Here is a 48,566-nt window from a genome sequence, read left to right as displayed (position 1 = left end):
ACAGCTCCATCAACTGCACCCGGAAGGCGCCGCCGCCGTCGCGGGTGACGAAGGCCAGCCAGCGGCCGTCGGGGCTGACCGCGGGGCTGACGTTGTAGCTGCCGTTGAAGGTGACGCGCTGGGCCGAGCCGCCGCCGGCGGGCATGCGGTAGATCTGCGGCGAGCCGCCGCGGTCACTGACGAAATAGACCTGCTTGCCGTCGGCGCTGAACACCGGCTCGGTGTCGATGCCGGTGCTGCTCGTCAAGCGGCGCAGGCCGTCGCCGCTGCGGCTCATGCCGTAGAGCTGGGACAAGCCGTCGCGGGTCAGCACCACCACCATCTGGCTGCCGTCCGGCGACCAGGCCGGCGCGCTGTTGGAGCCCTTGAAGGCCGCGATGGGCCGGCGCTTGCCGGAAGCGATCTCCTGCGAGTAGACGACCGGCTTTTTGGTCTCGAAGGAGACGTACGCCAGCTCGCTGCCGTTGGGCGACCAGGCCGGCGAGATGATGGGCTCGGCGCTGGCCAGCGCCACCTGGGCGCCTTCGCCGTCGGAGTCGGCGACCCACAGCGTGTGACGCTGCGCGGCCTTGGTCACGTAGGCGATGCGGGTCGCGAACACGCCCTTCTCGCCGGTGATCTTCTCGTAGATGTAGTCGGCGATGCGGTGCGCCACCAGCCGCAGGTCGGCCTCGACGACGGCATAGGCCTGGCCGCCCAGATCCTGGCCCCGGACCGTGTCCCAGAGCTTGAAGCGCACGTCCACCCGGCCGTCGGCCAGCCGCGAGACGCTGCCGGCAGCCAAGGCGTCGGCCCCGCGGCCGCGCCATTCGGTGGCCGTGGGGCGAGAGGTTTCGTCGAGGGCCGCGGCGCCGGCGTCGACGCCGCGGAACTGGCCGCTGCGCTCCAGGTCGGCGCGCACGATGGCCGAGATCTTCTGGGTCCAGCCGGCCTCGCCGCGGAAGGGCGCGATCGCGATCGGGAACTGGGTCGCGCCGACGCCAGAGATGTCGACGCGGAACTGGGCCAGGGCCGGGGCGGCGGCCAGCGCCGCTGGCACGGAAAGAAAGCTACGTCGGGAGAACATGCTCATGGCGGTCTTTCTTGCATCCTTTCTGAGTGTCTTTCGGAGGTCGGGCTGCCGCAGCCCCTCGGGGGCGACACGGCTTGCCGGCGATCATCCCGCCTGGCGCCGCCGCTTGCGGCCCGGTCCGGGTAACAATGGTAGTAACAAGCGTCCGGGCCGCTCCCGCCTCAGCTGTAGTGCTGCCGGCAGGCCCGCAAGTTCCGCAGTGCCTCACAACAGCACGATGTCGTATTGCTCGGGTGATACCGTCGCCTCGGTCTGCAGCGAGATCGGCTTGCCGATGAAATCGGACAGCGCGGCGAGGTGAGCGCTTTCTTCGTCCAGCAACATTTCCACGACCGCCGCCGAGGCCACCACCCGGAATTCCTTGGGGTTGAACTGGCGCGCCTCGCGCAGGATCTCGCGCAGGATCTCGTAGCAAACGCTGCGCGCGGTCTTGACCGAGCCCTTGCCGCCGCAGGTGGGGCAAGGCTCGCACAGCATGTGGGCGAGCGATTCGCGGGTGCGTTTGCGCGTCATCTCGACCAGCCCCAGCTGCGTGAAGCCGCTGACCGTCATCTTGACCCGGTCGCGCTGCAGCTGCTTGCGCAGCTCGGCCAGCACCGCGTCCTTGTGCTCCTCGCGCATCATGTCGATGAAGTCGAGGATGATGATGCCGCCGAGGTTGCGCAGGCGCAGCTGGCGGGCAATGGCCTGGGCCGCCTCCAGGTTGGTCTTGAAGATGGTGTCGTCAAAATTGCGCGCACCGACATAACCCCCGGTGTTGACGTCTATGGTCGTCAGCGCCTCGGTCTGGTCGATGATCAGGTAGCCGCCCGACTTCAGGTCGACCCGCCGCGCCAAGGCCTTCTCGACCTCCTGGTCGATGTTGAAGAGGTCGAAGATCGGCCGCTCGCCGCGGTAGTGGGCCAGCTTGCCCACCGAGCCGGGTGCGTATTCGAGCCCGAACTCCGTCAGCGCGTCGAACTGCGCCCTGGAATCGATGCGGATGGACGCGGTCTCGTCGCTGGCGAGGTCGCGCAGCACGCGTTGAGCCAGATTCAGGTCCTGGTGCAGCAGCGAGCCGGGTGGCGTCTTGAAGCTGGCCTGCCGGATGCTCGCCCACATCTTGCGCAGGTAGGCGATGTCGGCACCGAGCTCCTCGTCGCTCGCATCCTCGGCGTTGGTGCGCAGGATAAACCCGCCCCCGCCATCACCCGCCAGGCGGCCCATGCGGCTGCGCAGCTGTTCACGCAGCTCGGCCGAGCCGATCTTCTGCGAGATGCCGATGTGGTCGTCCTGGGGCAGGAAAACCAGCAGCCGGCCGGCGATGCTGATCTGGGTGGACAGGCGGGCGCCCTTGGTGCCGATCGGGTCCTTGATGACCTGCACGGTCAGGCTCTGGCCTTCGAACACCAACTTCTCGATGGGCGTCGGCGGCGTGCCGCCGTGATTGCCGTCGGCGAAGGCGCCGCGCTGCCAGACATCGGCGACGTGCAGGAAGGCCGCGCGCTCCAGCCCGATGTCGATGAAGGCGGACTGCATGCCGGGCAGCACCCGCGCGACCTTGCCGGCGTAGATGTTGCCGACCAGGCCCCGCTCCAGCGTGCGCTCGACGTGCAGTTCCTGCACGGCGCCGCTTTCGACGATGGCCACCCGCGTCTCCTGAGGCGACCAGTTGATGAGGATGTCTTGCATGGCCTGGGTGAGGAATCAGTACCGGACCCCGAAGCGTTGCAGAAGCTGGGCCGTCTCGTACAAGGGCAAACCCATGATACCGGAGTAACTCCCGGTGATGCGGTCTATCCAGGCGGCCGCCTGGCTCTGGATCGCATAGGCGCCGGCCTTGCCCATCGGCTCGCCGCTCGCGACGTAGCGCGCGATCGCGTCGGAAGCCACCGCCGCGAAGCGCACGCGCGAGAGATTCACCACGCACTCGGTGCGCCGGGCGCCGCCGAGCGCGACGGCGGTGAGCACCCGGTGCTCGCGCCCGGCCAGCCTCGTCAGCATCTCGGCTGCCTCGGCGGCGTCCGCCGGCTTGCCGAAGATGCGCCCGCCGAGCGCCACCGTGGTATCGGAGCAGAGGATGGGGGCAAGCGGCAGGCCGCGGCGGCGCAGCCGGCGGCGCGCCGCGTCCAGCTTGGCCCGGGTGACGCGCTCGACGTAGGCGGCCGGCGCCTCGCGCGGCAGCACCGCCTCGAGCGCCTCGGCGTCCTCGTCCTCGCCGGGCAGCAGCAGCTCGTAGCGCACCCCCAGCTGCTCCAGCAACTGGCGGCGACGCGGACTCTGCGAGGCAAGGTAGATGAAATCGTGCAGGGCTTGTTGGGGCATCGGCCGCTTTTGGCTCATTCGCGGTGGTAGGGGTGGCCGACCATCACGGACCAGGCCCGGTAGAGCTGCTCGGCCAGCATGACGCGCACGAAGGCGTGCGGCAGGGTCAGGTCGGACAGGCGCAGGCGCTCGTCGGCCGCCTCCCGCAAGGCGGGATCCAGCCCGTCAGGGCCGCCGATCAGCAAGGTCACGTCGCGCCCGTCGTGCATCCAGACCTTGAGCCGTGCCGACAGCTGGAGGGTCGTCACCCGGTCGCCGCGTTCGTCGAGCACGACCATCCGCGCGCCTTTGGGGCACGCCGCCTCGATGCGGCCGCGCTCGGCCGCCATCAGCGAGTCGGCCGACTTGTTGTTGCCGCGCGGCTCGGTCTTGACGGCCTTGAGTTCGAGCTTCAGCTCGGGCGGGAAACGCTTGGCGTAGTCCTCGTAGGCCGTCTCGGCCCAGGCCGGCAAACGCTGTCCGACCGCGACGACCAGCAGCTTCATGCCTTGCGCGATGCGGCCTTCTTCGCAGCTGCCTGCTTGGCCGCGACCTTCTTGGCCGGCGCCGTTTTCGCCGCGACCTTCTTGGCCGCCGTCTTCTTCGCAGCGGGCCGCACCGACCCGGTCGTGACGGTGACCGTGCGGGTCGGGGCCTTTTTCGCTGCGACCTTCTTGGCTGCGACCTTCTTGGCGGCCGTCTTCTTCGCCGGGGCCTTCTTGGCAGCGGCCTTCTTCGCAGGTGTGGTGAGCGCCGCCTTGCGGGCCGCGGTCTGCGGGCCCGACGCCGGCTTGGGCTCGGCAGCGCCGGCACCCGCCTTGTTCGCCGAGGCCTTTTTCGCGGCGGCCTTTCTGGCCGGCGCGCCGGCCTCGGCCTCGTCGGCCTCGGCAGCGCCTTCCGCCTTGACGAGGCCGCGCTGGCCGTCGCCGGCCGACTTCAGCTTGACCGGCTTGTCGCCCCAGATCTCTTCCAGGTGGTAGTACTGGCGGATCGAGGGCTGCATGATGTGGGCCACGGCCGCGCCGCAGTCGACGATGATCCACTCGCCGTTGGCCTCACCCTCGGTACGCATGACCTGGAAACCCTGCTCCCGCACGCTGTCGCGCACGCTTGCGGCCAGCGCCTTGGTCTGTCGATTCGAGGTGCCCGAAGCGATGATGACCCGCTCGAACAAGGGCGACAGGTGCTCCGTGTTGAACACCGAGATGTCCTGGGCCTTGACGTCTTCCAGGCCATCGACGATGGCGCGCTGCAGTTTGCGGATGTCCATTGAGTCGGGCGTCTCCGTGGTAGAAAAGATCAGTTGTTGGAATAAAGGCGATGCTGCGCAATATAGCGCGCCACCGCGGCAGGAACCAGCGCGTCCAGCGGCTCGCCGGCCGCGGCACGCGCGCGGACCTCGGTCGACGATACCGTCATGGCCGGCAGCGGCAGCGACTCGATGCGGTGAGGATGACGCGCGAGCACCGGCCCGGGCGCCGGCAGCTCTCCGGCACGACCGGCCACGGCGAGGGTGACGCGCTGCAGCAATTCCTCCCAGCCGTGCCAGGTGTCGAAGCGCGCGTACTGGTCCTGCCCGATCACGAGCAGCCACTGTGCCGGCGTCTCGGCGGCCTGCAGTTCACGCACGGTCTCCACCGTGTAGCTCGGCCCGCCGCGTTCGAGCTCGCAGCGCGAGACCTCGAAACGCGACTCGCCGGCGATCGCCAGCTCGAGCATCGCGACGCGGTGCTCGGCGTCCGTCAGCCGGCGTGCCTTCTGCCAGGCCATGCCCACCGGCACCCACAGCAGGCGGTCCAGGCCGAGGTGATCGCGCGCGACGCGGGCCAGCGCCAGGTGGGCGTGGTGGACCGGATCGAAGCTGCCACCGAAAAGACCGATGCGGGGGCCGGGCGTCAGACCCATTCCCGCGGCACCAGGAAGTCGGTGTAGAGCCGGGCCTCGGGGCTGCCGGGCTCGGGATGCCAGTCATAGCGCCAGCGAACCACCGGCGGCATGGACATCAGGATGGACTCGGTGCGACCCCCCGACTGCAGGCCGAACAGGGTGCCGCGGTCCCAGACCAGGTTGAACTCGACATAACGCCCGCGCCGGTAGGCCTGGAAGTCACGCTCGCGCTCGCCATAGGCCAGCCCCTTGCGCCGCTGCAGGATGGGCAGCCAAGCATGCAGGAAGGCGTCGCCGACCGAGCGCATCATCGCGAAGCCGCCCTCGTAGCCACCCTCGGACTGGTCGTCGTAGAAGATGCCGCCGACACCGCGCGGCTCCTGGCGGTGCTTCAGGTAGAAGTACTCATCGCACCACCGCTTGAAGCGCGGGTACTTGTCGTCGCCGAAGGGCGCCAGGGCGTCCTTGCAGGTCTGGTGGAAGTGCCGGGCATCTTCCTCGAAGCCGTAGTAAGGCGTCAGGTCCATGCCGCCGCCGAACCAGCTGACGCTTTCGCGCCCCGCCGGGTGGGCGGCGAGCATCCGCACATTCATGTGCACGGTCGGCACATAGGGGTTTTTCGGATGCAGCACCAGCGAAACGCCGAGCGCTTCAAAGGGCGCGCCGGCCAGCTCGGGCCGGTGCTGGGTCGCCGAGGGCGGCAGCTGGCTGCCCTTCACGTGCGAGAAGTTGCAGCCGCCGCGCTCCAGGACCTGGCCGTCCTCGATCAGCCGCGAGACCCCGTCGCCTTCGAGGCGGCCGCCGCTCGGGCGGGTCCAGGCGTCGCGCAGAAAGGCCTTGCCGTCCTCCGCTTCCAAGGTGGTGATGATGCGGTCCTGCAGGTTCAGCAGGTAGGCGCGCACCGCCTCGCTGTCCGTGCCGGGGGTGGTCGAGACCATGCTCACCGCTTCAGCGCGCGAAAGCCGATGTCACCGCGGAACTGCATGCCGTCGAAGTGGATGCCCTGCAGCACCTGGTAAGCGCGCTGCTGCGCGGTACGCACCGAGTCACCCAGCGCCGTGACGCAGAGCACGCGGCCGCCGGAGCTGCGGGTCTGGCCGCCCTCGGAGGCGGTCCCGGCGTGGAACACCACGGCGTCGGGCTGCTCGGCCGGCAACCCCGTGATCACGTCGCCCTTGCGGGGATCCAGCGGGTAGCCGTGGGCGGCCATCACGACGCCCAGCGCGACCCGGCGGTCCCATTGCAGTTCGACCTTGTCCAGCGTGCCGTCGGTGGCCGCCAGCATCACGTCGAGCAGGTCGCTCTTGAGCCGCATCATGATGGGCTGGGTCTCGGGGTCGCCCATGCGGCAGTTGAACTCCAGCGTCTTGGGCTGCCCCGAGGCGTCGATCATCAGCCCGGCATAGAGAAAACCGGTGTAGGGAATGCCGTCGCGCGCCATGCCGGCGATGGTGGGCAGGATGATTTCCTGCATCGCCCGGCCGTGCACATTGGGCGTGACCACCGGCGCGGGCGAATAGGCGCCCATGCCGCCGGTGTTGGGGCCCTGGTCGGCGTCCAGCAGGCGCTTGTGGTCCTGGCTGGTCGCGAGCGCCAGCACGTTCTTGCCGTCGCAGAGCACGATGAAGCTGGCTTCCTCGCCCTGCAGGAACTCCTCGATCACGACGCGCGCGCCGCCGTCGTTGTGCTGCACGCCCAGCTTGTTGTCCAGCAGCATCCAGTCGACCGCCTCGTGGGCCTCGGCCAGCGTCATCGCGACGACCACCCCCTTGCCGGCCGCCAGGCCGTCGGCCTTGACCACGATGGGCGCGCCGATGCGGTCCACGTAGGCGTGCGCGGCCTGCGCGTCGGTGAAGGTTTCATAGGCCGCGGTCGGGATCTTGTGGCGCCGCATGAAGTCCTTGGCGAAGGCCTTGGAGCTTTCCAGCTGGGCGGCCGCCCGGGTCGGGCCGAAGATGCGCAGCCCGCGGTTGCGGAACAGGTCGACGACGCCCGCTGCCAGCGGGGCCTCGGGGCCCACCACGGTGACGCCGATCTTCTCGGCCTCGGCGAAGTCCGCCAAGGCCTGGGGATCGGTGATCGCGACGTTGTGCAGGCGCTGGTCCAGGGCGGTGCCGCCGTTGCCCGGCGCCACATACACCTTCTGGACCTTGGGCGACTGCGCCAGTTTCCATGCCAGGGCGTGTTCGCGGCCGCCCGAGCCGATGACGAGAACTTTCATACCTGATCTTTCACCCGGCTCCGCGACCCGCGCGTACTGCCATCGGCCTCATTCGTTGATGTTCGCGTTGTGGTAGACCTCTTGCGCATCGTCGAGGTCTTCAAGCACGTCCAAGAGCTTCTGCATCCTCTGCGCGTCCTCGCCGGACAGCTCGACGGTGTTCTCGGCGCGCATGGTCACCTCGGCGACCTCGGCCTGGAGGCCGGCCACCTCCAGCGCATTCTTGACCGCCTCGAAGTCGCCCGGCGCGCACAGCACCTCGATGGCGCCGTCGTCGTCGGTGACGACGTCCTCGGCACCAGCCTCGAGCGCCACTTCCATGATCTTGTCCTCGGCGCTGCCGGGCGCGAACACGAACTGCCCGCAGTGCTTGAACTGGAAGGCCACCGAGCCTTCGGTCCCCAGGTTGCCGCCGTACTTGCTGAAGGCGTGGCGCACCTCGGCGACCGTACGCACCCGGTTGTCGGTCATGCAGTCGACGATGACGGCCGCCCCGCCGATGCCGTAGCCTTCATAGCGGATCTCCTCATAGCTCACGCCTTCCAGGTTGCCGGTGGCCTTGTCGACATTGCGCTTGATGGTGTCGGCCGGCATGTTGGCCGCCTTGGCCTTGTCGATCGCCAGACGCAGCCGCGGGTTGGTCGCGACGTCACCGCCGCCCTGGCGCGCCGCCACCATGATCTCGCGGATGACACGCGTCCAGACCTTGCCGCGCTTCTCGTCCTGGCGGCCTTTGCGATGTTGGATGTTGGCCCATTTGGAATGACCGGCCATAGCGGAGCTCCTGAATCCTGAGGTGGCCCGGCTTGCTGCCTGCAGGCGCGCCGGGTTGGTGGGTACTACGGATCTGTTCGATAGACTGCGATTTTATCCGGGCCCCTGCCCCTCCCCTTTGACGGAACCGCCATGGCCGACCCCATCCTGCTTGCCAAGCACCACGAGACCGAAACCTTCCTGCTTCCGGGCCTCGCCAACCGGCACGGCCTGATCACCGGCGCGACCGGCACCGGAAAAACCATCACCCTGCAGACCCTGGCCGAGAACTTCTCGCGCATCGGCGTGCCGGTCTTCCTCGCCGACGTCAAGGGCGACCTGACCGGCATCTCCCAGGCCGGCAGCCTGCCCCCCAAGGTCGTGACGCTGCTGCAGGAGCGCGGACTGCCGATGCCGGCGTCGCAGGCCTGTCCCACCACACTGTGGGACGTCTTCGGCGAGCAAGGCCACCCGGTGCGCGCCACCGTCTCGGACATGGGGCCGCTGCTGCTGGGCCGCATGCTGGACCTGAACGACACCCAGCAGGGCGTGCTCTCGCTGGTGTTCAAGATCGCCGACGACCAGGGCCTGCTGCTGCTCGACCTCAAGGACCTGCGCGCGATGCTGCAGCATGTCGGCGACAACGCGAGCAGTTTCACAACCGAGTACGGCAACATCAGCGCGGCCAGCGTCGGCGCGATCCAGCGGGGTCTGCTGGCGATCGGCGAACAGGGCGGCGAGCGCTTTTTCGGCGAGCCCATGCTCAACATCGGCGACTTCATGCAGACCGAGCGCGGCCAGGGTGTCGTCAACGTGCTGGCGGCCGACCAGCTGCTGGCCTCGCCGCGGCTGTATGCGACCTTCCTGCTGTGGATGCTGTCGGAGGTGTTCGAGTCGCTGCCCGAGGTGGGCGACCTCGACAAGCCCAAGCTGGTGTTTTTCTTCGACGAGGCGCACCTGCTGTTCAAGGATGCGCCCAAGGCCCTGGTCGAGCGCATCGAGCTGGTGGTGCGGCTGGTGCGCTCCAAGGGGGTGGGCGTCTACTTCGTCACCCAGAACCCGCTGGACGTGCCCGACTCGGTGCTGGGCCAGCTCGGCAACCGGGTGCAGCACGCGCTGCGCGCCTTCACGCCACGCGACCAGAAGGCCGTCAAGGCCGCTGCCGAAACGATGCGCGAGAACCCGAAGCTGGACACCGCCACGGCCATCACCGAGCTGGCAGTCGGCGAGGCGCTGGTCAGCCTGCTCGACGACAAGGGCCGTCCCAGCATCACCGAGCGCGTGTTCGTGCTGCCTCCGGGCAGCCAGATCGGCCCGATCACGGCCGCACAGCGCCAGGCGCTGCTGCAGGGCTCGCTGGTGGCCGGGGTCTACGAGAAGGCGGTCGACCGCGAGTCGGCTTATGAAAGGCTCAAGGGCCGGGCCGAGGGGGCCGGGGTTCCGCCGGCCGGCAGCTCCCGGGCCCCGACCGAACGGCAAGGCGACACGCCCGAGGAAGCCGGCGGCGGCCTGCTGGGCGGCCTGGGCGACGTGCTGTTCGGTTCGACCGGCCCGCGCGGCGGGCGCCGCGAGGGGGTGGTGGACGCGCTCGCCAAGTCGGCGGCGCGCAGCATCGGCAGCAGCGTCGGCCGCGAGCTGATCCGCGGCGTGCTGGGCAGCCTGCTGGGCGGCTCGCGCTCGCGGCGACGCTGACGCGGGTGCCGTTCGCGCTGCCGACACGCATCCTGCGCCCGGCCCGGCGCGTTGTGTCGCAAGGCGGTGGCTGCAGCTCCGGCCCAGGGCGACAGTGGCGGCATCCTTCAAGGAGCCGCCATGTCACTGCCCTCGCCCATCGTCCTCGTCCATCTCTGTTTCGCCCTCGGCGCGCTGCTGCTCGGCCCGTTCGCACTCGCGGCCCGCAAGGGCAGCCGCTGGCACCGCGCCGGCGGTTATGCCTGGGTCACCTTGATGCTGGGCGCGGCCCTGTCCAGCCTGTTCATCCACAACTATGTCCGGCCCAACTGGGGCGGCTACACCCCGATACACCTGCTGGTGCCGGCCATCTTGCTGTTCCTCGGCTTCGCCGTGCGTGCCGTTGTGCAGGGCCAGGTGCTGCGGCACCGGCGCCTGATGCTGGGCACCTACATCTCCGGCTGCCTGGTGGCCGGGGGCTTCACGCTGCTGCCGAACCGCTACCTCGGGCAGCTGGTGTGGCACCACTGGCTGGGCCTGGCTTGAGCGGCCCCGTCTCGGTCCCTTGGCTCTGCCCGAGAATGCGCGCATGAACCGCCCCACCGCCGCGCCCCCGCCCGTGGCCTCGACCTCGGCCCACGACCTGCTGACGTCGATGCTCAAGCGGAGTGTCGGCGTCGTCGGGCTGTGCCTGATGGTCGCCGCGATCATCTACGCCATCGAGCGGCAGCACCTGGGCGTCAGCGTCGTCTATTCGCTCTGCGTGGGCCTGCCCTGCTGGCTCATCATCGATCTCGGGCGGGTGTGGCTGGCGAGGCGCCTGCAGCGCGTCGCTCCCGGCCGCCTGCGCCACCCCGAGTGGCCGGGATGGGGTCCGATGAGTGTCTGCATCACCCTCGGCGTGGCGATCGCCTTCCCGCTGGGGCACCACCTCGGCGACTGGCTCACGGGGCACCGGCTGGGCGACTGGCTCACCAGGCACGGCGCCCTGCATGCGGAGCGTGGCAACTTGCCCGGCGTCGCGGCGGCGCTGCTGCTCTCGCTGGCCGCCGCGCTGGTCGCGACCTGGTTTTTCTATTCGCGCGGCCGCCTGGCCAGCGCCGAGGCCGAGGCCCAGGCGGCCCTGCGCCTGGCGACCGAGCATCAGTTGCGCCTGCTGCAGTCGCAGCTGGAGCCGCACATGCTGTTCAATACGCTGGCCAACTTGCGCGCGCTGATCGACCTCGATGCTGCCGCCGCCCAGCAGATGCTGGACCGGCTGATCGCTTTCCTGAGGGCGACCTTGTCGGCGTCCCGGGTCGAGCTGCACCCGCTCACCGCCGAGTTCGCGCGGCTGGCCGACTATGTCGAACTGATGCGGATCCGCATGGGGCCCCGGCTGACGCCGGCCTTCGACCTGCCGGCCGACCTGGGCCGCGTGGTGGTGCCGCCGCTGCTGCTGCAGCCCCTGGTCGAGAACGCCATCCTGCACGGGCTGGAACCCTCCGTCGACGGCGGCCGGCTGGACGTGTCGGCGCGCGAAGACGGCACGCGGCTGCGGCTGTGCGTGCGCGACACGGGCGTCGGACTGGCGGCGGCACGGACTGGCGGCACCGGCTTCGGACTCGAGCAGGTCCGCCGGCGCCTGCAGGCTCTGTACGGACCGGCCGCCGAACTCACGCTCCAGGCCGCGCCCGACGCCGCCGGCGGCACCCTCGCCTGCATCACCCTGCCCCTGCAAGCCCACCTCGACCGACCGCAAACCGGACCGGGAGCCCCCCTTGAAGCCGACCGCCCTCATCGCTGAAGACGAACCCCTGCTGGCGCGCGCGCTGCAAGCCGAACTGGCCCGACAGTGGCCGGAGCTGGAGGTGGTCGCGACCGTCGGTCACGGTGCGGCGGCAGTGGACGCTGCGCTGGCACTGCGCCCGCAGGTCTGTTTCCTCGACATCCGCATGCCGGGCCTAAGCGGGCTGGAAGCCGCCCAGGCCCTGGCCGAGGACTGGCACGAGGACGGCTCGCCGCTGCCGCTGCTGGTGTTCGTGACGGCCTATGACCAGTACGCGCTGCAGGCCTTCGACGCCGCCGCGGTCGACTACCTGCTCAAGCCGGTCGAGCCGGAACGGCTGGCACGCTGCTGCGAGCGCTTGCGGGCAGCGTTGCAGGGTCGTGAGGCCTCGTCCGCCGGTCCGGACGGCGAACAGGCGCTGGCGCAGTTGCGGTCCCTGCTGGCCCAGAGCACGGGGGGTCGCCGTCCCGTCCCGGCGCTGCAGTTCATCCAGGCTGGCGTGGGCGACAGCCTGCACATGGTCCCGATCGACGACGTCCTGTATTTCGAAGCCGCCGACAAGTACGTGCGTGTGGTCACGGCCGGGCGCGACTACCTGATACGCACCTCGCTGCGCGAGCTGCTGCCCCAACTCGATGCACAGAAGTTCTGGCAGGTGCACCGCGGGACCGTGGTGCGCGCCTCGGCCATCCACAGCGTGACGCGGGACGAAAACGGCAAGCTCCGGCTGTCTTTGCGGGAGGGGCCGGCGGGCACGCTGACCGTGAGCCGGCTCTACGCCTCGCTGTTCAAATCAATGTAACAGCGCTGCCTCGACACGGGCAAAACGCCCACTTCGTCGCACAATCCGCGCCGGCATGCGGCGAATGGCTCACTTTCCTCTCGCGGCATGGCCCGAGTTCTGCAACAGGGCGGGTTGACACCGTTTACGTCCTGTAGCATTCAGTCCGCCCTTGAGGAGAAGTCCCCATGTTCCGTCGCCTGTTCGCCCTCGGTGGAGTCATCGCCGCTGCCGCCCTCGCCGCCTGCACCCCGATTCCCGACACCGTGAAGATCGGTGTGGCGCAGCCGCTGACCGGCCCGCTGGGCGGGCTCGGCACCGACATGCTCAACGGCGTGCAGCTGGCGGTCGACGAGCTGAACAAACAAGGCCTGAAGATCGACGGCAAGGCCGTCAAGCTGGAGGTCGTCGCGGTCGACGACAAGGCCAGCGCCGACACCGGCAAGGAAGTGGCGAAACAACTGGTCGACGCGGGTGTCGTGGCAGTGGTCGGTCACCTCAACTCGGGCGTCAGCATGGCGGCGGCCCCGATCTATGCGGAGAAGAACATCCCGCAACTGGCGATCTCGACCAAGCCCGAATACACGCAGATGAACCTGCCCACCACCTTGCGCCTGGTGGCCAACGACGCACTCCAGGCCAAGGCGATGGGCTCCTATGCGGCCCGCACGCTCAACGGCAGCTCCTATGCGGTGGTGGACGACAGCACGCCCTACGGCAAGGGCCTGGCCGACCTGGCGGCCGACCAGCTCAAGCAACAAAAGAAGAACGTGTCGGTGCGCAAGTCGCTCGACGACAAGACCACCGACTTCGCGGCGCTGGTGCCCGAGCTGAAAAACGCGAATGTGGATGTCATCGTCACCACGCTGGCCGACTTCCAGGTGCTGGCCCTGATCGAGCAGATGGCCCAGGCCGGCCTGACCAAGGTGCAGATTCTCGGCGGCGACACGATCAAGACCGACAAACTGATCAAGACCGCGCTGCCGATCAAGGGCGTGTACGCGACCTCACCCATCATCGAGGCCCGCGAGTTCCTGCAGGGCAAGGCTTTCCTGGCCAAGTACCGCAACGCCTTCAAGCAGGACCCGGTGTACGGCGCGCACTACGCCTACGACGCCGTCTGGGTTCTGACCGCGGCGATGCAGCACGGCCGCAGCGTCGACGGCAAGAAGCTCACCGAGGAGCTCAAGACGATCGATGCGCTGGCGCCGGTGACCAATGCGGTGCGTTTCAACGACAAGGGCGAGCAGTACTACGGCGTCATCAGTGTCTACTCGGCACGGCCGGGCGTCTGGGACGCGGTGACACGCTCCGATGCCTGGTGAGCCGCACGGCCCCGGGCCAGCCACTTCTTTCCCGAATCAGGGCGCCGCAGGTCGGCGCCCTTTTTCATGGCGGGCAGCGTCTCACGCCGTGCCGGCGACGTTTCGTCCCGCCGCAGGGCATCACGTCGCACCCCGGCGGCGCCCGACGGCGCACAGCGCGACCATAGGCCCCACGGATCCGGCTTCAGCGATCCGGAAGGAGCTTCAAATGACCGCCGACCTCGCCTCCCCCGCCGCCCTGCACAAGACCGCCCGCCGCCGTGTCGCGATGAAGCTGCGACTGGCCGTGCACAGCCTTGTTTTTGTCCTCGTGAATGCCGGCCTGTGGCTGCTCAACGAGTTGAACGGCGGTCCGCGCTGGGCGGTCTGGCCGCTGGGCGGCTGGGGGCTGGGTCTGGCCATCCACGCGACGGTCGTGATCCTCAAGCTGAGCCTGAACGGCTGGACCGGTACCCTGGTAGAGCGTGAGATCGAGCGGCTGGCGCGCCGGTCCCGCTGATCGCAAGGCGGCCGCGTGCCCGAATAGCCCGTGTGCAGGCAGGTGGAAGGCCCCGCCCTAGACTTCGCGTCTCGTCCAATGTCCCTTTCACACGCTGCACTCCAGGAGAAACACGCATGAAGCTCTTCCCGCGCTGGTGGCAACCTGCCGTCCTTGGGCTGGCCACGGCCCTGCTGTTCGTCCCCGCCGCCCAGGCCGAAGCGCCGCAGCAGAAAACCCAGGTGCCGGGCTACTACCGCCATATGGTCGGCGGCTTCGAAGTCACGGCGCTGTACGACGGCCAGATCGAGCTGGACACCAAGATCCTGAAGCAAACGCCAACCGAGCAGATCCAGCGCCTGCTCGCCGACATGTTCCGCAACAACCCGACGCCCACCGCCGTCAACACCTTTCTGGTCAACACGGGCAGCCAGCTGGTGCTGATCGACACGGGAGCGGGCCGGATGTTCGGCAACTCGCTCGGCAACGTGGTCGCCAACCTTCGGGCAGCGGGCTATGCGCCCGAGCAGGTGGACGCCGTGCTGCTGACCCACCTGCACGGCGACCACGTGGGAGGCGCGGTCGATGCCGAGGGCAAGGCGGTGTTCCCCAACGCCCAGCTGTTTGTGGCGAAGAAGGAGGCCGATTACTGGCTCAGCCAGGAGACGATGGCCAAGGCGCCCCAGGAGGTCCAGGGCTTCTTCAAGATGGCGCAGAACGCCGTAGCGCCCTACGTCGCCTCAGGAAAGCTGAAAACCTTCGAGGGCGAGCAGGAACTGCTGCCGGGCATCCGGCCGGTGAACACCCGGGGCCACACGCCGGGCCACACCAGCTATCTGTTCGAATCCGGCGGCCGCAGCCTGCTGGTCTGGGGCGACATCGTGCACAACGCCTATGTGCAGTTCCCGCGCCCGGACACCACCATCGAGTTCGACATCGACCAGAAGGCCGCGGCTGCGACACGCAAGCGTCTGTTCGAGAACGCGGCACGCCAGAAGCTGACGGTCACCGGCATGCACCTGCCCTTCCCCGGCATCGGCAACGTGCGCTCCGAAGGCAAGGCCGGCTACCGCTGGGTGCCGATCGACTACGGCCCGGTCCGCTGAGCGGACCCGGCGGGTTTCAGTTGCGCCAGTCGCCGTGGCGGCCGCCGTGACCGCGGTGGCCGCCATGGTGACCGTGATGACCATGGTGGTGGCCATGATGGCGCCAGTGATGGTGATGGCCGTGGTGGTGGTGGTGGCGCCAGCCATGGCGGGGATAGGGCTGCACATAGACCGGCTGCGGCTGGTAGATCACCTGCGGCGCGCCATAGACCACCGGCGCCTGCGGGTAGACCACCACAGGCGGCTGGTGCACCACCACCGGGCGGGCATTGCCCACCGTCGTGGTGACACCGGGACCATGCACGCCCACCGACCAGTAGACGTCCGAAGCAGAGGCCGGGGCGGCGGCCAGGGCGCCCAGCACGAGGGCAGCGCTTGCGAAAAGGGCACGTCGGTTCATCTGAGTTCTCCTTGGAGGCCTTTTGCGGCAGGCCTTGCGCAATTAACGCCGCAGCTGCGGTTTCGGTGGTCACGCTTTACCTTGGCTTTACCTTCGCGTCGAGGAGTAACAACCGGCTACGGAACGCATCGCCGGCGGCATCTCACCTTTCCACGCAGCGGGCGCTCACCCCGCCCCCAGCCTCGGCCCCGACAGCATGACCTCGCCAGGGGCAACCGGCAAGGGCGCATCGGCGGGCTCGGCACTGAGCAGCAGGGAGGTTGCCGCGGGCAGGCGCCAAGCCTCCGGCTCGGTGGTGGCGAACTGGTGCCGGCGCTGCGTCAGTGGCCAGGGCAGCGTCCCCAAGCGCAGCACGCCGCTGTCGGGCAGGCGCGCCCACAGCACCGCGTGCCGGTCGTTGGGCCATTCCAGCGGTGCCAGCAGGAGCACCTCCAGCCGGCCGGTCCCCGTCTCGCTGCTGACCAGCAGCGCCGGGTGACCGTCGTGATCAGACAACAGGGCCAAGGGGCGCGCGGGCGGCACGCGGGCGGCCATGTCGCGCGGCGACACCAGGCGCTCGGGTGCCGTCTCCAGCGTCGCGAGCAGGGCCAGCAGCCCGAGCGTTGCGGCGGCCGCCCAGGTGACGGCCAGGCGCAGCGGCCAGCGGCTCACCACCACGCCGACCGAGCGCACCACCGGGTCGCCCTGCCCGAACAGCCGGCGTTCGAGGCGTCCCCAGGTCCCGGTCGGCGCCGACTCGCGGGACAGCAGGCCCGCCATGGGCATGAGCCGGCACTCCCATTCCTCGACACGCTGCTGCAGCCACGGCAGGCCCGCCATCCAATGCTCGAAGCGGCGGCGCGCACCGCCTTTGAGCGAGCCGATCACGTAGTCGCCGGCGAGACGGTCCAGCACGGCGGGAGGAGGCATCTTCATCGCAGCGACCCGAGGCAGTCCTTCAGATGAGCGAGCGCACGGCGCAGCGTGGCACGGGCTTCGGCAGGCGCCAGTCCAAGCTCCCGGGCGACCTCAAAGGGGCCCCAGTTGCGCAGGAAGGCCAGGGAGAGCGCCTGGCGCTGCGCCAACTCAAGCCGGCCGGCGCAATGCAGCAGGCGCTGGCGCCGGCGCAGTTCGCCTGCCCAGGCGCCGAGAGCCGCCGGCTTCGGGCGCCACAAGGCCTCCAGTTCGGCCGCGTCCCATGCCGGCCCGGGGGCCGCCGGCTCGATCGCCAAGCGCTCGAAGGCGAGGCGGCGCAGCAGCGCCGTGATCCAGGTCATCGCCGGGACACGCGCCGCATCGAAACCATCGGCGCGGTGCCAGATCGCCATATAGGTCGCCTGCAGCAGCTCGACCGCCGCGGTCTCGCTGTGCATCAGGTAGCGTGCCACGGGGAAAAGCTGGTCCTGGGTGTGTTCATACAGCGCTCGCAATGCCGAGCGGTCGCCTCGGGCCACGAGGGCGAGCAGACCAGGAAGATCGACGTTGGAGAACATCGTGGAAAACCCAGGGTGGCAAAGTGGCGGCGACCATAGCAGAGCGCTGCAATGACGCTTGCGACCTTTTGTTTTCGCTGCATACAAGCAGTGTGTCCCCGCTATCGTCATTGGATGGCTGCAGCGAGGACGCAGGGTGAACCCGGCCCGTAGAATGCCCGTAACCTTTTTCACCTTCTCTTATTGCCCCCTCCAGCCACCATGACGGCCCCTTTGAAAGAAGAGCACAAGCCGAGCAACTTCCTGCGCGGCATCATCGAGCGCGACCTCGCGGAAGGACGCTACGCAGGGCGCCACTTCGGCGGCAGCCCGGGCGACGGCAGCCACCACGCGGCCGGCAACCCGGATCCGGCCCGAGTCCGGCTGCGCTTCCCGCCCGAGCCCAACGGCTACCTTCACGTCGGTCACGCCAAGAGCATCTGGGTGAACTTCGGCCTCGCGCAGGACTATGGCGGCGTCTGCCACATGCGCTTCGACGACACCAATCCTGAGAAGGAAGAGCAGGAGTACGTCGATTCCATCCTCGAAGCCGTGAGGTGGCTGGGTTATGGCTGGGAGGCACACGGCACTTCGCACCTCTACTACGCCAGCAACTACTTCGACTTCATGTACCGGGCGGCCGAGTACCTGATCGAAAGCGGCCACGCCTACGTCGACGAGCAGACGCCGGAGGAGATGCGCGCCAACCGCGGCGACTTCGGCACCCCCGGCACCAACAGCCCCTATCGCTCGCGCCCGCGGGAGGAAAGCCTGGCGCGCCTGCGCGAGATGCGCGACGGCCGGCATGCCGACGGTGCGATGGTGCTGCGCGCGAGGATCGACATGGCCTCGCCCAACATCAACATGCGCGATCCGGCCATCTACCGCATCAAGCACGCCACCCACCACAACACCGGCGACCGGTGGTGCATCTACCCGATGTACACCTTCGCGCACCCCATCGAGGACGCGCTGGAGAACATCACTCACTCGGTCTGCACGCTCGAGTTCGAAGACCAGCGGCCCTTCTACGATTGGGTTCTGGAGCGCATCGTGCCCATCTTGCGCGGGCCCGAGTTCGAGCGGGCGCTGCAGCTGGTCGAGCGCGTGCAGCAGCAGGGCGGCGAAGCGGCGCAGGCCTTCGCGCTGCATTGCGCGAGCTTCGCCCACAAGCTCGACGACGGCGCGGCCGAAGTGCGGATGCGCGAACTGTTCGCACGCTGGGAACAAGACAAGACCGGCGTCACGGCCGATCTGCCGGGTTTTTTCGAACTGCTGCGCTGCGAGGCCGAGCAGTTCGCCCCGCTGCTCGCGCATGCCCTCGAGAAGTACAGCATCGAGCCCTTCAAGCTGCCGCACCAGTACGAGTTCGCGCGCCTCAACCTCACCTATGTGATCACCAGCAAGCGCAAGCTCAAGCAGCTGGTGGACGAGGGCATCGTGAGCGGCTGGGACGATCCGCGCATGCCCACGGTCGTGGGCCTGCGCCGGCGCGGCTACACGCCCGAGGCCATCCGCCTGTTCTGTGAGCGCAGCGGCGTCAGCAAGGCTGGTGGCTGGATCGACTACAGCAACCTCGACGGCGCGCTGCGCGACGACCTGGAAGGCAAGGCGGCGCGCGCGATGGCCGTGCTCGACCCGCTCAAGCTCAGGATCACCAACTGGGCCGAGGTGTTCGGCGACGCCGCGCACCAGGAGTCCTGCTCCGCACCGGCCCACCCGGCCCGGCCCGAGCTTGGCAGGCGCGACTTCCTGCTCGGCCCCGAGCTGTGGATCGAGCGCGAGGACTTCACCGAGACGCCGCCCAAGGGCTACCACCGGCTCTACCCGGGCAACATGGCGCGCCTGAAGTACGGCTACGTGATCAAGTGCACCGGCTGCGAGAAGGACGCCGACGGCCAGGTCGGCACCGTACTGGCCGAGCTGGTGCCCGACACCAAGAGCGGCACGCCCGGGGCCGACAGCGTGAAGGTCAAGGGCGTCATCACCTGGGTCGGCGCCGCCGACGGTGTGCCGGCCGAGGTGCGCCTGTACGACCGACTGTTCCGCGACGCCCACCCGGATGCCGGCGGCAAGGACTTCAAGCAGGCCCTCAACCCGGACAGCAAGAAGGTCGTGACGGCCTATGTGGAGCCCTCACTCGCCGCAGCTGCGGCCGACGAGCGCTTCCAGTTCGAGCGGCATGGCTACTTCGTCACCGACCGCCACGACCACGCCGCCGGCCGGCCGGTGTTCAACAAGATCACCGGCCTGAAAGACAGCTGGGCCAGGTAGGCCCGGCGGCGGCCGGATCGCCGGCCTCGTTTCCGAGCAGGTCGAGGACGGCCTCGGCCACCTCCTCGACTGGTACCTGCGCCACCAGTGACGCCCGGTGCCGCAGTCCTGCCCCTGGTAGGGAAAGGGGTCGCCGTAGTCGTGGCCGCAGACCGGGCAGTGCATCTGCCAGGACAAGGCGGCGCGGTGGCGTACCTGGTGCAGCGGGGCGGCATTGATGAGGTTCGGGCCCCAGTAGATCGTCACGGTGGCGGCCCCCACCGCACGCGCCAGGTGGGCAGGTCCGGTGTCGTTTGCCACGACCACCCGGGCTCCTGCGAGCAGGGCCGCGAGGACCCGGGTGGGCAAGCTGTCGCACAGGGCCAGCGGCGGGCGCGCCAGGGCTGATGCCACTCGATCGAGCCGCTCGCGCTCGGCCGGCCCGCCTGTCAGCACCACCTCGCAGCCCAGTTGTTGCAAGAGCCGGCCGATGGCGGCGTAGCGTTCGCCGGGCCAGCAGCGCCGCACGTCGCTCGCGCCCGGATGGATCACGGCATAACACCGACCCGCAAGTGCCGGGCAGCCTGCGTGCAGCGCTTGCAGATCCTCCCGGATCAGCGCCAGGCGCGGCGCCCGGTACCGCGCGCTGGCGCCCGCGAGAGCGACGGTCTCGAGGTGGCGGACGACCTCGTTCTGGTAGTGGCGGTAGGGCAGCCAGCGGTCCAGCAGAGGCGCATCCGGGGTGCGCCGCCCCACGGTCGCGCGAGCCCCCAGCTGGCAGAGAAAGGCGTTCGATTGCCGCCCCCCGCCATAGAGCTGCACCGCCAGGTCGAAACACTCCATGTGCATCGCCTCGAAAAATCGCTGCAAGGTCGCGGGGTCGGGCAAGGCCGCAGGCGCAGCTTGGAGGCCGTGCCGGTGCGGCAGGCTGATGACCCGGTCCACCGGTCCTGGCCGTCCCGCCAGGAAGGGTCCCACCCAAGCGGAAGCGAGCAGGACCAGTTCCACTGCCGGGTAGGCCCGCCGCAGCGCGGCAAGCGCCGGCTGCGCAAAGACGAAGTCACCCAAGGCCGGCGGTGTCAGCACGGCGATGCGGTCCACTCCCTCCAATTTGCGGAAACCGCCCCGTACGGCGGGCAGAGCGTCAAACAAAGTTGGCAGCTTCACGCTGCCACTTCAGCAGATGCAATACCGGGTTTGTCACTTGGGGAAACAAGCAGGACCGGTGCGCCATTTTTCACGCCGCCTGTCCATCCACACCGGCCGCGGACCCCGCATGCAGCAGAAAACTTTGCACACTGCGGATCGTTTTGCCTGTGGTTTCGGGCGCTGGCCCGGGAGGTAGTGGTGTGTTTTTGTCCGAGTTCAGACCGGGCTGCCGCGTCGTCGCCGCAGTCCTTGCGCTGACGGCCGCCGGGCCTGCCTGCGCCGCCGACGGCGCAAGCCGCATCGTGGCGCTGGTCGTTTTCGCCTGCCTGCACCTGGGGCTGTTCCTGGGCCTCCTGTCGGGGGCCGTCCCGCGCGGCGGCGGCGGCCGCTCGCACGCCCTGTGGTTCACCCTGGTGCTGCTGGGCTACCCCTGCAGCGCCTACGGCGTGTTCTCGGTCCTGCTGTTGTCGCCGGCCGGCAACCTCGCCGACGGGGCCGACTTCGCTCGACTCGTGGCCGGGGCGCTCGCCGTGCAGCTTGCCATCTGGATCGCGCTGGGGCTGCTGTTCTATGTGTGGCAACGCAAGGTGCGGCGCGAGTACGAGGAATGGCACACCCGCATCGAGCAATGGTAGCGGCGAGAATCGGCCACCTTGCCTTCCAGGAGCCGACCCCGTGGCCCGTCTTTCACATCTGATCGACTCCCCCTGCGACCTGCCGACCAGCGGGCCGCTGCGCCATGCCGGTTGAACCACTTGGGCCGACGGCGCGGCGGCGGCGAGGTCCGCGCCTGGTTCTTCTTGCGCTTGCCCTGGTGCTGCTCGCCGGGCTGGTCCTGCCAGAGCAGGCCCTCGTTCCGGTGCAAGGCGCCTCTGCACGCGACTGGAACCCGCGCTCGTTCTGGTTCGAGCCCTGGGGCGCCTCGGGGGTGCACAAGGGCATCGACATCTTCGCCGCGGAGGGCCGGCCGGTGCTGGCCGCCGTGCCGGGCCTGGTGCTCTACCGGGGCGAGCTGGGCCGGGGCGGGCAGGTGGTGGCCGTGCTGGGCCCGAAGTGGCGGGTCCACTACTACGCGCACCTCCAGCAGGTGCATGCCGGGCTGCCGCGATGGGTGGCGCGTGGACAGGCACTCGGCAGCGTGGGGCGCTCGGGCAATGCAGCGGACAAGCCGCCCCACCTGCACTACGCCGTCGTGTCCCTGGTGCCGCTGCCCTGGCGGGCGGCCTCCGGCAACCAAGGCTGGAAACGCATGTTTTTCATCGATCCGGGCGAGCTGCTCGGTCCGGCCTCGCGCGCCGAAGGCCTGGCCCCGTCGCCGCGCCTTGCTGCCCTTTCGATGTGAAGCAGACCCTGCACAAGAATATGGCAGTCCGATGACGACCCGCACCCACAGCGGCTGCGCGAGATCGCCCTACAGCTTTTCCACAGGGCCATCCACACGAGCTGTGGACGGTGCAGCGCTGCGCCCCCGCCACGAAGGCCTTCGGCTATCCTGTCGGCCTGTCCTGAGGGGCAGATGCCGCGCCCCATTCCCGCCGCCAGGCAGACCGCAAGGCCCGAGCCCACTGTGATCTTCAACAGCCCCGTCCTGTCGTTTGCATTCGCCGTGCTCGTGGCCGTCGGCCTGGCCGCGTGCCTGCAGCGTTTTGTCCTGCGGCGCCCCTCGCCGGACTTCGCGGCGCGCCGCCTCGCGACCTTGGAACTGCTCGGCCAGCTGAGCCTGCTGCTGGCGCTGGCCGGTTTTGTCGCCGGCTATGCCGACCTGCACTTGAACTTGCGACGCCTGCGCACCATGGCCGAGGCCAGCCGGGACGCCGAGCAGTTGCGCGGCAGAGCCCGCGCCTTGCTGACGCACGAATGCGCCAGTGGCGATGAAGACGACGAGGTGTTCAAGCGCCCCAAGTTCGGCTTCTGCCTGAAGGAGGCCACGGGTCCCGAGGAAAGCCTGATGCCCACCGCGCGGCTGAAGCCGGAGGACTGCCCGGCCGAGGTCGACGAGTTCCTGCAATGCCGCAACTACCTGCCCCCGCAAGCCAGGCTCTGCAGCGCCGCACGGCGACTCGCCGAATCGTCCACGCCCTTCCTCGAGACGCGCCGGTTCGGCGAGGTGCTGCTCGAGCAGTCGCGCTTCACCCTCTGTCCGCAGTCAGGCGTGGCGATGGACCATGCGCTCGCCCTGATCGCCCGCTTGGACGCGGACGGCCGTGTCGCGGCCGAGACTGGTGAGGTGCTCGGCAACCGCCCTGAACTGCCGCGGGGTCAAACGACGGCCTACCTCTGGATCGCCGTCGTCTTCGGCGTCTTCTCGATGGCCCTCAAGCTGGCACTGGCGCTGCACCGCTGGAAGCAAACGGGCACGCAGGCCCCGGGCAACTGAGCCTTTCGCCCCCTGGTTGAGCTGGCAGGCGACATGTCGCGGCCTTCAGAAGTCGTCAGGGTCAGGGCCGCCAACATGCTTGCAGCTACACATTGATGATGACTTCATGCCCTTGAAGGCATTGGTCGATCCCAGGCCATAGCGGAACATCCTCCCGGGGGTCAGCCCCCGACACCCAACACCCAGGAGGATTTCCATGACCTTGAACCGAGTTCTGTCGGCCCTCGGCCTCGCCGCAACGATGCTGAGCGCCACGGTGGCCCAGGCTGCCGTCACGACCTACACCGACCTTGCGAAATGGAAGGTCGACGTGGGCACCTATCAGGGCACCGCGGTCGTTCCCGGCTTTGATTTCGACAACCCCACCTCGGTGGTGCTGTCCGGCGGCTCCACCCTGGATGCATTCTCGTCCCCGGTGCAACACCTCACCGTGGGCAGCACCTGGCTGACCTGGCCCCACCAACCGGGCTCGGACGGGACCACCGTGTTTTACAGCAGCGGTGCGAACTCGCTGAGCTTCGACTTCTCGCCCGGCGTGGTGCTGGCCGGCGTGAACCGGGCCGAGCGGGTCGATGCCTTCGGCTTTTTCGTCGAGCCCAATCCCTTTGGAGAGTTCAAGATCACGCTGGATCTCTCCACCGGCGAGTCCATCACCCAGACCGTCGACGGCCTGGGCGGCGCGAAATTTTTCGGCTGGGCCGGCGGCACAGTGACCGGCCTGACCCTCTCCAGCGAGGTCGACTTTGCCTTCGGTGACTTCTACGAAGGCAGCCTCGTTCCGATTCCCGAGCCGGGCACCTACGCCCTGTTCGCGCTGGGTCTGGGCGGCCTGGTCCTGGTACGGCGTCGCCGGACCTGAGCCCTCCCCGGCCTCGGCAGCCTGGAGGCAGTCGCCGCCGGCGTCAGACGGCGCTGACAGCGCGCTGCGCCCGCGTCCGAGTGCGGTGTCCGTCCCGCTTTGTCACGATGGACTGGAAGGCTGGCGTTCATGTCGAACGCCTGGCGCTCCAGACAGTGAGGGACTTTGATGGACAAAACCGAGCATCCGGAAACGATGGGCGTGTTCAAGCCGGTGGGCCACGTGGTGATTTCCTTCCGGTCCGAGTCCGACGCCGACAACGCAGTCGAGGCCCTGGCCGATGCCGGTTTCAGCGGCGCCTATGTGGTCCGCTACACCCCCGAACAGATGAAGGTCCAGGTGGAGCGCGACATCGCGCAGGCCAGTCCCCTGGCGTCGTTGGGACAAGAACTGAATCTGGTCAAGGCACACGGAGAACTGGCCGAGAAGGGCTACCACTTCCTGGTGGTGCACGCTCCCAAGGACGAGGAGACCCGCACGGTGGGCGAGATCGCCCGCTCGTGCAAGGCCGAGCGGGCGCAGAAGTACGGCAGCTTCGTGATCGAGGAACTGATCGAAGTCGGCTCCGAGCCTCGCCAGGTCTTCGAGTCACCCGACCGGGGCCTGGACGCCCAGACCCGTTCGGGCCGCGAGGGTCAGCACCGCTGAGCCTCGCGGCTCCCGGGGCCGGCGTGCGGCCGCAGCGCCTCGGCGGCCGCGGCCGCCTGCGCCAGCAGGGCCGGGTAGTCCTCGCGGGTGTGGATCGCGGTCGCTCCGTGGCGCTGCACCAGCAGTTGCGGCAGGGCGCGCTGCGTGAGCACGCCGGCGTCCGACGGCGGCAGCACGGCGAACAGCTGCCGCCGCAGCGCCAGCATCGCTTCTGCCTGGCCCAGCGCCGCGCTCTGCTCGGCTCCCTCGACCACGATGCCGGCGCAGGCTAGGCCCGCCTCCAGGCGGTGCCGGGCCGGCAGCAGTTCCCTCCTCGGACGCATGCCGCAGGGGTGCTCCGAGAGCAGGGCGCCACCGGCGGCGCGCACCCGCTCGGCCAGTTCCCGCAGCGCCTTGGGCCCGGGCTTGTCGAGGCCCTGGCCCAGGATGGCCAGCGGCGCCGTACCGCCCCGCAGTGCCCCTTCGAGGGCCGCTTGCGCGATACCGGGTTCGAGCGCGGCGGCAACCGTCCACCCGGCCTCGGCGAGAGCCGCACCCAACCGTCTGGCAATCGCGGAGCCGTGCCCCCCGGCGCGGCGCGTGCCGACCACCGCCACGGCGGGCAGGCGCGCCAGCACTTCCATGGCACCCTGCACGAACAGCAGCAGCGGACTGCCCTCCAGCGGACGCAGCGGCGCCGGATAGCTCGCCGAACGCAGCGTCACCGGCACCACGCCCAGCGCCAGGCCCTGGTCGACCTCGGAACGCGCCTGGGCAAGCGTCGCGTTCAACTCGCCCGGACGCACGCCGGCCGCCTCCAGCAGCGTGAGGTCAGCGCGTGGGCCGGGTTCGTCCGCCCCAGCGATCAGCAAGGCGCGCAGCCGGGCTGCGTCGACGCGGCCGGAGCGCAGCAGCGCCAGCACGCCGGCCGCCAGGGCGACCTCGCTCGCATCGACCGCACCCGGCCGGCTCTCGTCCTGGGAGCAAATGTGCATGGCCTGCATTGTGGCCTGCCCGCGTGCCGTGTCTTTTCACCGCTGTTGCCTCGCGGCGACGCGCATGGCCCCTGCCCAGGCAGTTCGCCACGCTCGCTCCGCCCGGCTCTCTGGTAGGCTGTGTCCTGGAACCGTCGCCAGCGGGCGACAGCCGCCCGGCCCGCCCTTTTCGGGGCGCGATGTTGTCGCGCCCCTCGCCTTGGCCATGAACCGAAGAACTGCAGACACGAAGCCCCCGATCGAGAACCCGCAACGGGAAGCGGCCTTGCGCACCGTTCGCAAGCTGATGGCTTTCTGGGGGCTGACACCGAAAGACCTGCGCAGGGCGCCGGAGGCGCTGACGCCCCTGCCGCGCGAGCAGGTGGTGCGTTACCGCCACCCGGCCACGGGCGAGTGCTGGGACGGCAGCGGACCGCAGCCCGACTGGCTCAAGCGGGCTCTGCTCACGGAAGGCTATACGGTCGCGCAACTGCGGGTCGGCGAGGATCTGCATGCTCGCCTGGGCAGCAGCACCGCGCCTGAAGCACGCGGACGGACGGACGCGGAGCCCGACGCCACCCGCTGACCACGCCGCGGGCCTTCCTCAGCCCTTCGCTGCGCCCTCCCCCGGCGTGGCCGGCGCATGCCGCGCCGCCTTGGCGATCACCTCGTGGGCACGCAACTCGGCATTCAGCGCCGCCTCGAGGGGCGAGCGGCACAAGCCGGCATGCTGGTAGTTGAGGTTCTCGTACAACTCGGCGGCGGCCGGAAAGGCAGACAGCACCGCCTCGAGCGCCGGCTCGCCGGCCAGTTCCTGCAGGGCCTGCGACAGTCGGCCGGCCACGACGCGGTATTGCTCCGGTGACACCGCCTTCCCACTGCGATCGAGAAGGTCCAGCAGCCGGGCCAGCGTCACCACGACGCTCAACCGGGCCGGAAGCAGAGCCTGTTTGCTGCTGAGGTTCATTGCATATCCCTGACGTTGCGGGTCCAGGGGCGCTGCCCGAAACAGCGTCCCGGCTTTCAGGGCAGCAGGTGGGGTCGGTGGTGCGCAGCTTCAAGACGCTGCCGAGCACCCGCCGATGGCAGCCGGCCGGTGCCGGCGATCAGGGCGCCGAGGCGCCCTGCTCCTCTCGCTGTGTGAGGTACAGGCGCAGATCGAACTCCAGCTGGTGGTAGTCGGGCGCCATGTGGGTGCAGAGCTGGTAGAAGGCCTTGTCGTGCGCCTTCTCCTTCAAATGCGCCAGTTCGTGCACGACGATCATCTTCAGGAACTCGGCCGGCGTGTCCTTGAAGAGACTGGCAACGCGGATCTCGCGCTTGGCCTTCAGGCGGCCGCCCTGCACCCGCGCCACGGTCGTGTGCGTGCCCAGCGCATGGTGGATGACGTGCAGCCGGTTGTCGTAGGCCACCTTGCTGAGCGGATCGGAACTGCGCATGTAGCGGTGCTTCAGTTCCAGCACATAGTCGTACAGCGCGCGGTCGGTGCGCACTTCGTGGCCCAGCGGGTAACGGTGGGCCAGCATCTCGCCCAGTCGCCCGGCATCGATGAGCTGTCGCACCTGCCGCTGCAGGGGCTCCGGATATCCCGCCAAGTACTTCAGCGAGGTCGAGGCGCTCACCCTGACACCCGGTCCGCCGGCGGCACTGGGGGCCGGCTCATGCACCCTCGCGCCCGCCCTTGGCAGCGCCCATCCCGCGCTGCACCAGAGTCACGCCGGCCAGCACCGCTGCGCCTGCGACGATGCCGGCGATACCGTCCAGCAGGGTCGGCGTCAGCGCTTCCAGCAGGCCGCCGACACCGGGCACCGTACCGGCACCGTGTGCGATGCCGTGGATCACGTCGTGAGCACCCGGCAGGCCGTGAGTCAGGATGCCGCCGCCCACCAGGAACATCGCAGCAGTGCCGGCGATGGACAGACCTTTCATCAGGAAGGGCGCAGCCTTCAGAACCAGGCGGCCCACACCCCGCTTGAAACGGGCGAAGCCGCCCGTGCCGGGCCGGTTCGTCAGGTAGAGGCCGCCGTCGTCCAGCTTGACGATGCCAGCCACCAGGCCGTAGACGCCGACGGTCATGATGAGCGCGATGCCCACGAGCACCGCGACCTGGGTCGTGAAAGGCTGGTTGGCCACCGTGCCGAGCGTGATGGCGATGATCTCGGCCGACAGGATGAAGTCGGTGCGCACCGCGCCCTTGATCTTTTCGCGTTCGTAGGCGACCAGGTCGACGGTCGAGTCGGCCACGGCCGTCACCAGTTCGGCGTGGTGGGCGTCGTCCTCGGCCTTGCTGTGCAGGAACTTGTGGGCCAGCTTTTCGAACCCCTCAAAACAGAGGAAGGCGCCGCCTATCATCAGCAGCGGCGTGACGGCCCAGGGGATGAAGGCGCTGATCGCCAGTGCGGCCGGCACCAGGATGGCCTTGTTGCGCAGGGAGCCGACGGCCACCGCCCACACCACCGGCAGTTCGCGATCGGCGCTCACGCCGGTGACCTGCTGGGCGTTCAGGGCCAGGTCGTCCCCGAGCACGCCGGCGGTCTTTTTGGTCGCTACCTTGGTCAGGACCGCGACATCGTCGAGGATGGTCGCGATGTCGTCGATCAGGGCAAGCAGGCTGGTTCCGGCCATGAGAATTTTCCTTCGTTGAATCTGTACGCCGGGCGGGCGTTGCCACCCGTGGGGCGGGGGCATTTTGTCAGATTCAGGAGAACGAAGACCCGCGCCGGACGCGGGGCACACCCCCTGGTTCGGTGGGCGCGCGAGGACGGTCAATGAGAATCGCGGGGCACCACGGCCGGCTGCGCATATTCGCGGCCGACGACGGCACGCGCATAGAGGTAGTTCTGGCGGGCCCGATCGCTGAGCGAATCGAGATGCACCTCGCCTTTGGCATTGCAGGGAAACGCGAGGCCCCGCCCCTGGTTGAACAGGGATCGGAAGCGCAGTTCGAAGCAGGGTAGCGAGGGCAGTGGCGACAAGGTGGTGTCCATGGCAAGGATCTCCTCTGGCATGGCGGGCGCGGAGGGCGCATCGCGTATGTACCCACTCTACGCAAGCAACCCGGGCGCTTCACTCGGCGAGAGCCGGTCGTCGGTGTCGGACACCAACTGCGCGGCATGTAGAAAGAATCCTGACACGGGTGCGACATCAGCGCACGCCAGTGTCTTCTGCAGGCAACGCTGCCCCCCTGAACGAGGGCCGATTCAAGCAGGCCGCCCCAAACATGGCGGCCTCCTCTTAAAGGATCGCTCGCCTTATCCGTCGAGCGGGGGGCCGGCATCCCTTCAGCTGATGTCGCGCTGGAGACGGATTTCTTCCAGCTTCGTGCCGCCCACCGACACTGTCTTGGCTGACTTCATCTCGCGTTTGAAACCCGCCAGTTCGTGGAAACGCAGGGCCCGCTCGTTGCGCAGGTGGACCCACACGGTCACCTTCGTACAGCCCTCCTCTTCCAGGCCGTCGCGCGCTGCGTCCCACAGCGCGAGGCCGACACCGGTCCCCCAGTGCGAAGGTGCCGCATAGAGGGCCCAGATCTCACCGGTGGTCGACGGAGTGCCGGCATCGCGCGAGCGGTCGAAGCCCACGAAGCCGACCACACGGTCGCCCTCGGTCGCGACATGCACCTGCGGCTCGAAGATCTCGATCGCTTCGCGCCAGAAGGCCTGGCGCTTCTCGACCGAGAGGCCGGCGAGGTGCTCGTCGGGCATCAGGCCCTTGTAGGCGGCTTGCCAGGCCGCGACGTGGATTTCTGCGATGGCCTTGGCATCGCGGGGAGTGGCGGGGCGGACCTGATAACGGGACATGACGGAATTCATCGGGATACAAAAAACACGAGGGCCGGATTGTCTATGTTTCTGCGGCCCACCCACGGCGGCGCGTCGCGAACGGGCGCCACCGGCGTGCCAGCGGCCGTGCCGCACAATCGCCACATGCACCACGACCGCCCCTGCGGCACCCGGCTCTGCGACGACGACAGCTTCGAGGCCACCTTGCGGCCGTCCGGCTGGCGCCTCGCGGCCCCAGCCTCTAAGAGCCTGCTCGCAGCCGCACAGCAGGCCGGCATCCGGTTGCCCAGTTCCTGTCGGAATGGCACCTGCCGTGCCTGCATGTGCCGGCTGCTGACCGGCCAGGTAGCCTACCGCATCGAATGGCCCGGACTGAGCGCAGAGGAAAAGCAGGAGGGCTGGATCCTGCCTTGCGTGGCACACCCGGCCTCTGATGTGGAACTCGAGGTGCCGCACGCGGCGCCTCTGGCGGCCGAGCGCTGAAGACGAGCCGAGGCACCGCCCCAGGCCCCCCTAGGCGGACACCCAACCGGTGAGGGCACGCCGACGCTTGAGGCCGAGGTAGGCCACGATCGCCAACGCAGTGAGGACACTGCCCCAGCCGCTGGGCTCGGGCGTTGCCATCGCGGTCAGTGAGCGCCGGGCCGTCGCGGTCGCTGCGCCGGGGGAGTCTGCGGGGCTGCCGGACACCCGCGCGGCCGCGCGTCCCTCCATGGCGCCGCTGGGGGTGCCGCGGGGGGCGGCGACCGCCATGCCATGCGCGTAGGGCCCGGCGCCGGGCGGAGCGGGTGTCGTCCCGGCGGCTGCACGTTGCGGCGGCTGGCGGGGCAGGGCCGCGATACCACCCACGGTGGCAAGGCGGTAAGCCCCGAGCGGGTCGTTGACGAAGGCTGCTTCGAGGACGGCTTCCAGGCCGCCGCCGCGCAGGCCGGAGACAAAGCTGCCGGGGCTCCGGTCACCGGGGCCGGCCGACTCCTCGGCCACGACCATCGCCCGGACGGTACCGCAAACCGCCAGGCCTGCGACCGCGCTCACCAGCAGAGCCGGTGTGGCTGCTCGCACCGCCTGCACCGCCCGCCCGAGCCCCGGGTTCCGGGCCCGGCGGCTCTGACACTGCGCTGTTTCCATCTGTGCTGTGCTCCCCGGAAGCGTCCACCCGGCGCGCCGACCGGCCAGAAACGCACCAAGTTCAAACGGTAGGAGACGCCCCGATGAACTACAACGAGCAAGCGTTTCACTGAGTAAGGATAAGCATCCAGGCCGCACGCGGCCGGGCCCGGCTGGCGTTCGCGCCCTGTGGGCCCGGCCGCGCGCGAGCATCGGCGACGACACTCTCGCACCTGGTCTATGCTGCGGTCATGCCCCGCCTTTCATTCGTGCTTCGCGACGAGGAGATCGAGTTCACCGCCATCCGGGCGCAGGGCGCCGGGGGGCAGAACGTGAACAAGGTTTCCAATGCGGTCCACCTGCGTTTCGACATCGCGGCCTCGTCCCTGCCGGAGGCGCTGAAGGCCAGGCTGATCGAGCTGCGCGATCATCGCGTCAGCGCGGAGGGCGTGGTCGTGATCAAGGCGCAGCGCCATCGCAGCCTGGAGCTGAACCGCGACGATGCGATGGCGCGCCTGCGCGAGCTGCTGGAAGGTGCGGCGGATATCCCGGAAGTGCGCCGAGCCACCCGGCCCACCCGCGGCTCCCAGCGTCGCCGGGTCGAGAGCAAGGTACAGCGCGGCCAGCTGAAGGTTTTGCGCGGTCGCGTCAGCGAGTGACGGGCAAGGCCTGGTGCAAGGCCAGGAACTCCAGGGTCAGCTTGTGGCGGGGATCCAGGTGGATCATCGGCCGCGACTGCTGGTGCGATTCCTTGATCCGGACCGAGGCGCTGAGATAGGGCTGCAGCACCGGCAGGCCTTCGTCCAGCAGCGCCTGAACCAGTTGCTGCGGCAGCCGTGCGCGCGGCTGGTACTGGTTGACGACGATGCCGTCGACCTGCAGCTCCTGGTTGTGGTCGGCGCGGATCTCCTGCACGCTTTCCAGCAGCGTGTACACCGCACGGCGCGAGAAATCGTCGCAGTCGAACGGAATCAGGCAGCCGTGGGCGGCGATCAGGGCCGAACGCGTGTAGAAGTTGAGTGCCGGCGCGGTGTCGATGTAGATGCGGTCGTAGTCGCTGTTCACCTCGTCCAGCGCCTCGCGCAGTTTGTAGATCTTGTAGCGCGACTCCAGCTTGCCCTGCAGCTCTTCGAGCTGCGGCGAGGACGGCAGCAGATCCAGACCGGGCCACGGGGTGGCGACGATAAATTCTGCCGTGTTGCGCGGCCGCACGCTGAAGCGCAAGGTCTGGTCGAAGAAGCCGGCCGCGCCGGAGGGCGCCTCCGGTGCCGAGTCGCCCAGCAGATAGCGCGTCGAATTGCCCTGAGGATCGAGGTCGACCAGCAGCGTGCGCTGCCCCTGGTGGGCGCTGATGGCGGCCAGGTTGCACGCGATCGTGGACTTGCCGACGCCGCCCTTCTGATTGAACACGACATGCCGCACGGTGACACCTCCGCCCTGAGCTTGCAGATCCAACTTGTCTTCATTGTGCAGCGCAACAAGCACAGTGGAAAGATCGTTCGCAGCGAGGGGGCAATCGGGACAGGGGCACCGCAGCGGCCGGGCTTGTCATAGGCTGCCCGCAGCTCGACAGCGCCGCGACCCTCCACCCCCGATGAAACTCTCCGTCCTCGACCAGTCAGTCTCCCTCAGCGGCAGCAGCGAAGACGCCGCCATCCGCGATACCTTGGACCTGGCGCAGCACTGCGAGGCGCTGGGCTACCACCGCTTCTGGCTCAGCGAGCACCATGGGCTGCCCACCATCGTCGGCTCGGCGCCCGAGGTGCTGATGGCGGCGGTCGCGGCGCGCACCCGCCGCATCCGTATCGGCAGCGCCGGCGTGATGCTGCCGCACTACGCGGCCCTCAAGGTCGCCGAGCAGTTCCGCGTCCTCGACGCACTCGCACCAGGCCGCATCGACCTCGGTGTCGGCCGCGCGCCGGGCGGCGACATGCGGACAGCACGCGCGCTCAACCCCCAGGCCCATGCCGCCGCCGACCACTTCCCCGAGCAGCTGCTCGACCTGCAGGCCTGGGTGGGGGGCCATCCGCACCGCGGCATCCTGGCGCACCCGCGCCCCCCCGAGGACGAGCGCACCGGCTGGCAGCGCGCGCCCGAGCTCTGGGTGCTGGGCAGCTCCGACTACGGCGCCCGACTGGCTGCGCAATACGGGCTGCCGTATGCCTTCGCTTACTTTTTCATGGACGGCCTGGGCGTGGAGCAGGCGCTGTCGCTCTACCGGGCGCTCTACCAGGCGAGCCCGCGGCACCCGCGCCCGCGGGCCACGGTGTGCGTGTGGGCGCTGGCAGCCGACAGCGAGGCGGAGGCCCGCCACCATGCCTTGAGTCGCGAACGCTGGCGGCTCGACCGCAGCCGCGGCGTACTGGGGCCGCTGCTGCCCCCTGACGTGGTCGCGGCGCGCGGCTTTTCCGCCGACGAGCTGCACAGCGTCGAGGCGCTGCGCAGCAAGGCCTTTGTCGGCACGGCGGCCCAGGTGGGCGAGCGGCTGCGCGCGCTGGCCGACGAGCTGCAGCTCGACGAGCTGGTGGTCAACACCTGGGCCCATGACCCTGGCGTGCGGCGCCGCTCCTATGCCCTGCTGGCCACCGAGTTCGGGCTCAGCCCCGCATCAGCTCCGACAGCAGCCGCACCTTGACCTTGCGGCCTTTCACCTTGCCGGCCGACAGGCGGCTCACCGCCTCGCGGGCGACGCCGCGCTCCACCGCGACATAGGTCGAGAACTCGGTCACGTTGATCTTGCCGATCTGCGTCGCGGCGAAGCCGGCGTCCTGGGTCAGCGCGCCCAGCACGTCGCCGGGCCGGATCTTCTCCTTGCGGCCGCCCAGGATCTGCAGCGTGGCCATCGGCGGCAGCAAGGGCTGCTCGGAGGCCGGCTTCAGCTCGTTCACCGGGTGCCATTCCGAGGCGCGCCCCTGCAACAGCTCGATGTTGCCGACGCGGCCCATCTCGTCCAGGCTCGCCAGGCTGAAGGCCCAGCCGTCCTGGTCGGCGCGGCCGGTGCGGCCGATGCGATGCACGTGCACCTCGGGCTCGGCCGTCACGTCGACGTTGATCACGGCCTCCAGCTGGGCGATGTCCAGGCCGCGCGCGGCGACGTCGGTAGCCACCAGCACCGAGCAGCTGCGGTTGGCGAACTGGATCAGCACCTGGTCACGCTCGCGCTGCTCCAGCTCGCCGTGCAGGGCCAGCGCCTCGTACCCCTGGGCGCTCAGCACATCGACCAGGTCGCGGCACTGCTGGCGGGTGTTGCAGAAGGCCAGCGTGCTGACCGGCCGGTAGTGGTCAAGCAGCCGGGACACGGTGTGCAGCCTGTCCTCCTCGCGCACTTCGTACCATCGCTCGCGTATCTTGCTCGCGGCATGGCCGCCCTGCAGTTTCAGCTCCTGCGGATCGCGCAGGAATTGCCGGCCGAGCTGGCCGATCTCCGGCGGATAGGTGGCCGAGAACAACAGGGTCTGGCGCTCGCGCGGACAGTGTTTCGCCACCGCAGCGATGTCGTCGAAGAAGCCCATGTCCAGCATGCGGTCCGCCTCGTCGAGGACCAGTGTGCTCAGGGCCGCGAGTTGCAGGCTGCCGCGCTCCAGGTGGTCAAGCACGCGCCCCGGCGTGCCGACCACCACATGGGCGCCATGCTCCAGGCTTGCCACCTGGGGGCGTATCGGGCTGCCCCCGCAGAGCGACAGCACCTTGACGTTCTCCTCGGCGCGCGCCAGGCGGCGGATCTCCTGGCTCACCTGGTCCGCCAGCTCGCGGGTCGGGCACAGCACCAGGGCTTGCACCTCGAAGCGGCGCGCCTCCAGGCGCGACAACAAGGCCAGCGCGAAAGCGGCGGTCTTGCCGCTGCCGGTCTTGGCCTGGGCGATCAGGTCACGGCCGCTCAAGGCGACCGGCAGGCTGGCGGCCTGGATGGGCGTCATCTCGAGATAGCCGAGGCGCTGCAGGTTGGCCAACAGCGCGGGGGCCAGCGGCAGGCGGTCGAAGGACAAGCCGCCGGCCGGGGGCGGGGCGGTGTCACGCGCCTGGGTCGAGCCTGGGCGGTCGGAAGAGGTAGTCATGCGCGGATTATCCGCAGCGCGCGCCTCGCCAGCCGCGCGAGCCGCAGAGATGTTGCATCGCGGGCCCGGCCCTCGCGGCTGCAACAGTTTGCCAAGAGCGAGTCCGGCCGACCGGGAGCGGGGCGCCGGCACAGACGAAGCCCGGCTCGCCTCCCTCGCAGGCCAGGGAGGCGAGCCGGGCCGATGGAGGGAGGCCCCGCCTCCCGGCCGCCGGTACTCAGTCTTCGGACGTGAGCTCCTGGGTGGTCTTGCTGCCGTCGTTGGCCTTCACGAGCAGCACCTTCAGCGAGTTCGGCACCACGGTCCCGACCCCGCCGGACGGGATGGCGGTCAGCAGCCAGTCGGCGTTGTCGTCGAGCTTGACGGTGGTGTTGAAGATCACGTTTTTGGTGCCGGCGGTCGTGATGCGCAGGCGGTAGGTCCCGCCGTCGAGCCCCAGCGAGTCGGAGCCCGAGGCCGGCTGGGCCTGCTTGTACTCCACCGCCGAGAAGCGCGGCCCGACCTGCGTGATGTCCTGGTCGACCCCGGTCAGGTAGACATCCACCTTGCCGGAGTTGAAGGCAGCATGCAGCACCCGCACGCGGGCCTTGTCGCTCAGCAGGCCCTTGTCGTAGGGATCGTCGATCAGCATCAGCTCGGTGCTCGCCACCGCGGGCAGGGCCACCAGGGTGTACTTGTGCCCGCGGTCCGCGTCGAAGGGCACGTTGTCGCCCACCTGGGCCCCGCTGCTCGAGTTCTTCAGCACCAGGTCGGTCGCGCCAGTGTCGAAGTTGAGGTACTCGGACGCGAACTTGTAGTTGACGCCGTTGACCTCGCGCACCAGGGTCCCGTTGCGATAGAGCGCCACGTCCGGCGACAGCGGCACGGCGTGCACGAAGCGGATCTGCGGGTCGGCCGTGTCGAGTCGGTCGTTGATGTTGTCATCGCTGCCGCCGCCGCAGGCGGCCAGCAGCAGGGCCGGCGCGATCGCCGTCAGCAAAAGTTTGGAGATTTGTTTCATGTATGTACACCCTGTTGTTGATGGAAAGAAAGCCGCCTCCCTGCATCGTGCGGCGGCTGCGAAGAGCTGACGCATCATCGGGTTGACTGCTCCAAGCCGTTATCGGTGCGAGCGGAAGGACAACTGTCAGTGTTCTCCGACAGAAGTGATCGCCTGCCGGGTGGGCGGGCGCCTGGCTCACTGGGCTGCAGAACTCAGGCGCTGAGCGCCGGCGAGTCCTGCCCTTGAGCCGCGGCCGCGAGCGCCTCCTTCAGGCCGGGCGCGAGTTTGACGCTGCCGAGCCAGCCGTGCTGTGTCCCGCTGAGCACACGCAGCATGTGGCCGCGCCCCAGCGGCAAACGCCCCATGGGCTCGAAGGCGAGGTCGCGCAGGGCCGCCAGGCGGTCGCGTTCGGACTGGAACAGCGGCGTCAGCCAGCGGCTCCAGAAGTGGTAGATCGCCACGTGCGCCTTGCGCGCGCGGGCATACCGAGCGAGCGCCGCCGGCAGCCGCGGCTCGCTGCGCAGCGCATCGCGCAGCGCCTGCACGTCGAGCAGGGCCATGTTGACGCCCTGCCCCAGTTGCGGGCTCATCGAATGCGCGGCGTCGCCGAGGGCGACCAGCCGACCGCGGTGCCACTGCTTCAACACCGCGTCGCGGTAGCTGGCGCGTGCCATGCGAGCCGGCTCTGGCAGGCGGTCGAAAACCGCCGCGGCTTCGGGCCACAGGCGGCCCAGCTCGGCCAGGAAGTCCCCGGCGTCACGTGCCTGGGCCGCGGCGAACTCGGCCACCGGCAGGCTGAAAAAGAAGCTCAGCCGCGGCACCGGGTCGCTCGGGCGGGTGCCCACCGGCAGCAGGCCGACCATCTTGCGCGCAGCGCGATAACGTTGCCGCAACTCGTCGGCGTGGGCCCAGTCGCCCTGGGGCACCAGGCACCACAGAGCCCCCCATGGATAGGGCCGGTCGACCGCCGGCGCGCCCAGCCCCGCGCGCAGCGCTGACGCCGAGCCGTCGGCGGCCACGACCAGGTCGTAGGGTCCATGCCGACGGCCGTCGGCAGTGCGCAGGCGGCCCTGCTCGGGGTCCACCTCGACGACCGCCTGACCGGTGTGAAGCTGGCCATGACCCTGCCAGGCGTGGCTCAGGATCTCGAACAAGGCCCCGCGCTGCATGCCGATGCCGCTCAGGTCGGCGTCGAGATCGGCATAGGCCATGTCCATCACCGTACGCCCCTCGGGCGTGTGGCCGCAGAGCCGGCGCACCGGGGTGCCATGCGCCAGCACGGCCGGCATCAGCCCCAGTTCGTGCAGGACGCCCAGCCCGGTCGGCTGCAGCAGAAAGCCGGCGCCGACCGGCCCGGGTTCGGGGGCGCGCTCGAACACCTCGACGCGGTGGCCGTCGGCCGACAGCATCAAGGCGGCCGCCTGACCGGCGCTGCCATAACCGACGATCGCAATGTGCAGGGGGATGGGGCGGGATAACAACACGCGCGGATTATGGGCGGCCGGGCGCGCCGCCTGCACCCCTCGTTCCGTGGGGCGTGCAAGATGCCTCATCATGTGCGGTTTATCGTTTCGAACCGACTACCTCCCCCATTGCCATGAAAAAGACCGACCTCGAAAAAAGCAAGGGCTCGAAGATCGCCGGCCAGATGAAGCAGGCCGGCGTGCCCGGTCGCTTCGGCGCCGCGGCGGCGGCGCTGCCGGACCGGCGCGAGCAGCGCCGCCTCGACCAGGCCCGCGGGCTGGTGCCCTTTGCCGTCAAGCTGCACAGCGATCTCGTCAAGCAGCTCCATGAACGCGCCGCGGCCCGCGGCGGCGACCTCAACGAGCTGGTGGCCGAGTTGCTGAAAAAGGGGCTGGAGCAGACCCCCTGAGACCGACCGCGGCGGTTCCAAAGTGTGAGCGCCGGCTCGCTCCAGTCAGGCACTCTGAAGGCCGCCGTGAATACTTCACGATCGGCCGGAAAGCCAGGCCCGGCGCCACTTGCTGACACCTGCGTTACGCAGAATTGAAGCGGTTTTCAAGGTAAGCTCGCGGCGCCCGCCCGGACCCAGTCCATGCACTCTAGTGCCGGCGTGACGCATGGGGCACATGGTCGCCTGGTGCGCTTGGCCTGCTACGGGTTGGCACCTTCTTGCGCAGTGACGCCCGGCGGGCGTCGCTGCATCCTTCCCCGCCGTCGGCCCGAGTGACCCCCCACTCACGAACGCCAAGCTCTCAGCTGCGCGCGCCAATGCCACGCTCCAGCAAGGACAGCGACCGCCGGTATTGCGGCCGCAGCCGGTACAGCTGAGCCGGACGGTTGGCACGCCCCTGTTCCAGCTCGCCGGGCAGTGGCTCCAGCACGTCCAACTCCTCCACCTTGCGCCGGAAACTGACCTTGTTGATGGGTTCGCCCAGCACCGCCTCGTAGACCGCCTGCAGCTGCGGCAGCGTGAAGCGTTCCGGACACAGGTGGACCGGCAGCGAGGAATACTGGCTTTTGCTGCGGACTCGGGCGACGGCCGCGGCCACCATGCGGCCGTGGTCGAAAGGCAGCACCGGCAGGCCTTCGACCGGTAAGACCTGCGCCGCCGTCGTGTCGCGCCGCAGCAACTCCTGCGGGACGAGCGCATAGTAGGCGATCGACACCGACCAGCCGCGCGGGTCGCGCCCGGGCCCCGAAAAAGTAGCGAGCTGCTCGAGGTAGGGGCTGGCGAGGCCGGTCTTGTCGAGCAGCACCCGGGCCGCGGCATCGACCGCGTCCTGGTCCTGCTCGGGGTGGATGTAGCCGCCGGGCAGTGCCAGCGCCCCTTGGAAAGGCGGGCGCTCGCGCTTGAGCAGGACCACGCAGAGCTGTCCACCGTGCAGCGTCAGCAGCACCACGTCCACGGTGCAGATCACGGAGATACCCTCGGAGCGGTTCATGGCATGTTATGTCAAAGAATCGACTAAGTAGCTTAACAAGGGAGCCTCTTCTTCACCAGACCCCCTTACTTCAGGGAGGCGAGTTAGTTGCATTAATAATCTAACAGCTTTAGAGTCCGGTCCATGTCATCACGGAAGGACGCTGCCATGAAACACCGCACCCACCTGCTCCTCATCGATCCGCAGAACGACTTCTGCGACCTGCCCGCCGAGTGGTGCCCGCTCGACCCGTTGTCGGGCGCACGGCTGGGACCGGCGCTGCCGGTGCCCGGGGCCCACGCCGACATGCAGCGGGTCGCCCAGCTGATCGACGCGGCCGGCGGCGGGCTGGACCAGATCACCGTGACGCTGGACTCCCACCACAGGATCGACATCGCCCACCCCGCCTTCTGGAGCGCGCCCCTGGGCGAGCCCGTGCCGCCCTTTACCGCCATCACCGCCGCGCAGGTGCGCGCCGGTCAGTGGCGCCCCCGCGAGGCAGGCGCCCTGCCCCGCGCGCTGGCCTATCTCGACGAACTGGAGGCTCGCGGCCGCTACACGCTGATGGTGTGGCCGGTGCACTGCGAAATCGGCAGCTGGGGCCACAACGTGCACTCAGCCGTGCGCGCCGCCTATAACCGCTGGGAAGAGGCCACGCTCACCTCCGTGCACAAGGTGGTCAAGGGCGACAACCCCTGGACCGAACACTACAGCGCACTGCTGGCCGAGGTACCGGATGCGGACGACCCCGACACGCAGCTCAACCGCGCCCTGATCGAGCGGCTGGATGAGGCCGACCTGATCCTGGTGGCCGGGGAGGCGAGCAGCCACTGCGTCAAGGCGACCACCGAGCACCTGGTGGCCAACCTCGGCGGCCGACCTGACCGGGTGGTGCTGTTGACCGATTGCATGAGCCCGGTGGCCGGCTTCGAAGCGCAGCACGCCGCCTTCCTGGCCGACATGCGGGCACGCGGCGTGCGTCTGGCGACGAGCAAGGATGTGGCGTCCCTGCTGCCGGTCTGAGCCCCACCAGGACCCGTCTTGCGGGCCAGCCCTTTCACACAGGAAGAAAGAACAACAGAGATGCAAGCCATCATCACCAGCCTGCTGGAAACCGACCTCTACAAGTTCACGATGTGGCAGACCATGCTGCACCGTCATCCCGAGACCCGGGCCGAGTACACCTTCGCCTGCCGCAACCGGCCCGACTATCCGCTCGCCGCGCTGCTCGACGAGGTCAACGAGCAACTGGACCACCTCTGCTCCTTGAGCTTCCGCGCCGACGAGCTGGCCTACCTGAGCAGCCTGAGGTTCATCAAGTCCGATTTTGTGGACTTCCTGCGCATCTTCCGCTTCCAGCGCGAATTCATCCAGGCCCGCGCCGACGGCGAACGGCTGGAGATCGTGGCCCGCGGGCCGCAGGTGCACGTGATGGCCTTCGAGATCTACGTGCTGGCCATCGTCAACGAGCTCTACTTCCGCCGCTTCGATGCCGCCGCCGCGCTGCAGGAAGGGCGCCGCAGGCTGCAGGCCAAGCTGGCGCAGATCCGGGCCTTCGCGAGCGATGCGGCGCGCAGGAATCCCTTCGAGTTTTTCGACTTCGGCGTGCGCCGGCGCTACAGCGGGGCCTGGCAGCGTGAGGTGGTCGCGACCTTCAAGCGCGAGGTGCCGCAGTACTTCAAAGGCACTTCCAACGTGCTGCTGGCGCGCGACCTGGACCTGGTGCCCATCGGCACGATGGCGCACGAATACCTGCAGAGCTACCAGGCCCTGGACGTGCGGCTGCGCGACTTCCAGAAGGCCGCGCTGGAGGACTGGGTGCAGGAGTACCGGGGCGACCTCGGCACCGCACTGACGGACGTGGTCGGCATGGATGCCTTCCTGGCCGACTTCGACCTCTACTTCACCAAACTCTTCGACGGGCTGCGGCACGACTCGGGCGACCCGGTCGATTGGGGCGAGAAGGCGCTTGCGCACTACGCGCGGCTGCGCATCGACGCGCACACCAAGCGGCTGGTGTTCTCCGACGCGCTGGACTTCGAGAAGGCCTTCGCGCTGTACCGCCAGTTCGCCGACCGCACCCAGCTGGGTTTCGGCATCGGCACCCACCTCACGAATGATGTGGGCCAGACGCCGCTCAACATCGTGATGAAGCTGACCCACTGCAACGGTCAGCCGGTGGCCAAGCTGTCGGACAGCCCGGGCAAGACCATGTGCAGCGATGAAACCTTCCTGGCCTACCTGCGCCAGGTCTTCAAGATCCAGGGCTGAAGGGGCGCACGGTGCTGAAACTCACGCTCGCCCAGCTCGACTACACGATCGGCGACATCGAGGGCAACGTCGCGAAGATGGTGGAAGCCGCCCGCCGAGCGGCCGAGGCCGGCTCCGAGCTGCTGGTCTGCTCCGAACTCTCGCTCACCGGCTACCACCCGGCCGACCTGCTCGACGAGCCGGCCTTCATGCAGCGCGTGGACGCCGGCCTCGCGGCCTTGCAGGACGCCTCGCGCACCTTGCCCGGGCTGCACTGGGTGGTGGGCGCGCCGCTGCCGGCGCAAGGCCCCGGCAAGCGGCTGCACAACACCCTGCTGGTGTTGAAGGCCGGCGAGGTGGTGCTGCGGTATGCCAAGCAGCTGCTGCCCACCTACAACATCTTCGACGAACGCCGCCACTTCGAACCCGGCCCCGACGTTGCCAAGGTGCTGCGCATCGGCACCACCCAGATCGCCTTCATGATCTGCGAGGACGGCTGGAACGACGGCGGTGCCGACTACCAGGTCAACCCCTTCGAGCGCCTGCGCGATGCGGCGCCCGACCTCGTGGTGTCAATCAACGCCAGCCCTTCCGACATCGGCAAGCGCGAGCAGCGCCACCAGATCTTCGGCGCCGCGAGCCGCCGGCACCGGCTGCCCATCCTCTATGTCAACCAGATCGGCGGCCACGACCAGCTGGTCTTCGACGGTGCCTCCTTCGCGGTGCTGCCTGACGAAGGTGTGGTCTACGAGGCACGGCGTTTCGAGGAGGACGTATCGACCCTGTGTTTCGACGGCACGCGCTTCACCTCGACGGAAGGCAACGCGCTGCCGGCGGTGCCACCCGGCGGCCTGCCGACCATGGCCTTCTACCGCGCGCAGATCGTGCTGGGCTTGCGCGACTATGCGCGCCGGTGCGGCTTCAGCCGGGCCGTCGTCGGCTCCTCGGGCGGCATCGACAGCGCACTCACGCTGGCGCTCGCCGCCGAGGCGCTGGGCCCGGACCAGGTGGTCGCGATCACGATGCCGTCGCGCTATTCCTCGGCCGGCTCGGTGGACGACTCGGTGGCGCTGTGCCACAAGCTCGGCATCGAGCTGCACACCCACCCGATCGCCGATACGGTGGCAGCCTACAGCCGCCAGTTCGAGGCCAGTTTCGGCCGGCCCCTCGAAGGCCTCGCGCTGGAGAACCTGCAGGCGCGCGTGCGCGGCACCATCCTGATGGAGTACTCCAACAGCTTCGGCCACCTGCTGCTGACCACCGGCAACAAGTCGGAGATCTCGGTCGGCTACTGCACGCTCTACGGCGACACCAACGGCGGGCTCGGGCTGATTGGCGACCTCTACAAGACCGAGGTCTTCGCACTGTCCCGCCACCTCAACGAAACAGCCGGCCGCGAGCTGATTCCTCAGGCCATCCTCGACAAGGAGCCCTCGGCCGAACTCGCGCCCGGCCAGAAGGACACCGACAGCCTGCCGCCCTACCCGGTGCTCGACGAGGTGCTCAAGGTGCTGATCGAGGGCCGGCGCCTGCCGCCCGCCGAATACGAGGCCGCGACGAGTTTCGTGGCCCGCCTCCAGCAGGACGAGGCCGGCCGCGCCCTGGTGAGCCGGGTGCGCGGCATGATTGCCCGCAACGAATACAAGCGGCGCCAGGCGCCGCCCATCATCCGGGTGCGTTCGCGCGCCTTCGGCACCGGCCGGCAGATGCCCATCGCCGCGGTCCACCTCTGAGACAGCCCTACCCATGAGCCTCGCCCGGCCGCCCGAAAGGGCTCGCATTGCCGTGCGGAGCACGGAGATTACCGAATGAGCACCTTACTCGATGCCTCCGCTGCCACACCTTCGCGCCTGGAGGCCGCGGTCTACATCGGCCGCTTCCAGCCTCTGCACGACGGCCACCTGGCGCTGCTGCGGCACGCGCTGTCGCTCGCGCCCCGCTGCGTAGTGGTGATCGGCTCGGCCTACCAGGCGCGCACGCCGCGCAATCCCTTCACCTGGCAGGAGCGCGCCGAGATGGTGAAGCTCGCGCTGCCGGCCGCCGACCGCGAGCGGCTGCACTTCCTGCCGATGCGCGACTACTACGATGACACCCGCTGGGTCGGCGCAGTGCGCCAGGGCGTCGAGCGCCTGCTGGTCGGCCTGGGTCAGCCGGCGCACGCGGCAGTCGCCCTGGTGGGCCACTTCAAGGACGCGACCAGCGAGTACCTGCGGGCCTTTCCGGGCTGGCGCCTGGAATCCCAGGAGCGCGTCGGCACGGTGGACGGCCGGCACCTGAGGGACGCGCTGTTTTCCACCGTGGGCCACCCGCTGGACACGACGCTGGCGGCACTGGCCGGCCAGGCCCCGCCGTCGACGCTGGACTTTCTGCGCGCCTGGGCGGCCCTGCCCTTCCTGCCGGCGCTGGCCGAGGAGTGGCGCCAGCTCAAGGCCTACCGCGAGGCCTGGGCGCAGGCGCCCTACCCGCCGGTGCTGGTCACGGTCGACACGGTGGTGCGTTGTCGCGACCGGGTGCTGCTGGTGCAGCGCGCGCAGCCGCCCGGCAAGGGGCTGTATGCGGTGCCCGGCGGCTTCATCGAGCAGCGCGAGACGGCCTACCAGTCGGCCTTGCGGGAACTGAAGGAGGAGACCCGGCTGAGCCTGCTCGATTCGACCATGCGCGACTGCCTGCAGGCCGCCGTCGTGTTCGACCACCCCGACCGCAGCCAGCGCGGCCGCACCATCACGCACGCCCACTACTTCGACCTCGGCGAACGGGAACTGCCCGAGGTGCAGGGCGGCGATGACGCGGCGCGCGCCGAGTGGGTGCCGATCGCCCAACTGCCGGCCATGGAGGACCGCTTCCTGGACGATCATTTCCACATGCTGGACCACTTTCTTGGCTTGACGCCAAGATAAACCGACCTCACGGCTTGACGCCGAGATCAGCCGCCGTCAGACCGGGGCAGCGGCCTGCGCGCGCCGCAGGCCCACCACCTGAAGCTCGGCCAACACCGCGACGACAAGGGCCTGAAGCACAACGAAGGCCTGGCCGAGCCAGGTCGGCTCGAACCAGCCGCCGGCCAGCAGCAGCGCGCTGTCGAGCACCCAGAGCGTGTTGTAGGCCACCAGCGCCCACAGCGCCGCGCGCGGCAGCTGCCGGCGTGTGGCGAGCCAGGCAAGCGCCGCCGCGAACGGCAGCAGGCTCAGGCCGGCCACGCCCAGCAGCTCGGCCGGCAGGCCGAGCCGGGGCGCCAGGAAGGCGGCGCCGGCCGTCATCAGGAGGCCGCTGGCGCCACTCAGCAGCGCGTCGGCCGCCAGCACGCGGCGCAGGAAGGGCGAAACGGGAAGGACCGAGGACATGGTGAACTCCTTGCAGACCGGCCCACCGGCGGGCCGTGGCGGCATCGTCGGCGAGGCAGCGGCACCCGTCCATGACGTCGCAGGTCATGGTGCCGCGCTGCGAAGCACGCTATCGTCGCGGCCATGGACACCCGCAGCCTCCCCAACGTCGGCGTCTTGCTGCGCCAATGGCGCCAGCGCCGCCGTCTGAGCCAGCTCGACCTCGCCTGCGAGGCCGAGGTCTCGACCCGCCACCTCAGCTGCATGGAGACCGGCCGGGCCCTGCCCAGCCGTGAGATGCTGCTGCGCCTCGCCGAGTACCTCGAAGTGCCCCTGCGCGAACGCAACGCCCTGCTGATCGCCGCCGGCTACGCGCCGATGTTCCCGGAGCGGCCGCTGGCCGACCCCTCGATGAGCGCCGCCCGCGACGCCGTCGCGCGCCTGCTGCAGGCGCACCAGCCCTACCCGGCGCTCGCGCTCGACCGCCACTGGACCCTGGTGATGGCCAACGCTTCGGTAGCGCCGCTGCTGGCCGGCCTGCCGGAGCACTTGCTCGCGCCGCCGGTGAACGTGCTGAGGCTGAGCCTGCACCCGGAAGGCCTGGCCCCGCGCATCGTCAACCTGCGGCAATGGCGCTCGCACCTGCTGGCGCGCCTGCATCGGCAGATCGAGGTCAGCGGCGATCCGGTGCTGGTCGCGCTGCTGGAGGAGTTGCGCGCGCTGCCCCAGCCGGCCGGGGCCGGTACCGGCTGCGCCGAGGAAGACGGCGTGTTCGCCGGCATCGTCGTGCCGCTGCGACTCAGGAGCGAGGCCGGGCTGCTGTCCTTCATCAGCACCACCACGGTGTTCGGCACGCCGGTGGACCTGACCCTCGCCGAGCTGGCGATGGAAACCTTCTTTCCGGCCGACGCCGAAACCGCCCGGGCCCTGCAGCGCCTGGCCGGCTGAAGCTCGCTGCCGTACCTCAGCCGGCGGCCGGGCCCAGCAGGGCCCTTGCCGCCTCGGGCGGCAAGGGCTTGCTGAACAGATAGCCCTGCGCCACGGGGCAGCCCTGCTCGCGCAGGAAGTCCGCCTGGGCCTGGGTCTCCACGCCTTCGGCCACCACCTTGAGCCGCATCGCCTTGCCCAGCGCGCCGATGGCCTGCACGATGGCGGTACTGTCGCGAGCCGATCCGATCTCCCGCACGAAGGAGCGGTCGATCTTGAGCGTGTCGATCGAGAAGCGATTGAGGTAGGCGAGCGAGGAATAGCCGGTGCCGAAATCGTCGATCGAGAGCCGGAAACCCTGCGCCTTGAGCCGCTCCAGGATGCCGGTGCTGAGATCGGCGTCCGTCATCAGGCCGGTCTCGGTCAGCTCCAGTTCGAGCGAGGCCGGGTCCATCCCGGTCTCGCGCACCACGCGGCACACCACGTCGACGAAGTCCGGCTCGCGCAGCTGGCGCACCGAGATGTTGACCGCCATCTGCAAGGGTCGCCGGCCGCCGGCGCTCCACTCGTGCCACTGCAGGCAGGCGCTACGCAGCACCCACTCGCCGATCGGCACGATGGCGCCGATCTCCTCGGCCGTGGGGATAAAGCGGTCGGGCGACAGCAGGCCCAGCTGAGGATGCTGCCAGCGCACCAGCGCCTCGAAACCCAGCAGCGCGCCGCTCTGCAGGTCGAACTGGCCCTGGTAGTGCAGGCGCAGCTCGCCGCGCCCGGCGGCCGCGCGCAGCCGGCCCTCGAAGTCCAGCCGGTCCTGCGCCATCACGCCGAGCTGAGAGCGGAAAAACTGGTAGTTGCCGCGGCCTTGTTCCTTCGCCAGGTACATCGCGACGTCGGCCTGCTTCAGCAGGGTGTCGACGTCGCGCCCGTCGACCGGGAAGAAGGACAGGCCGATGCTGGTGCCGCTGTAGAGCTCCTGCCGGTCGACCAGGAAGGGATGGTTGAAAGCCTTCAGGATCTTCTGCGCCACCGCGCCGGCGCTGTCGGGTGTCGCGCCGCACAGCGCGACCGCGAACTCGTCGCCGCCCTGGCGCGCCACCAGGTCCGAGCTGCGCAGGCAGGACTTGATGCGCTGCGCCACCTGCTGCAGCAGCCGGTCGCCGGCACTGTGGCCGAGCGTGTCATTGACCGACTTGAAGCGGTCCAGGTCGAGGAACATCACGGCGACCTGGAGCTGCCGGTCCTGGGCCTCGCGCAGCATCACGCCGAGCCGTTCGCGGAAGAGGTTGCGGTTGGCCAGGCCCGTCAGGCTGTCGTAGTTGGCGAGGTAGCGCAGCTCCTCGTGGGCGCGCCGGCGCTCGGTGATGTCCTGCACCACCGCGACGAACACCGCGGGGTCCTCGCGGCGCGAGAGCTGCAGGTGCATCGCCACCGGGTAGGTCGAGCCGTCGCGCCGCCGCAGCTCGGCCTCGTAGCGCAGTTCTTCGACGCTGCCGGTATACAGCGGCCTCAGCTGGCGCAGGAAGCGGTTGCGGGTCAGGCCCACGACGACGTCCAAGGGTTGCATGCCGCGCAGTTCGTCCTGGCTGTAGCCGAGGTTGCGCTGCGCGCTGCGGTTGGCCTGGATGAACTTCAGGCTGTCGGCGTCGAACAGGTAGATCTCGTTGGACGAGCTGTTGAGGATGTGGCCCAGCCGGGAGGTCATCTCGCCAGTGCGCTTGCGTTCGGTGATGTCGCGAAAGCACCAGACCCGGCCGACCGTCTTGCCGTCCACGCGCTGCGGCGTCGAATACAGTTCGAGCAGCCGGCCGTCGAGGCACTGGATCTCCTCCAGGATGTGCGCGTTGGGATCGTAGGCCAGCTGCAGCAGCCGGGCCACGAAGTCCTCGCGGTTCACCACCTGGGAGCCCAGGTGCTGCAGCAGGGCCAGCGCCTGGCCTGCGGCGGCGAGGTCCTCGGGAATGCGCCAGAAGCTGCGGAAGCGTTCGTTGTAGTCGACCACCCGGCCGTGCACGTCGACCACCACGATGCCGTCGGCGGTCGAGTCCAGCGTCGCGCGCACCAGCGAGAGGCCGCGCTGCAGCTGCTCCTGCGCCAGTTGCAGGCTCAGGGTGCGCTCGGCCACCTTCTGCTCCAGCGTGGCATTGGTCTTGAAAAGATCGTAGGCGCCGTGCTCCGCGTCGCTGCGCCCCTCGGCGGCCTGCATCAGCACCGCGTTGGTCTTCTCGAGCTTGCGGATGCGGTCCTCGAGGGCACGGATGACGGCTTGAGGATCGAGCTTGCCGTTCATCTCAGCGTCCGATCGCCACCCCGGTGAGGGTCTGGTTGATGTGCATGGAGTTGTACTGCTCTCCGTAGGTGCTGAAACCCACCGCGCCATGCCGGTCCATCAGCTCCCCCACCGCCTGCACCGTGCCCTGCTCCAGCATCTCGTGGTAGCGAAACAGGCAGTCGAAGGTGATCAGCAGCTCCGGCGGGCCGATCTGTTCGCAGATCGCGGCGAGGCGGCGCTCCAGCGACTCCAGCAAATCGGTCGGCCGGGCCACCGAGAGCACCACGCCGCTGTCGATCGCGCAGGCGAAGGTCAGGCCCAGGTCCTCGTCGACCCACGCGATGGCGCGCGGGTAGTACTCGCCGCGCCGCATCACGCCGACCGGATAGCGCGAGAACACGCCGATGTCGAGCTGCCCCACCTCCACGCCGACCAGGCGAGCGTATTCGATCGCCGCCCGCTCGCCGTTGATCTCGATCACGCGGCGGTTTTCCGGGTCGGCCTCGGTGATCACCATCCGGGTCGAGGTCGGCACGTGGCTCTCGGTCTTGAACACCGCGAAGGGTCGGGCCGTGCTCACCAGCGCCAGCACCGCGAGGTCGCGATGAAAGGCTCCGCCGTGCATCACATAGGGCTGCTGGCCGGCATCGACGCCGTCGCCCGAGGAGCCGCCGAACAGCTCGATGTCGCCCAGCGCGATGTGCAGCGAATGCGCGACGCGCTCCTCGCGCTTGGAAGTACCGTCGATCAGCAGGAAGGCGAAGCTGTTCTCGCGCGTCGCCACCCGGCCGCTCGCGGCGCACTCGGCCCGCATGCCGTCGACGATCAGCTGGCCGTCGGCCGCTGCATACCCCTGCAGGCCTTCGATCGGACGCAACACCACCGAGAAGGCATCGGCCGCGAGGCTGAAGCCACTCAGGCCACCGGTGCGATAACCGCCCGGACCGATCTCGGCGGCGGTGGTGCAGCCGATCAGCGGCGTCTCGCCGAAGTTCTCGCGCAGCGCGCGCGCGAGGCGCTCGCGGTCATAGCTGGGCGAGCAGAACACCACCGCCAGCGCCAGCCCGGGTCGACCGATCTGCGCATACAAGGCCGCGGCGGCCCGTTCGGGGTCGGGCTCCTGGGTCATGCCGCGCAGGACGGAAGGCTGGGAATTGCAGGCTGGGGCAGAAAACATCGGAGGTCCAGGTCGTGAGACTCGACCGGCGCACGTCCGCGGTGGGCGTGCGCCGTCTCCGATGCCTTCGGCGCTCAGCCGGAAAACTTGAGCGCCTCGCGGGGTCGCGCCGGGCCGGCTGTGAAATCCGTCTCGCGCGGCCGGTCAGCTCAGCGGCGCCGGAGCGCGGCGTCGAGCTCCTGGGCCGTCTTCAGATGGTGCTGCAGCGAGGGCAGCGTCTTGCCGGCGAAAGCCTTCACTTCGGCATCCTTGGCTTCGGCCGCGGCGCGGGTGAAGAGCTTGATGGTTTCCTGGTGAGCGTCCACCCCCATCTCGTCGACATAACGACGGTCGAACTTGTCGCCATCCATTGCGCTGAGCACCTTGGTCTTGGCCTT

The 48,566-nt window shown here is 69.2% G+C and carries 51 protein-coding genes and 1 pseudogene (1 of these 52 running past the window's edge); 23 read left to right on the top strand and 29 right to left on the bottom strand.

The window, feature by feature from the left end; genetic code table 11:
- From tolB to OOT46_RS15695, 9 genes are all read right to left on the bottom strand, one after another.
- The coding region (gene tolB, locus OOT46_RS15735) for a Tol-Pal system beta propeller repeat protein TolB (protein ID WP_416136201.1) at window positions 1-1,072 on the bottom strand (1,072 nt) is incomplete at its 3' end.
- 204 nt (window positions 1,073-1,276) lie between these two features.
- Window positions 1,277-2,743, bottom strand: a complete 1,467-nt coding sequence (rng, locus tag OOT46_RS15730; RefSeq protein ID WP_265404563.1) for a ribonuclease G — start codon at window positions 2,741-2,743, stop codon at window positions 1,277-1,279.
- A gap of 15 nt (window positions 2,744-2,758) precedes the next feature.
- Window positions 2,759-3,376, bottom strand: a complete 618-nt coding sequence (locus OOT46_RS15725; protein ID WP_265404562.1) for a Maf family protein — start codon at window positions 3,374-3,376, stop codon at window positions 2,759-2,761.
- Window positions 3,377-3,390: 14 nt separating this feature from the next.
- Window positions 3,391-3,861, bottom strand: a complete 471-nt coding sequence (gene rlmH / locus OOT46_RS15720; RefSeq protein ID WP_265404561.1) for a 23S rRNA (pseudouridine(1915)-N(3))-methyltransferase RlmH — start codon at window positions 3,859-3,861, stop codon at window positions 3,391-3,393.
- On the bottom strand, window positions 3,858-4,625 hold the full coding sequence (gene rsfS, locus OOT46_RS15715; protein ID WP_265404560.1) for a ribosome silencing factor: 768 nt from the start codon (window positions 4,623-4,625) through the stop codon (window positions 3,858-3,860). The genes rlmH and rsfS overlap by 4 nt, the downstream gene beginning before the upstream one ends.
- Window positions 4,626-4,654: 29 nt before the next feature.
- Window positions 4,655-5,260: a nicotinate-nucleotide adenylyltransferase gene (gene nadD, locus OOT46_RS15710; protein WP_265404559.1), complete on the bottom strand. Its 606-nt coding sequence runs from the start codon at window positions 5,258-5,260 to the stop codon at window positions 4,655-4,657.
- On the bottom strand, window positions 5,251-6,180 hold the full coding sequence (gene hemF, locus OOT46_RS15705; RefSeq protein ID WP_265404558.1) for an oxygen-dependent coproporphyrinogen oxidase: 930 nt from the start codon (window positions 6,178-6,180) through the stop codon (window positions 5,251-5,253). The genes nadD and hemF overlap by 10 nt, the downstream gene beginning before the upstream one ends.
- Window positions 6,181-6,182: 2 nt before the next feature.
- Window positions 6,183-7,463, bottom strand: a complete 1,281-nt coding sequence (purD, locus tag OOT46_RS15700) for a phosphoribosylamine--glycine ligase (RefSeq protein ID WP_265404557.1) — start codon at window positions 7,461-7,463, stop codon at window positions 6,183-6,185.
- Between the two features lie 48 nt (window positions 7,464-7,511).
- The gene (locus OOT46_RS15695) at window positions 7,512-8,237 is read right to left on the bottom strand and encodes a YebC/PmpR family DNA-binding transcriptional regulator (RefSeq protein WP_265404556.1); all 726 of its coding nucleotides are present in this window, start codon (window positions 8,235-8,237) and stop codon (window positions 7,512-7,514) included.
- A 132-nt stretch (window positions 8,238-8,369) separates the two neighbouring features.
- Between OOT46_RS15695 and OOT46_RS15690 the strand changes: the two genes are divergently transcribed.
- From OOT46_RS15690 to OOT46_RS15660, 7 genes are all read left to right on the top strand, one after another.
- Window positions 8,370-9,908: a helicase HerA-like domain-containing protein gene (locus OOT46_RS15690; RefSeq protein WP_265404555.1), complete on the top strand. Its 1,539-nt coding sequence runs from the start codon at window positions 8,370-8,372 to the stop codon at window positions 9,906-9,908.
- A 120-nt stretch (window positions 9,909-10,028) separates the two neighbouring features.
- Window positions 10,029-10,433: a DUF2306 domain-containing protein gene (locus OOT46_RS15685; protein WP_265404554.1), complete on the top strand. Its 405-nt coding sequence runs from the start codon at window positions 10,029-10,031 to the stop codon at window positions 10,431-10,433.
- Between the two features lie 43 nt (window positions 10,434-10,476).
- Window positions 10,477-11,673: a sensor histidine kinase gene (locus OOT46_RS15680; RefSeq protein ID WP_265404553.1), complete on the top strand. Its 1,197-nt coding sequence runs from the start codon at window positions 10,477-10,479 to the stop codon at window positions 11,671-11,673.
- The gene (locus tag OOT46_RS15675; RefSeq protein WP_265404552.1) at window positions 11,648-12,457 is read left to right on the top strand and encodes a LytR/AlgR family response regulator transcription factor; all 810 of its coding nucleotides are present in this window, start codon (window positions 11,648-11,650) and stop codon (window positions 12,455-12,457) included. Before OOT46_RS15680 ends, OOT46_RS15675 begins: the two co-directional genes overlap by 26 nt.
- 167 nt (window positions 12,458-12,624) lie before the next feature.
- A complete protein-coding gene (locus OOT46_RS15670; protein ID WP_265404551.1) occupies window positions 12,625-13,761 on the top strand; it encodes a branched-chain amino acid ABC transporter substrate-binding protein in 1,137 nt (378 codons plus the stop codon).
- A 208-nt stretch (window positions 13,762-13,969) separates the two neighbouring features.
- Window positions 13,970-14,260 carry a 2TM domain-containing protein gene (locus OOT46_RS15665; protein ID WP_265404550.1) on the top strand — a complete coding sequence of 97 codons (291 nt, stop codon included), beginning with the start codon at window positions 13,970-13,972 and terminating at the stop codon, window positions 14,258-14,260.
- 116 nt (window positions 14,261-14,376) lie between these two features.
- Entirely contained in the window at window positions 14,377-15,345 is a 969-nt protein-coding gene (locus tag OOT46_RS15660; protein WP_265404549.1) for an MBL fold metallo-hydrolase, read from the top strand.
- Between the two features lie 16 nt (window positions 15,346-15,361).
- Here the strand turns inward: OOT46_RS15660 and OOT46_RS15655 are convergent, their stop codons facing one another.
- The 3 genes from OOT46_RS15655 to OOT46_RS15645 all read right to left on the bottom strand — a co-directional run bounded on the left by OOT46_RS15655 (window position 15,362) and on the right by OOT46_RS15645 (window position 17,217).
- The gene (locus tag OOT46_RS15655; RefSeq protein WP_265404548.1) at window positions 15,362-15,745 is read right to left on the bottom strand and encodes a hypothetical protein; all 384 of its coding nucleotides are present in this window, start codon (window positions 15,743-15,745) and stop codon (window positions 15,362-15,364) included.
- Between the two features lie 165 nt (window positions 15,746-15,910).
- Window positions 15,911-16,660, bottom strand: coding sequence for a hypothetical protein (locus OOT46_RS15650; RefSeq protein WP_265404547.1), 750 nt, complete (start codon window positions 16,658-16,660; stop codon window positions 15,911-15,913).
- A complete protein-coding gene (locus OOT46_RS15645; RefSeq protein ID WP_265404546.1) occupies window positions 16,657-17,217 on the bottom strand; it encodes a sigma factor in 561 nt (186 codons plus the stop codon). The genes OOT46_RS15650 and OOT46_RS15645 overlap by 4 nt, the downstream gene beginning before the upstream one ends.
- A gap of 201 nt (window positions 17,218-17,418) precedes the next feature.
- Here OOT46_RS15645 and OOT46_RS15640 point away from each other — a divergent pair, with 201 nt between their 5' ends.
- Window positions 17,419-19,470, top strand: coding sequence for a glutamine--tRNA ligase (locus OOT46_RS15640; protein WP_265404545.1), 2,052 nt, complete (start codon window positions 17,419-17,421; stop codon window positions 19,468-19,470).
- Window positions 19,471-19,710: 240 nt separating this feature from the next.
- On the opposite strand, the pseudogene OOT46_RS15635 reads toward OOT46_RS15640, so the two are convergent.
- A pseudogene (locus OOT46_RS15635) lies at window positions 19,711-20,298 on the bottom strand (glycosyltransferase family 9 protein); the annotation flags it as partial.
- Window positions 20,299-20,804: 506 nt separating this feature from the next.
- Between OOT46_RS15635 and OOT46_RS15630 the strand changes: the two are divergent.
- The 5 genes from OOT46_RS15630 to OOT46_RS15610 all read left to right on the top strand — a co-directional run bounded on the left by OOT46_RS15630 (window position 20,805) and on the right by OOT46_RS15610 (window position 24,482).
- Entirely contained in the window at window positions 20,805-21,233 is a 429-nt protein-coding gene (locus tag OOT46_RS15630; RefSeq protein WP_265404544.1) for a hypothetical protein, read from the top strand.
- Window positions 21,234-21,337: 104 nt separating this feature from the next.
- Entirely contained in the window at window positions 21,338-21,940 is a 603-nt protein-coding gene (locus OOT46_RS15625; protein WP_265404543.1) for a M23 family metallopeptidase, read from the top strand.
- 174 nt (window positions 21,941-22,114) lie between these two features.
- Window positions 22,115-22,975, top strand: coding sequence for a hypothetical protein (locus OOT46_RS15620; protein ID WP_265404542.1), 861 nt, complete (start codon window positions 22,115-22,117; stop codon window positions 22,973-22,975).
- A 196-nt stretch (window positions 22,976-23,171) separates the two neighbouring features.
- Window positions 23,172-23,834 carry a PEP-CTERM sorting domain-containing protein gene (locus OOT46_RS15615; RefSeq protein WP_265404541.1) on the top strand — a complete coding sequence of 221 codons (663 nt, stop codon included), beginning with the start codon at window positions 23,172-23,174 and terminating at the stop codon, window positions 23,832-23,834.
- Window positions 23,835-24,002: 168 nt separating this feature from the next.
- Window positions 24,003-24,482, top strand: coding sequence for a hypothetical protein (locus tag OOT46_RS15610; protein ID WP_265404540.1), 480 nt, complete (start codon window positions 24,003-24,005; stop codon window positions 24,480-24,482).
- Here OOT46_RS15610 and OOT46_RS15605 read toward each other — a convergent pair.
- Window positions 24,470-25,456, bottom strand: coding sequence for a DNA-processing protein DprA (locus OOT46_RS15605; protein WP_265404539.1), 987 nt, complete (start codon window positions 25,454-25,456; stop codon window positions 24,470-24,472). The genes OOT46_RS15610 and OOT46_RS15605 overlap by 13 nt on opposite strands.
- Before the next feature lie 205 nt (window positions 25,457-25,661).
- Here OOT46_RS15605 and OOT46_RS15600 point away from each other — a divergent pair, with 205 nt between their 5' ends.
- Entirely contained in the window at window positions 25,662-26,021 is a 360-nt protein-coding gene (locus tag OOT46_RS15600) for an H-NS family nucleoid-associated regulatory protein (RefSeq protein WP_265404538.1), read from the top strand.
- Window positions 26,022-26,039: 18 nt separating this feature from the next.
- On the opposite strand, the gene OOT46_RS15595 is transcribed toward OOT46_RS15600, so the two are convergent.
- The 5 genes from OOT46_RS15595 to OOT46_RS15575 form a co-directional block, all read right to left on the bottom strand.
- Window positions 26,040-26,402, bottom strand: coding sequence for a hypothetical protein (locus OOT46_RS15595; protein WP_265404537.1), 363 nt, complete (start codon window positions 26,400-26,402; stop codon window positions 26,040-26,042).
- 139 nt (window positions 26,403-26,541) lie between these two features.
- Window positions 26,542-27,057 carry a YgjP-like metallopeptidase domain-containing protein gene (locus OOT46_RS15590; RefSeq protein ID WP_265404536.1) on the bottom strand — a complete coding sequence of 172 codons (516 nt, stop codon included), beginning with the start codon at window positions 27,055-27,057 and terminating at the stop codon, window positions 26,542-26,544.
- 37 nt (window positions 27,058-27,094) lie between these two features.
- The gene (locus OOT46_RS15585; RefSeq protein ID WP_265404535.1) at window positions 27,095-28,060 is read right to left on the bottom strand and encodes a DUF808 domain-containing protein; all 966 of its coding nucleotides are present in this window, start codon (window positions 28,058-28,060) and stop codon (window positions 27,095-27,097) included.
- 140 nt (window positions 28,061-28,200) lie between these two features.
- Entirely contained in the window at window positions 28,201-28,422 is a 222-nt protein-coding gene (locus OOT46_RS15580) for a hypothetical protein (protein ID WP_265404534.1), read from the bottom strand.
- A gap of 294 nt (window positions 28,423-28,716) precedes the next feature.
- Window positions 28,717-29,235 (bottom strand): GNAT family N-acetyltransferase, encoded by a 519-nt coding sequence (locus tag OOT46_RS15575; protein ID WP_265404533.1) that lies wholly within the window; start codon window positions 29,233-29,235, stop codon window positions 28,717-28,719.
- A 126-nt stretch (window positions 29,236-29,361) separates the two neighbouring features.
- Here OOT46_RS15575 and OOT46_RS15570 point away from each other — a divergent pair, with 126 nt between their 5' ends.
- Window positions 29,362-29,700, top strand: coding sequence for a 2Fe-2S iron-sulfur cluster-binding protein (locus OOT46_RS15570; RefSeq protein ID WP_265404532.1), 339 nt, complete (start codon window positions 29,362-29,364; stop codon window positions 29,698-29,700).
- Between the two features lie 30 nt (window positions 29,701-29,730).
- On the opposite strand, the gene OOT46_RS15565 is transcribed toward OOT46_RS15570, so the two are convergent.
- Complete coding sequence (locus tag OOT46_RS15565; protein ID WP_265404531.1) at window positions 29,731-30,252, bottom strand: hypothetical protein; 522 nt, start codon at window positions 30,250-30,252, stop codon at window positions 29,731-29,733.
- 323 nt (window positions 30,253-30,575) lie between these two features.
- Between OOT46_RS15565 and arfB the strand changes: the two genes are divergently transcribed.
- Window positions 30,576-30,983: an alternative ribosome rescue aminoacyl-tRNA hydrolase ArfB gene (gene arfB / locus OOT46_RS15560; protein ID WP_265404530.1), complete on the top strand. Its 408-nt coding sequence runs from the start codon at window positions 30,576-30,578 to the stop codon at window positions 30,981-30,983.
- Here the strand turns inward: arfB and OOT46_RS15555 are convergent.
- A complete protein-coding gene (locus tag OOT46_RS15555) occupies window positions 30,973-31,746 on the bottom strand; it encodes a ParA family protein (RefSeq protein ID WP_265404569.1) in 774 nt (257 codons plus the stop codon). The two genes, arfB and OOT46_RS15555, sit on opposite strands and share 11 nt — an antisense overlap.
- Before the next feature lie 172 nt (window positions 31,747-31,918).
- Between OOT46_RS15555 and OOT46_RS15550 the strand changes: the two genes are divergently transcribed.
- Window positions 31,919-32,959 (top strand): LLM class flavin-dependent oxidoreductase, encoded by a 1,041-nt coding sequence (locus tag OOT46_RS15550; RefSeq protein ID WP_265404529.1) that lies wholly within the window; start codon window positions 31,919-31,921, stop codon window positions 32,957-32,959.
- On the opposite strand, the gene dbpA is transcribed toward OOT46_RS15550, so the two are convergent.
- From dbpA to OOT46_RS15535, 3 genes are all read right to left on the bottom strand, one after another.
- Window positions 32,922-34,379, bottom strand: a complete 1,458-nt coding sequence (gene dbpA, locus OOT46_RS15545; protein WP_265404528.1) for an ATP-dependent RNA helicase DbpA — start codon at window positions 34,377-34,379, stop codon at window positions 32,922-32,924. The two genes, OOT46_RS15550 and dbpA, sit on opposite strands and share 38 nt — an antisense overlap.
- 217 nt (window positions 34,380-34,596) lie before the next feature.
- Window positions 34,597-35,379, bottom strand: a complete 783-nt coding sequence (locus tag OOT46_RS15540; protein ID WP_265404527.1) for a DUF4397 domain-containing protein — start codon at window positions 35,377-35,379, stop codon at window positions 34,597-34,599.
- Between the two features lie 194 nt (window positions 35,380-35,573).
- A complete protein-coding gene (locus OOT46_RS15535; RefSeq protein ID WP_265404526.1) occupies window positions 35,574-36,845 on the bottom strand; it encodes an FAD-dependent oxidoreductase in 1,272 nt (423 codons plus the stop codon).
- A gap of 113 nt (window positions 36,846-36,958) precedes the next feature.
- Here OOT46_RS15535 and OOT46_RS15530 point away from each other — a divergent pair, with 113 nt between their 5' ends.
- The gene (locus OOT46_RS15530) at window positions 36,959-37,234 is read left to right on the top strand and encodes a hypothetical protein (protein ID WP_265404525.1); all 276 of its coding nucleotides are present in this window, start codon (window positions 36,959-36,961) and stop codon (window positions 37,232-37,234) included.
- Between the two features lie 343 nt (window positions 37,235-37,577).
- Here the strand turns inward: OOT46_RS15530 and OOT46_RS15525 are convergent, their stop codons facing one another.
- Complete coding sequence (locus OOT46_RS15525; RefSeq protein ID WP_265404524.1) at window positions 37,578-38,267, bottom strand: NUDIX hydrolase; 690 nt, start codon at window positions 38,265-38,267, stop codon at window positions 37,578-37,580.
- A 147-nt stretch (window positions 38,268-38,414) separates the two neighbouring features.
- Here OOT46_RS15525 and OOT46_RS15520 point away from each other — a divergent pair, with 147 nt between their 5' ends.
- The 4 genes from OOT46_RS15520 (at window position 38,415) to OOT46_RS15505 (ending at window position 43,393) form a co-directional block, all read left to right on the top strand.
- A complete protein-coding gene (locus OOT46_RS15520; protein ID WP_265404523.1) occupies window positions 38,415-39,269 on the top strand; it encodes an isochorismatase family protein in 855 nt (284 codons plus the stop codon).
- A gap of 60 nt (window positions 39,270-39,329) precedes the next feature.
- Complete coding sequence (pncB, locus tag OOT46_RS15515) at window positions 39,330-40,517, top strand: nicotinate phosphoribosyltransferase (RefSeq protein ID WP_265404522.1); 1,188 nt, start codon at window positions 39,330-39,332, stop codon at window positions 40,515-40,517.
- 11 nt (window positions 40,518-40,528) lie between these two features.
- Window positions 40,529-42,229, top strand: coding sequence for an NAD+ synthase (locus OOT46_RS15510; protein ID WP_265404521.1), 1,701 nt, complete (start codon window positions 40,529-40,531; stop codon window positions 42,227-42,229).
- 75 nt (window positions 42,230-42,304) lie between these two features.
- A complete protein-coding gene (locus OOT46_RS15505; protein ID WP_265404520.1) occupies window positions 42,305-43,393 on the top strand; it encodes a bifunctional nicotinamide-nucleotide adenylyltransferase/Nudix hydroxylase in 1,089 nt (362 codons plus the stop codon).
- A 36-nt stretch (window positions 43,394-43,429) separates the two neighbouring features.
- Here OOT46_RS15505 and OOT46_RS15500 read toward each other — a convergent pair whose 3' ends face one another.
- The gene (locus OOT46_RS15500) at window positions 43,430-43,837 is read right to left on the bottom strand and encodes a hypothetical protein (RefSeq protein ID WP_265404519.1); all 408 of its coding nucleotides are present in this window, start codon (window positions 43,835-43,837) and stop codon (window positions 43,430-43,432) included.
- Between the two features lie 123 nt (window positions 43,838-43,960).
- Here OOT46_RS15500 and OOT46_RS15495 point away from each other — a divergent pair, with 123 nt between their 5' ends.
- The gene (locus tag OOT46_RS15495) at window positions 43,961-44,764 is read left to right on the top strand and encodes a helix-turn-helix transcriptional regulator (protein WP_265404518.1); all 804 of its coding nucleotides are present in this window, start codon (window positions 43,961-43,963) and stop codon (window positions 44,762-44,764) included.
- A 16-nt stretch (window positions 44,765-44,780) separates the two neighbouring features.
- On the opposite strand, the gene OOT46_RS15490 is transcribed toward OOT46_RS15495, so the two are convergent.
- The 3 genes from OOT46_RS15490 to OOT46_RS15480 form a co-directional block, all read right to left on the bottom strand.
- Complete coding sequence (locus OOT46_RS15490) at window positions 44,781-47,030, bottom strand: putative bifunctional diguanylate cyclase/phosphodiesterase (protein WP_265404517.1); 2,250 nt, start codon at window positions 47,028-47,030, stop codon at window positions 44,781-44,783.
- Between the two features lies 1 nt (window position 47,031).
- Window positions 47,032-48,189, bottom strand: coding sequence for an FIST N-terminal domain-containing protein (locus tag OOT46_RS15485; RefSeq protein WP_265404516.1), 1,158 nt, complete (start codon window positions 48,187-48,189; stop codon window positions 47,032-47,034).
- Between the two features lie 149 nt (window positions 48,190-48,338).
- On the bottom strand, window positions 48,339-48,566 hold the 3' portion of the coding sequence (locus tag OOT46_RS15480; RefSeq protein WP_265404515.1) for a DUF4142 domain-containing protein. The gene runs 282 nt beyond the window's last position; 228 of the gene's 510 nt are visible here — the last part of the coding sequence; the start codon falls outside the window, past its right edge — the gene reads right to left on this strand; it ends in the stop codon at window positions 48,339-48,341.

The organism is Aquabacterium sp. A7-Y (assembly GCF_026153205.1).
In the GTDB taxonomy this organism is placed as follows: Bacteria; Pseudomonadota; Gammaproteobacteria; order Burkholderiales; family Burkholderiaceae_C; genus Caldimonas.
The sequence above is the reverse complement of the archived record's forward strand: the minus strand, read 5'-3'. Positions and strand labels throughout refer to the sequence as shown.

Coding starts and splice junctions, on each gene's coding strand:
- rng (WP_265404563.1), bottom strand. CDS start 2,743: ATGCAAGACATCCTCATCAACTGGTCGCCTCAGGAGACGCGGGTGGCC.
- OOT46_RS15585 (WP_265404535.1), bottom strand. CDS start 28,060: ATGGCCGGAACCAGCCTGCTTGCCCTGATCGACGACATCGCGACCATC.
- OOT46_RS15570 (WP_265404532.1), top strand. CDS start 29,362: ATGCACCACGACCGCCCCTGCGGCACCCGGCTCTGCGACGACGACAGC.
- OOT46_RS15690 (WP_265404555.1), top strand. CDS start 8,370: ATGGCCGACCCCATCCTGCTTGCCAAGCACCACGAGACCGAAACCTTC.
- OOT46_RS15640 (WP_265404545.1), top strand. CDS start 17,419: ATGACGGCCCCTTTGAAAGAAGAGCACAAGCCGAGCAACTTCCTGCGC.
- OOT46_RS15665 (WP_265404550.1), top strand. CDS start 13,970: ATGACCGCCGACCTCGCCTCCCCCGCCGCCCTGCACAAGACCGCCCGC.
- OOT46_RS15490 (WP_265404517.1), bottom strand. CDS start 47,030: ATGAACGGCAAGCTCGATCCTCAAGCCGTCATCCGTGCCCTCGAGGAC.
- dbpA (WP_265404528.1), bottom strand. CDS start 34,379: ATGACTACCTCTTCCGACCGCCCAGGCTCGACCCAGGCGCGTGACACC.
- OOT46_RS15530 (WP_265404525.1), top strand. CDS start 36,959: ATGAAAAAGACCGACCTCGAAAAAAGCAAGGGCTCGAAGATCGCCGGC.
- OOT46_RS15595 (WP_265404537.1), bottom strand. CDS start 26,402: ATGAACCTCAGCAGCAAACAGGCTCTGCTTCCGGCCCGGTTGAGCGTC.
- OOT46_RS15685 (WP_265404554.1), top strand. CDS start 10,029: ATGTCACTGCCCTCGCCCATCGTCCTCGTCCATCTCTGTTTCGCCCTC.
- OOT46_RS15680 (WP_265404553.1), top strand. CDS start 10,477: ATGAACCGCCCCACCGCCGCGCCCCCGCCCGTGGCCTCGACCTCGGCC.
- OOT46_RS15610 (WP_265404540.1), top strand. CDS start 24,003: ATGGACAAAACCGAGCATCCGGAAACGATGGGCGTGTTCAAGCCGGTG.
- OOT46_RS15695 (WP_265404556.1), bottom strand. CDS start 8,237: ATGGCCGGTCATTCCAAATGGGCCAACATCCAACATCGCAAAGGCCGC.
- OOT46_RS15520 (WP_265404523.1), top strand. CDS start 38,415: ATGAAACACCGCACCCACCTGCTCCTCATCGATCCGCAGAACGACTTC.
- OOT46_RS15725 (WP_265404562.1), bottom strand. CDS start 3,376: ATGCCCCAACAAGCCCTGCACGATTTCATCTACCTTGCCTCGCAGAGT.
- OOT46_RS15525 (WP_265404524.1), bottom strand. CDS start 38,267: ATGAACCGCTCCGAGGGTATCTCCGTGATCTGCACCGTGGACGTGGTG.
- nadD (WP_265404559.1), bottom strand. CDS start 5,260: ATGGGTCTGACGCCCGGCCCCCGCATCGGTCTTTTCGGTGGCAGCTTC.
- arfB (WP_265404530.1), top strand. CDS start 30,576: ATGCCCCGCCTTTCATTCGTGCTTCGCGACGAGGAGATCGAGTTCACC.
- OOT46_RS15645 (WP_265404546.1), bottom strand. CDS start 17,217: ATGTTCTCCAACGTCGATCTTCCTGGTCTGCTCGCCCTCGTGGCCCGA.
- OOT46_RS15505 (WP_265404520.1), top strand. CDS start 42,305: ATGAGCACCTTACTCGATGCCTCCGCTGCCACACCTTCGCGCCTGGAG.
- OOT46_RS15500 (WP_265404519.1), bottom strand. CDS start 43,837: ATGTCCTCGGTCCTTCCCGTTTCGCCCTTCCTGCGCCGCGTGCTGGCG.
- OOT46_RS15655 (WP_265404548.1), bottom strand. CDS start 15,745: ATGAACCGACGTGCCCTTTTCGCAAGCGCTGCCCTCGTGCTGGGCGCC.
- OOT46_RS15620 (WP_265404542.1), top strand. CDS start 22,115: ATGCCGCGCCCCATTCCCGCCGCCAGGCAGACCGCAAGGCCCGAGCCC.
- OOT46_RS15600 (WP_265404538.1), top strand. CDS start 25,662: ATGAACCGAAGAACTGCAGACACGAAGCCCCCGATCGAGAACCCGCAA.
- OOT46_RS15615 (WP_265404541.1), top strand. CDS start 23,172: ATGACCTTGAACCGAGTTCTGTCGGCCCTCGGCCTCGCCGCAACGATG.
- OOT46_RS15650 (WP_265404547.1), bottom strand. CDS start 16,660: ATGAAGATGCCTCCTCCCGCCGTGCTGGACCGTCTCGCCGGCGACTAC.
- OOT46_RS15660 (WP_265404549.1), top strand. CDS start 14,377: ATGAAGCTCTTCCCGCGCTGGTGGCAACCTGCCGTCCTTGGGCTGGCC.
- purD (WP_265404557.1), bottom strand. CDS start 7,463: ATGAAAGTTCTCGTCATCGGCTCGGGCGGCCGCGAACACGCCCTGGCA.
- OOT46_RS15540 (WP_265404527.1), bottom strand. CDS start 35,379: ATGAAACAAATCTCCAAACTTTTGCTGACGGCGATCGCGCCGGCCCTG.
- OOT46_RS15550 (WP_265404529.1), top strand. CDS start 31,919: ATGAAACTCTCCGTCCTCGACCAGTCAGTCTCCCTCAGCGGCAGCAGC.
- rsfS (WP_265404560.1), bottom strand. CDS start 4,625: ATGGACATCCGCAAACTGCAGCGCGCCATCGTCGATGGCCTGGAAGAC.
- OOT46_RS15605 (WP_265404539.1), bottom strand. CDS start 25,456: ATGCACATTTGCTCCCAGGACGAGAGCCGGCCGGGTGCGGTCGATGCG.
- OOT46_RS15625 (WP_265404543.1), top strand. CDS start 21,338: ATGCCGGTTGAACCACTTGGGCCGACGGCGCGGCGGCGGCGAGGTCCG.
- OOT46_RS15575 (WP_265404533.1), bottom strand. CDS start 29,235: ATGTCCCGTTATCAGGTCCGCCCCGCCACTCCCCGCGATGCCAAGGCC.
- rlmH (WP_265404561.1), bottom strand. CDS start 3,861: ATGAAGCTGCTGGTCGTCGCGGTCGGACAGCGTTTGCCGGCCTGGGCC.
- OOT46_RS15580 (WP_265404534.1), bottom strand. CDS start 28,422: ATGGACACCACCTTGTCGCCACTGCCCTCGCTACCCTGCTTCGAACTG.
- OOT46_RS15670 (WP_265404551.1), top strand. CDS start 12,625: ATGTTCCGTCGCCTGTTCGCCCTCGGTGGAGTCATCGCCGCTGCCGCC.
- OOT46_RS15485 (WP_265404516.1), bottom strand. CDS start 48,189: ATGTTTTCTGCCCCAGCCTGCAATTCCCAGCCTTCCGTCCTGCGCGGC.
- pncB (WP_265404522.1), top strand. CDS start 39,330: ATGCAAGCCATCATCACCAGCCTGCTGGAAACCGACCTCTACAAGTTC.
- OOT46_RS15495 (WP_265404518.1), top strand. CDS start 43,961: ATGGACACCCGCAGCCTCCCCAACGTCGGCGTCTTGCTGCGCCAATGG.
- hemF (WP_265404558.1), bottom strand. CDS start 6,180: ATGGTCTCGACCACCCCCGGCACGGACAGCGAGGCGGTGCGCGCCTAC.